The following is a 57,671-nucleotide window of genomic DNA, read 5'->3' on the forward strand; positions in this document are numbered from 1 at the left end:
GTCCTTGGCCTCGTACGGAGCCTCTTCGGAACTGGAGACGGTGATATTGTCCCCGAGCCCTGTTTCTTCCGGCTGGAGAACGCTACATCCGGTCAGGGTCACGGCGAGAACGCTGACCACGCCCGCGCCGAGTGTGTGAGAAATTTTCACCGTGGATGGATCCTTTGCACGCGAAGATTGTTGTATTTCTGCACAAGTACCTTAGCCTACTCCTTCCGGAACTTAGGCATTTACGCTCGTTAACGCCGCATGTGGCATACTGGGCAGTCGCTTAAATCTCTCCTATTTCCTAAATTCGCGCACTACCCGCCGTTTTGAATTGAGTGTGGTCTTTTATGAATTCCATTTTGCGCATCACCCGCAGCGCCTCTGCCCTATGGCCCTTTTATCTAGGCGTGCTCTTGTCCGCCACGGTCACCGCGGTTCTTGCGCTGATCTCGCCCTTTTTGACGCGCCAGGCTACCGATACCATCGTGGAAGCCCTGCAGACGGATGCCCCAGTGGGCGATGCCCTGCGGACCGTGTTGTTATTGGCTTTGGCGCTCTTTTTGGCCGATGCCGCCAATGCCCTCTTCCGCAATATCGGCGGCTACGTGGGCGACGTAATGGTCTCGCGCCTGCGCGAGATTTTGTCCACGCGCTACTTTGCCAAACTGCTCGCCCTTCCGCAAGGCTATTACGATAACCAGGTCACCGGCACGATCATCGCCCGGCTGGATCGCTCGATTGCCAATATCACGCAGTTCGTGCAGTCCTTTGCCAATAACTTCTTCACAATGATCATCCAGACCATCGCGGTGCTGGCCATTACCGCGTGGTATTACTGGCCGCTGGCCATCTTGCTGGCGCTGCTCTTTCCCGTATATATGTGGCTCACGGCGCTCACCTCGAAACGCTGGCAGAAGTTTGAAGACGTCAAGAATGAGAATATCGACATCGCCAATGGCCGCTTTGCGGAGGTCATCGGCCAAGTCAAGGTGGCCAAGTCCTTTGTGAGCGAGACCCGCGAGCTTTTCCACTTTGCCACGCGCTACCGCACCGTAGTGGATACCACCAAGCCGCAATCGCGCTGGTGGCACATGATGGATACCTTCCGCGGCCTCGCCATGGCCATCATCTTCTTAGGCATCTACGGCGTGGTTTTCTGGCGCACGCTCGAGGGGCACTTCTCTTTGGGCGATATGGTCATGCTGCTGCAGATGGTGGCCATGGCCAAGCAACCGGTATTCATGATGAGCTGGATTGTCGATGCCGCCCAACGCGCCATCGCCGGTTCCAAGGACTACTTCAAGGTGATGGAGGAAACGGTAGAGCCCACCGCCCCGCGCGAGCTGGTGGCTGCCACCACGGGGTCCCACACCCCACAGCTCGATCTCACCCCGGTGAGCCCGCTGGAGCCCACGCCCGGCGCGCCGGTATTCTCCTTTGACCACGTCTCCTTTGCCTACGAAGAAGGCAAGCCCGTAGTGGAGGATATTTCCTTCGCTGCCGCTGAGGGCCACAAGGTAGCGCTCGTGGGCGAGTCCGGCGGCGGCAAGTCGACCTTGGTGAACCTGCTGTTGGGCCTGTACCACCCCTCGGCTGGACACCTTGATGTGCTGGGGCACCGGGTAGACGATCTCACCGCCTCGCGCCTGCGCGCCTCGGTGGGCGTGGTCTTCCAAGAGTCCTATCTCTTCTCCGGCACCATTCGCGAGAACATCGCTTATGGCAAGCCGGGTGCCACGGAGGAAGAAATCGTGGACGTCGCCAAGCGCGCCAATGCCCATGAGTTCATCCAGGCCTTCCCGGAGGGCTATGACACTGTCATTGGTGAACGCGGCCTCAAGCTTTCCGGCGGGCAAAAGCAGCGCGTCTCCGTCGCGCGCGCCATGCTCAAAGACGCCCCCATCTTGGTGCTGGATGAGGCCACCTCGGCGCTAGATACCAAGTCCGAACGCGCCGTGCAGGCCGGCCTAGATGAGCTGATGAAGGACCGCACCACGCTGATTATTGCCCACCGCCTGTCCACTATTGCGGACGTGGATACCATCATCACCTTGGATCGCGGGCGCATCGATGAAATGGGATCGCCGGCCGAGCTAGCCCAATCCGGCGGTATTTATGCCGAGCTGCTCAAACTCACCCAATCCACCTCGGCTGCGGACCGCCGCCGTTTGAAGAAATATGGCTTTGTCTCCGGCCCTGCTTCCGAAGCCGAGGATGCAGAAGAGGCAGACGGCTCCGCGTCCGCAACGGCCCAGGGAGAATAGCCAGATGAATAAAAGCGCATAAAAGCGCTGGGGTGGCCGCGGGCTTCGCGTTATGGTTGTGCCCATGGAGTTTCCTAGCCTAGAAGAGTTGCAAGCCCGCAGAACCCGCAAGTGGACCGTCTTCGAAGAAGACGTGTTGCCACTGTGGATTGCGGAGTCCGATTTCCCCACTGCGCCCGCCATTAAGAAGGCGCTGGAGGATATGGTGGACAAGGAAACCTTCGGCTATACCCCAGCGCCCAAGGCCTCGGGGCTGCGGGAGGCAGTGGCCGATTTTTATGACAAGCGCTACGGCTGGCGCCCCAACTCGGACCATATTTTCTGGATCGGCGATGTAGTGCGCGGCCTACTGCTCGGAGTGGAGTACTTCACCCGCGAGGACTCCCCCGTCATCGTGCCAGTGCCTTCCTACCCACCGCTGCTGGAGCTGCCGCGTACCGCAGGGCGCGAGAAGATCGAAACTAGCCTAGAGCTCGACGATATTGAGCGCGCCTTCAAGGAAGGCGCTGGCTCCATCCTGCTAGCCAACCCCTATAACCCACTCGGCCGCGTCTTGGATGAGGAGTTCCTCACCGGCCTGGTTGAACTGGCGGAGAAGTATGACGCGCGCATCTTGGCCGATGAAATCCATGCCCCGTTGGTCTATGAGGGGCGGCATATTCCGGTGGCGTCGCTTAGCGCGGCGGCCGCGGAGCGCACCATTACGGTCACCGCTACCTCTAAGGCGTTTAATACTGCCGGCCTGAAATGCGCGCAGATGATCTTTTCCAATTCGGCCGATGCCCAGAAGTGGAATGGCCTGACCGGCGTGGCCAAGGACGGCACGGGCACCTTGGGCGTATTGGCTGCAGAGACCGCCTACCGCGAGTGTGGCAGCTTCCTCGATGAAGAGGTGGCCTACCTGCGCGAGACCCGCGATTGGTTGGTGGAAGAACTGCCAAAGCGCATTCCTGGGCTGAAGACCAGCAAGCCGGACGCCACGTACCTGTTGTGGTTGGACTTTGCCGATACCACCATTGGCGGCAACCCGCAACCGGCAAAGTGGCTGCGGGAAAACGCGAAGGTCGCGCTCAATGAGGGCGATACCTTTGGCACCGGTGGCCCAGGTCATGCGCGGTTAAACTTCTCCACTTCGCGCGAGATCTTGGAAGAGGCGCTTGACCGCATGGAGCGCGCCTTCGCCGCGCTCGACTAAGCCAAACCGGCAGGGGGACGGCATGTATCCTGCGTCACCCCACGCTTTGATTTCTCACCATGTGGGCGGTAATGTCTCATTACACGAACAGGCGTGACCCGCCACCTCGGACCGCGAGGATGCACCCGCCCCGCCACCATCCCTCGGCGGAATGGGAGCCCCATCGCATACTAGCTGTACATGGAAAATTAAGGAGCCACAATGGCTACCCCAGTTGCGTCAAGCACCTCTAAGCCCGGCGCCACCATCGTGATCGCGTCGCTGATGCTATTTTCGATGTTCTTCGGCGCCGGCAACCTCATCTTCCCGCCCATGGTGGGCGTATCGGCCGGCACCAATTTTTGGCCCGCCGTCCTCGGCTTCCTCGCCGCCGGCGTGCTCCTTCCGGTCCTAGCCATTGTTGCCGTCGCCATTTCTGGCCGCTCCGTGCGCGATCTAAGTTCCAACGGCGGCGCATACTTCGGCTTGGTCTTTTCCGTGATGGCCTACCTGGCCATTGGCGCTTTCTACGCCCTGCCGCGCACCGGCGCCGTTTCCATGGAAACCGCCATCACCCCGCTGCTGGGCTGGGAAGGCACCATGGCCAACGGCATCTTTAATATCGTCTTCTTCCTTATCGCGCTGTTTTTGGCGTGGCGCCCCAACACCATCATCGATACCCTGGGTAAATTCCTCACCCCAGCGCTGGTAGGCCTGCTGATTATCCTTATCGCCTTGGCCTCCATCAGCAATGGGCGCGATCCTCAGGTCCCCACCGAGGATTATGCTTCCTCCCCCATGGTCACCGGCCTCTTCGAGGGCTATAACACGATGGACGCGATTGCGGGCCTGGCCTTTTCTATCGTGATTGTCGGCTCTTTGCGTTCCAAGGGCTTTAAAACCAAAAAGTCCTTGGTGAACGGCACCATCACCGCCGCGCTCGTTGCCGGTGCCCTGCTAGCCGCCATCTACCTGGGCCTGGCTTGGGTAGGCCAAACTATCCCTAATGGCCAGTCCTATGAGTCGGGAGCGCCCCTGCTTGCCGACGCCGCAAATCTCACCATGGGCACCGTCGGCCAGGCCGTCTTTTCTGCCATCGTCATCCTGGCGTGCATGACCACCGCGGTGGGACTTATCACCTCCACCTCGGCCTTCTTCGAAATGCTGATGCCCAAGGTGAAGTACCACGTCTGGGCCTGCCTATTTACCGCACTGTCCATCCTCTTTGCATTCCAAGGCTTGGATACAGTGCTCTCCATTGCGGTTCCGTTCATTACCTTCCTGTACCCGCCGGCCATCTCCCTGATCGCCCTCACGCTGATCCAGCCGGTGGTTAAGAAATCCGTGATCTTCTACTGGACCTACCGCTTGGCACTGTGGATTTCTGTGCTGTGGTCGGCGCTATCTGTCATCGCCGCCCAAGGCTGGGGTACCGAGGCCCTCGATCCCCTCTTGAGCTTGGCGCCCGGCCAATCCGTGGACCTGGGCTGGATCGTTCCTACCGCCATCGCCGCGGTCATCGGCCTAGTCATCGATATCGCCACCAAGGCCGGCGAGAAGCACGCCGCTGCCAACCCGCCTGCGGAAGAATCCGCCGAAGCCGACGCCCTAACCGAGGCCTAGGCCTACTTTCCGCCTGCGCATCCCCCCTCCTTCTCCCCCGCTGCACTAAGGCGCCGAGACGGAGGGGATTTTTGTGCCGTCCCCTCTCTTGAGCCGCTGCCCTTTCCGCCCTGCTCGGAATAGCGTGGAAACGCGTAGCGTTGAAATGAAAGAACTTAAAGAGCATCAAACGAAGGAAGGCCCTCCCCGTGACCGAACGCGCGCATCTTTCCGTCTTGGACTTCTGCACCATCTATGAGGGCGAGACCCCGGCCCAGTCCATTGCCCGCTCCGTGCAATTGGCCCAGGAGGCAGAAAAGCTGGGATATTCCCGCATGTGGTACACCGAGCACCACAATATGAAGTCCATTATGTCCTCATCCCCGGCCGTGCTCATCGCCCATATCGGCGCGAAGACGGAACGCATCCGTTTAGGCTCTGGTGGCGTGATGCTGCCAAATCACTCCCCGTATGTCATCGCCGAACAATTCGGCACCTTGGAAGAGATGTACCTCGATCGCATCGATCTGGGCGTGGGCCGCGCACCCGGCACGGATATGAATACCCTGGGCCGCGCTCTGCGCCGCGATGCCCACTCCGCTGAGCGCTTCCCTGAAGACGTCAAGGAACTTAACTCCTACCTCGAAGGCAAGTCTTATATTCCGGGGGTTAGCGCCATTCCTGGTGCCAATACCAATGTGCCAATCTATATCTTGGGCTCGTCCATGTTTGGTGCTTCGCTAGCCGCAAAGCTCGGTCTGCCGTATGCCTTTGCTTCCCACTTCGCGCCGCAGCATCTGGAGCAGGCTACCACGTACTACCGCGAGCACTTCCAGCCTTCTGAGCGCTTTAGCAAGCCCTATGTCATCGCCGGTGTCAACGTCACCGCCGCCGAAACCACCCAGGAGGCACAGGAAGAATACGAGCGGGTGTGCTTCAACCGCGTCAAGGCTTTTGCCGGCCGCGGCAAGCACCTCACCGATGAGCAAGTCGAGCAAATCATCGGTTCGTACCAAGGCCAGCAGATCCTCGATATGTTGAAGTACTCTGCGGTCGGCACCGCCGATGAGGTGGCAGATTACCTCGATACTTTCCAAAAGCATGCCCAAGCCGATGAGCTCATGGTCTCACTGCAATCCAACTCGCATGAGGAAGTAATCAAGAATATGCAGCTACTGGCACAAGGCTGGCAGCTCGATCCCGCACGCGTGGCTGGTACCCCGAGCTAATCCTCGGCACGCACTCGTCCAAGGCGGTCCATGGGTACCTCGGGAAACCTTTCGCGCAGCGCCTCTTCCAGCTCCTGCGGGCTCAGATGTGCCCGCTCAGGCAGCCGCGCCGAATATTTTTCGGCTTCGGCCAAGGTAGAAACGCGCGCCCCGCGCGGGAGCAGCGCGATGAAATCCTGGTCCGGTTCTAGCGAATAGAACTGCACACGCTCTAGCTCAGCGGCAGGAAACCTAATCCGCTGGCGGGGCAGGTAAATCTCGCTGCTAATCCGCAGCGTCGGGCGAGCTCGACGCCGCGCTGAAAGCACCAGCGCTAGCATTGCACACAGCGCCCCGCCGAGGGGCATGAGCGCGGCAACGAGGAATACGATATGCAGGCGGCTGCCGGCTGGTTCCTGCAGTGCCGAATAAATAAGCACCCCGCCTATGACAAGCAGCGCGACGGCGATAATAGCGGCCACCACTACCGCCTTGCCTAGGCGCGCGGTTCCACCGGCCTCGCGTAGTTCAATAATCTCGCTGCTATCGTCCACGGAAACTTAGCCTAGCGTGCCATCACCGCGACACCGCGGTGGTAAGCCGGCGCGTGTAGGAGAACATTTCCTCTTCCCGTGCCGTCAAGCCATGCAAAATGCAGCGGTTTTGCATTAGCGCAGCCCGGAAAAATGGAATAGCATTAATGTGTTTCGCTCCGCCGCGAAAAGCATCGGAGAATAAGGATAAAGATTAAATGAGCCCACGCGATAAACAGCAGCATAAGAAAATCGCTGATCACCTGCGGGAACAGATCAGCTCCGGCGTGCTGCAGCCAGGAGATTTCTTGCCCAGCGAGGCCGATTTATGCGAGAAATTCTCCTCCTCCCGCGGCCCGGTGCGCCAAGCGGTTGCGGCTCTTCGCGCCAAAGGGCTTGTTTCCTCCGGCCGCGGGCGGCGCTCGACTGTTCTAGCCTCCACACAGGCGGAGCATTTTGAATCCATTTACTCAATTACCAGTTGGTTGAGCGAATATGACGTCGATCCGCAGCAGCACACCCTGTGGCTGGCGCGCCGCCGTGCGCCCCGGGAAATCACCCGCTTTTTGCGCGTAGACCCAGAACAAAACGTGGTCTTTGTCCACCGAGTGCGCTATACCGAGGACGAGCCTATCGCCGTAGAGCGCATGTATTTTCCCATGGTGGTGGGCAAGCACATCTTGGACTTCGATGCCGATGCGGGCTCCATCCATACGCGTCTGCGTGAATGCGGCGTGGACTTTGATAATGTGCGCCGCGAGCTCACGCTGGAGGAAGCCAGCGCCGAGGATGCCGAGGCTCTCGGCGTGGCCCCAGGCACCCCGCTGTGGCGCCTGCAGATGGAGATTTCCAATCACTCCGGCGAACCGGTGGAGTTGGCGGTTTATCTGTACCGCGCGGACCGCATGAAGCTAGCGATGAATAGCGTGCGCGGGGGCGTCTCACCCCTAGAAGTTATCCCCACGCCGGGAAATCTTGCATAATTTTCACGGCAGGTTTAACTACCGGCTACCCTGCTTTCTATGAGAAGATTTCGCGCCGCTAAGGCGCTTGGCAGCCTCGCCATGGTGGCCGCGGTAGGAGCCGTCTCGGCGTGCTCTGCGGGTCATACCGCGGTGGTTGATACCTCCCAGGCAGATAGTAATTCTGCCCCTTCTTCCCTTACCGTGGCGTCCACCTCGGCTGCCACTTCGCTAGATTTCACCACTACCGGCGGCGCTGCCATCCCCGCCGTCCTCATGGACAATGTCTACGAGACTCTCGTGCGCATTGATAAGGACGGCTCTATCACCCCAGGCCTAGCCACCTCATGGGATATCAGCCCAGACGCCCGCACCTATACCTTCCACCTGCGCAAGGGCGTCACCTTTTCCAATGGCGCTGCCTTCACCGCCGAGACCGCTGCTTTTTCCATCGACTACGTGCGCGAGAAGTGGACCAACGGCATTTCCGCAGCCATGGATCCGGTGGAAAAGGCCACCGCAATCGATGACCACACCTTAAAGGTGCGCCTCAAGCAGCCATCGAATGGCTGGCTATGGTCCATGGGAACGGCCACCGGCGCGATGATGACGCCGAGTGGCATGGATAACCTGGCCGCCCAACCGGTGGGCACTGGCCCCTTTGAGGTCGCCAAATTCGCGCCTTCTGAGTTCGTAGCGCTGCACGTTCGGGACGGATACTGGGGAAAGCCCGCCGCACAGGATGTCACCGTGCGCTATTTCCCGGACACCATCTCTTCGGTCAATGCGCTACAGGCCGGTGGCGTGGACGTGGTTTGGGGAGTGCAGAACCCGGAGCTGCTCGATGATATTAAGGAGGGCATTTCCACCGAGGTAGGCACCACCAACGGGGAGGTGCTGTTGTCGATGAATAATGCCCGCGCTCCCTTTGATGATCCGCGCGTGCGCCAGGCCGTGGCCTATGCCGTGGACCGCAAGGCGGCCAATGACATTTTGTGGAATGGGATGGCGAAGGACACCGGCGGTGCACCCATCCCGCCCACGGATCCGTGGTTTCAAGGCAAGCGCTACTACGACTACGATCCTGAAAAGGCACGCCAGCTGCTCACGGAGGCAGGAGCGGAAGGCGCAGAAATTACGCTGACTACGCCGACGCTGCCCTATGCGCAGACCGTCGCCGAGTTGCTGTACTCGCAGCTTTCTGAGGTCGGTTTTAAGGTAAACCTGGAATCTGCTGAATTCCCGGCCGTGTGGTTGGGCCAGGTCATGGGCGCGAAAGACTATCAGATGTCGCTCATCTCCCACGTGGAGCCGCGCGATGTGCCAACCCTTTTTGGTGATCCGGACTACTACCTCAACTACGATTCCCCGCGCACCCGCGAGCTTTTGGCCCAAGCCGATTCCGCGCCGGAGCAGGACTACCCCAAGCTCATGGCGCAGGCCGTGGACCAGATCATGGCGGATGCCGGCGCGCTGACGCTGATGAATATGCCCAATATCGTGCTCACCCGTTCCGGCGTGCGCGGGCTACACCCAGATCAGGTCACCGATGCGCTGATTTTGCGCGACCTCGCCTCTGCCGACGCCGACTCAAACGCCACCAATAAAAACACCGAAGAGGAGGCCCGATGAGTTCCCTTCGTTCCACGGGGCGGGCCATCGTGCGCCCGCTGCTGCGCTTTGCGCTAACGCTCTTTGCCGCTTCCGTCATCATTTTCGCGCTCATGCGCGCGGTGCCGGGAAACCCGGCGCGGGTAGCATTGGGGGTCAATGCGACCGAAGAGGCCGTCGGAAAGCTGAGCTCCGAGCTAGGCCTAGACCGTCCATTGCTCACGCAGTATTGGGAGTGGATAAGGGGCCTATTTACCGGCGATTTTGGGCAGTCCTTGTCCTCGCAGCAGGATATTACGCCGCTGGTGCTTGACCGCGCCCAAGTCACGCTCATCCTCATTGGCCTAGCCATGCTGCTTGCGCTGGCCGGGGCCATCCCGGTGGGAATGTGGCTGGCGCTGCGCAACCGCACCCGCGGCGCCGATGTGGTTTCGGCCGGCACGCAGCTGGGCATTGCGGTGCCGAGCTTCCTCCTCGGCATCATCTTGGTGGCTATCTTTGCCGTACATTTGGGCTGGCTGCCGGCCAATGGGTGGGTACCGCCGAACCAGGGCGCGGGCGAGTTTATCCGCCACCTCATCTTGCCGGTCATTGCGCTGGCCGTGGTGCAAGGTGCGATGCTGACGCGCTATGTGCGCTCGGCGGTGCTCGATGTTCTGCACCAGGATTTTATCCGCACCGCACGTGCGCTCGGCCAATCGCCGTGGGAGGCGCTCAAGCGCCATGGCCTGCGCAATGCGGCGCTACCGGTGCTAACGGTAGCCGGTGTGCAGCTGACGACGATGGTCGTGGGTGCCGTGGTGATCGAATCCGTCTTTGTCATTCCTGGTATAGGTTCCATGCTGTTGGATGCGGTAGCGGTGCGCGATCTCACCACGGTGCAGACCTTGGTCATGTTGCTCGTCGCCTTCGCCTTGGTGGTTAATGCCTTAACGGATGTGGCCTACCGGTTTATTGATCCGCGCATCACGGCAGGTGAGAAGTAATGAAGCTGCGTTTTTCTGGCTGGCTAGGCGCCTTCCTCGTCGCTGCCACGGTACTGGTGGCGTTGATATCACTGGTGTGGACGCCCTATGACCCGACGCTGGCGCACCCGGATATTCGGCTATCTGGACCTAGCACTGAGCACCTCCTCGGTACGGACCGCTTTGGGCGCGATACCGCCTCCCGCATCATGGCAGGCGCCCAGATTACGGTCTTTGTGGGCCTTATCGCAGTGGGCATAGCCGCGCTGGTAGGGGTACCGATGGGCATCCTCGCCGGGATGCGGCCTCGCACGCTGGCCGATGCCCTAGTAATGCGCGGCGCCGATCTCCTGCTGGCTTTCCCGGCGCTGCTCTTAGCGATTATCGCCGGCGCGGTGTGGGGCCCATCGACACTTACGGCCATGATTGCCATCGGCATCGCAGGCATCCCGTCCTTTGCCCGGGTGGCGCGCTCGGGCACGCTGCAGGTTATCACGCAGGACTTTATTTCCTCCGCGCGCATTTCTGCCGTACCGGGGTGGAAGGTGGCGCTGCGCCACATCGTGCCCAATATCGCCGGCCTACTCATCGTGCAGGCCTCGGTGTATTTCGCCCTCGCCATCCTGGCCGAGGCTGGGCTATCCTACCTTGGCCTAGGCACCGCCCCACCGGCCGCTTCTTGGGGCCGGATGCTGCAAGATTCCCAGTCGCTTCTGGGCACCGCTCCCCTGCAGGCGTTCTGGCCTGGCCTCGCCATTGCCGCGACGGTGCTGGGTTTTAACCTGCTTGGCGACGCCCTCCGTGACCTCCTCGATCCCCGCCTGAAAGGATCCACGCGATGAGCCTGCTCAACGTAGATAACTTGGCGGTCACCACCGCCGCGCCGACCACTGCCTTGCTGGGGCCCATCAACTTCAAGCTAGCCGCGGGCGAGAAACTCGGCATCATTGGTGAATCCGGCTCCGGCAAATCCCTTACGGCCTTGTCCATCATGGGGCTCTTGCCCGATGGGGTGCGCGCGAGTGGCTCGGTCACCGTGGACGGCCACGAGGTGGTGGGTGCGCGCGATGCCCACATCCGCACGCTGCGCGGGAAGACCATGGCCATGGTCTTCCAAGAACCAATGAGCGCGCTGGATCCCCTGATGCGCGTGGGCAAGCAGCTGGCTCACGCCGGGGTACGCGATTGCGCTGCCGCGCTCAAAGAGGTGGATCTTGACGCCGAAATTGCCTCCCGCTTTCCGCATCAGCTCTCCGGCGGCCAGCGCCAGCGCGTACTCGTCGCCATGGCCATGGCTGGGCGTCCCGACCTGCTCATCTGCGATGAACCTACCACCGCGCTGGATGCCACCACGCAAGATGGCGTGCTGCGTGTTATCGAACGAGTGACAAAGGCACATGGCACAGCGCTGATCTTTATCACCCATGATCTGGGTGTGATCCGCCGAATGTGCCCCACCGTGTTGGTCATGCACCAGGGTGCAGTGGTGGAATCAGGCCCCACCGAGCAGGTGCTTGCACAACCGGAGCATGCCTATACCCGTAGGCTCATCGCCGCTTCCCGGCCGCCGGAGCTTGCCCTTGCCCCCGCCGCGGAAGGCGAAGCGCTCGTCTCCCTCCGCGGGGTCGGCAAGGTGCACGGCGAACACGCCGCGCTCGACGGCATCGACCTGCGCGTGAGCCAAGGCGAGCGCCTCGGCATCGTGGGCGGGTCCGGCTCGGGCAAGACCAGCCTGCTCAAACTCATCGCCGGGCTCGAGCGCCCCACCCGCGGCGAAGTCGACGTCCGCGGCCGCGTGCAGATGGTATTCCAAGATCCACAGGGCTCACTCAATCCGCGGCTTAAAGTGTGGAAATCCATCGCGGAGGCCATGCCGGGAAACCCCAGCAGGGCCGATAGGCGCTCCCGTGCCGCCGCCGCGCTCGAGGAGGTCGGTCTGCCGGCCGATAGCCTCGATCGCTTCCCGCACGAGTTTTCCGGCGGCCAGCGCCAGCGGATTTCTATTGCCCGCGCATTGTGCGGCGAGCCGGATATCCTATTAGCCGATGAAGCCGTCTCGGCCCTCGATATGTCCGTGCGCGCGCAGGTATTGGAGCTGCTAGCGGGGGTCATCGACAAGCGTGGGCTCACTTTGCTCTTTGTCACCCACGACCTTGCGGTGGTGCGCCACCTGTGCGATAGCGTCGCCGTCCTCGACCGTGGCCGGCTCTTGGAGCACGGCCCCACCGAGCAGGTCTGGTCTTCACCCAGTTCGGACTACACGCGCCGGCTTATCGCTGCCGCCGAAATGTGAGCAAGGTGCCTTTGGGCGTAAGGTAGTCGGGTCAGATTACTCCACCTAGAAAGGATCCTGCTGCTCCGTGGCCGCCCAGCTTGACTATCCCATCCCGCAGCGCCCCAGCACCACCCAATTGCTCACGGCGTTTAATAGCGCCTCGGTGCGCTGGCCTGGTGCCCTGCGCGCGGGATTGGCGATTCTCATTCCTGGCGCCATCGCCCTGCTCACCGGCCACGACTACGCAATCCTGCTCATTTCCACCGGCGCGTTTACCGTCATCTTTGGCGAGGGACACCCCTATCGCACCCGCCCACGCGTCATGCTCACGGCCGGCACCGCGCTCATTACGGTGGCCGCCGTAGGTGTGTTGGTAGGCCAGCTCATTTTTGTGCCCGGCCATGGCCATTGGTGGCTCCTGCTGGCAGGCCTCTATTCCACGGCATTGGCCGCCATGTGTGGCTTTGCCCAAAATGCCCTGCGCTTGCCGCCGCCTGGCACCTTCTTCCTGGTCATGGTCGGCGGCGGCTCGGTCATGCTCGCCCGCACCGATGTAACCGTAGGACAGCTTCTTTTTTGGGCGCTGACCGGCATGGTGGCCAGCCTGGTGCTCGGCATGGCCCCGGCTTTAATTGATCTCCACGGCCCCGAGCGCCGCGCCGTAGCCAGCCTGGAAAAGGCCGCGTCTGCCTTTCAGGACGGACAGGATGATTCGCTCGCCCGCCACCACCAAGCGCAAACCGCGCTTTTTACTGCTTGGCAGGCGCTTTCCGACGCCCACATTATCCGCGGCGGCCGCGTCATCGACCCCCAAGGCGCGCACTTAGTAGAGCGCACCCTTGCGGCCCAGCACACCATCGTGGCGCATAACCGCGCCCTTGATTTGGGTGCTGATTCGGACCAGCTCACCGACTATGTCACCGACGTCGATCCGAATCGCACCGCCATTCCCCACACCCGCCCCACCGGCCGCTACCGCCTCTACCGCGCCGCGGTGCGGGATTCACATGCCATGGTCACCACCCAAAAAGTGGTCCTTTCGGCGGCCATTACCGTGCTCGTGGGCCTCTCCCTCGGCTTCGACCGGCCGGACTGGGGCGTGGTCTCTGCCTTCCTCATGCTGCAATGGGGACCCGACCACGTACCGGGCACCGTCCGCGGCATCCACCGCATGCTCGGATCCGTCGTCGGCGTGCTGCTATTTTCCATCCTCCACTACTTCGGTATTAATGGCTGGACGTTGCTGCTAGCGCTGGCCGCCTGCCAATTCTGCGCCGAGATCTTTGTGGCCAAAAACTACGCCATCTGCGTTATCTTCTCCACGCCCCTAGCCCTGCTCATGGGCAATTCCGCCACCCGCCCCTTGTGGCCAACCATCCAGGCCCGCTGCGGCGAGATCGTGCTTTCCATCCTCATCGCTACCGCCGTGCTGTGGCTATGGCAGCGCCACGCCCCCGTGCGCAACCAGGCCCGCCTGCAGGTACGCGCGATGGAATCGACCGCCACCCTGCTCGGCCTACTTTTTGTCAATACCCCGGATTCCGTGTTGTCCGCACGCCGCGACCTGCAATACGAGCTGCTTTCCGAGCGCCGCGCCATCCAGTCCCTCGCCGCCGATAGCCCCGAAGCCGTGCGCCAATTCTGGGCTCGCCACATCGCCCTGCAGCACGCCGGATACTTCCTGCTGGACTTTTGCACCACCCACCCGGACCGCACCGCCACCCGCGAGGAGCTCGATGCCCTCGTGCGGGAAATCCGTGCCGCCCGCGCCGCCTAGAACAACGGGTATTCCTCGATTACCTCGTAGCGCGGCCCGCCGCCGCGGCCCTCGCCCAGGTGCGATTGCATGAGGCAAACTCGGTCCGCACGAAAATCCGGGCCCCGATACACCGATAACGCGCGCACGAAATCCGCCAGCGCCCACGGCTCGCGGGTGCGTCGGCCGGCCCGCGCGACGGTCAGGTGGGGGCGATGGTGGTTAAAGGGAACGTCGGCAAGCTGACAGTCCGCCATCAACTCCCGCACGCCGCGCGCCTGCCCGCCGACTCCGACCCACAGCGTGCGTTGCTCAAAGCTCCCCGCCCCGCTCAAGTGCACATCCAACGCCGAGCGACCGGCCACCGCCTGCACTAGGTGCTCGCGCACCGCTGCGGCATCATTGGGCTGCTCGCCATAAAAGGCCATGGTTACATGCCAATTATCCGGGTCCGTCCAGCGCAGCTCGTTAGTTGTTGCCGCATGAATGGGCCGCAGCGTATGCACCAAATGCTCGCGCGCAGCGGCAGAGGGCAGCAACGCAGAAAAGACGCGAATCATGGTTTAGCTAGCATAAACGTTCAAGCGCAGCCCCGCATCCAGAACGTGTTCTTCTTCGCGCTCGAAGGCGGCGAAGGCATGCAAAATATCCGCAACAGCGGTGGAATTATCATCGAATTCAGGCATGCGATTACTTCTTTCAAACCACAAAGGAGGCACAAGAATCACCCTCGATTCTTCTGCCTCTTCATAGTAGCTGACAATGATGTAATTATCCGCCCTTGACTACCGTGACCTGCCAGCCCGCATCGCCCGAGCGATGGAAATCACGAATCTCATGGCCCTCATCGGCCGCCCACTGCGGGATGGACTCGGTGGCCTGGGTGCAGTCAAAGTCAATGACTAGCGCCTCGCCCGGCTCCAGCTCCGCCATGACCTGCTTGGCCTCAATCAACGGGAACGGGCACACCGCGCCGAGAGTATCGAGCGCATAGCGCCCGCCACCCAACGCGCGCGCCTTCTCCTTGGCCTGCGGCTTGGTCTTGAGGGCAACCGCCCCTGTTGCCGTGGCGAAGCTTGGCAGGACCTTGTCCTCGGCGGAGACTACAGCGTTATCGACGGACTCCGCGGTGGAGTAGTTCTGCGGCTCCTGCGGTGCGCGACCCTGCGCCTTCTTCGGCTTGAGCCACAAGCGCGCGCCCGCACCGACGCCAAGTGCCATAAAGAACAGCGATACCCAGCCTTGGAAGCTAAACAAGGAGGTCTCCACCATGCCGTTGCCCACGGTGCAACCGCCGGCCAGCGACGCACCCACGCCCATCATGATGCCGCCCCAAATGGCGCGGGTTGCAGTCTGTGCATCCGGGACACGCACGCGGAACTCGCCGGCGGATTTCGCGGCAAGGAAAGCACCTACCAGAAGACCGATGACTAGGAGGGTGCCCCAGTTCATGCGGGCGGAATCACCGGTGGCTGTCCAGCGCACGATGTCCGCGGTCGGCGTGGTGATGCCGAGGCCGCCGTTGCGGCCGGCATGAGCCGAAAGAACAAAGCCCACCGTGCCAATGAGGCCAACGAGTACGGCCGCGACGTTCATATTCAGCGGCTTGGCATACCACGCTTGGCCCAGGTCCACCTTCGGGCGGCCGGCATCCTTTGCGCGGTAGTGGCGCCACAGCAGGAAAGTCACTACCCACACAACCCCTACAAGGATCCACGGTGAGATGTGCAGCGCGTCGTGGATGGTGGTTACCGGCAAGCTCCACTGTTTGAACCAATCATTCGCCCCGGCCAGCGGGCCCGATTTCATTGCGGCGGCGGAAAGACCATAAAACAGCAAAGCAATCCACGAGCCGACCAGGCCCTCAGCCGAGCGGTACCACGTGCCGGAAGCGCAACCACCGGACAAGATGATGCCCAAGCCAAAGATGAAGCCGCCGACAATGACGGCCACCGGCTTGAAATCGCTAATCTCCGGTGAAAGCACGCCCGTACCGGTAAGCAGGGTGAGGCCAAAGGCGTGAACCGAGATCAAAATGAGCAGGGCGGTAAATCCGCGCCAAGTCTTATTGAGAAAGATATCGCGCAGCATTCCGGTCACGCAGAAGCGACCGCGCTGCAGCACGGCACCGAAGACGATGCCGGTGAGAAGTCCCGTAATGATCACTGTGTCTCCTTGTATTGAGTCAGGGGCTTCAGCCTATGCCAATAAAGACAGGATTGTCTATATTTTGTGCACCAGTTGGTTCCATAATGCAGTATTTATGCACTTCATTTGCGGTTTTGCAGGCGGTGCAGGACAATAAGAGAACCGTCTAGTAAGGCAGGGACATACCCTTGCCGCGTAAGGAACTCGTGAACTCCTCTCGATCCGCCCGCGCATATAAGCGCTCCCTCGAACCCAATGACAAGGGCAGCGCCGTGGGCATTTACCCACATAACATGCACCCGGGGCTGGTTCCCGGTATCAGCGTCGAAGACCAACGCAATAAATTTGGTCTAGATAAGCCGCTATTTTTCATCACCGCCCTACTCATCGTCGCCTTCATTATCTGGGGCGTCATCACGCCAGATAGCGTGGCCAGCGCATCATCCTCCGCCTTCGGCTGGGCCATTACCAACGCCGGCTGGCTGCTCAATATCACCATGATGCTGGCCATTGTCACCATGGCCTATATCGGCTGCTCCCGGTTGGGGCGCATCAAGCTTGGCACCGATGACGAAGAGCCCGAATTTAGCTACTTCAGCTGGGTGGCCATGATGTTCGGCGCCGGCATCGGCGTGGGCATCTTCTTCTACGGCCCCTCCGAGCCGCTGTCGCACTACCTCACCCCGCCGCCGCATACGGTAGACGGCAATACCGTCGAGGCCCTGCACCAAGCCATGGCCCAGGCCCACTACCACTGGGGAGTTTCCCCGTGGGCGGCCTACGCGCTGGTCGGCGCTGCGATTGCCTACTCTTCCTACCGCCGCGGGCGCGTGCCTTTGGTCTCTTCCATCTTCAAGCCGCTTTTCGGCTCCCGCGATACGGATGGACCAGTGGGCAAGCTTATCGACATCCTCGCGCTCATCGCCACCCTCTTCGGCACCGCCGCCACCTTGGGCCTCTCTGCCATCCAGATCGGTGAGGGCGTCAGCATCATCCGCGGTGCTGGCCCTATGACGAATACCGCGCTAATCGTCATTATTGCGGTTCTCGGCTGCGCGTTTATCATCTCTGCGGTCTCCGGCGTGGCGCGCGGCGTGCGTTACCTCTCCAATATCAATATCTCGCTGACCTTAGGGCTGGTGCTCTTCGTCTTCCTCGTTGGCCCCACCCTGCTGCTGCTCAATCTCATTCCGGCCGGCATTGTCACTTACATCGATCAGCTTCTACCCATGATGGCCAAGGGTTTGTCCTGGGGCGATGAGACCATCGAGTTCCAGTCCTACTGGACCGCCTTCTACTGGGCTTGGTGGATTGCCTGGACTCCGTTCGTGGGCCTTTTCGTCGCCCGCATTTCCCGCGGGCGCACCATCCGGGAGTTCACGGCCGTGACCGTCTTCGCGCCGACAGTCATTCTTATTCTTGCCTTTACCATCTTTGGCGGCACCGCGATTTCTTTTAACCGCGAAGGCATCGCCGGCTTCGACGGCGAATCCTCCAACGAACAGGTGCTCTTCGCCATGTTCCAAGACCTACCCTTGGGCACCATCACACCGTATATCCTGCTAGTGGTGCTCGCCGTCTTCTTCGTTACTTCCGCGGATTCCGCTTCCGTGGTGATGGGAACGATGTCTTCCAAAGGCGATCCCACCCCAAATAAGCTCGTCGTAGTCTTTTGGGGACTGTGCATGATGGGCATCGCCATCGTCATGCTGCTCACCGGCGGCGAAGACGTATTGACCGGCCTGCAAAACCTCACCATCCTCGCCGCCCTCCCCTTCTGCCTTGTGCTCTTGGCCATGATGGTGGCCTTCATCCGTGACCTGCGCTCGGACCCGATGTTTATCCGCCGCACCTACGCCCGCACGGCGATGGATAACGCGATCATGCGCGGCATCGAAGAGCATGGCGATGACTTCGAATTCACCGTCCAACACGCAGAAGGTGACCGCGGCGCCGGCTACGACTTCGACTCCTCTGCCGAGCGCTATACCGAGTGGTACCAGCGCACCGATGAGGATGGCGAGAACGTCGACTATGACTTCGATACCGGCGTCTGGTCCGACGGCTACGACCCCAAACACGATAAGAACCACCCCGACTTTGAGGGTGAGAAGGAGAAATAATGGGAATCCCCGGCGACGTTGTCCTTGATGGATATACGCTCATCGAGCAACACGAAATTGACCACGAGTTCTTGCTACGCGGCTCTCCGCTCGGCACCGAAACTCCCCTGCTGTTTGCACTGACCATCGCCGGCATTGTGCTCGTTGTGGCCAGCTTCTTCCTCCGCGGAGGCAGTCGAGTCGCCGCCGGCCTGGTGGGTGCCATCCTCACGCTAACCAAGCTCTGGTGGATGCCCATCGCGCTGTGGCAGCACTTCGACGACGGCCAAGTATTTGGCTACACGCTCAAGTACTACCCGCAATACTGGCTGGCCGCCTCCATCATTGTTGGCGTTATTGCGCTTGTGGGCCTAGCCTCCGCCATTTTCCGCCGGCCCTAGCGGCCCAACCCAGCCGCGCCCAGCCCAGCTGCGCCTAACCGCCGAGCACCGCAATTGCGATGTGCACCCGGTTGGTGCCATCGATTTTGGCCAGGATGTGCTTCATGTGCGTCTTGACCGTGGTCAGCGAGATGAATAGCTGCTCGGCAATCTCGGCGTTGCTCAAACCCTGAGCCACCAGCTGGGCGATTTCATTTTCGCGCTCGCTCAGCTCGGCTAGCCCGCTGGGCTGAATCATCTCCTGCTCCGGCTGCGGCGGCGTGGCCGCCAGCCCCACCAGGTTTTCTAGCACCTTCGGGCTAAGCTGCTGTTGACCTTGGGCCGCCGCTCTTACCGACGCCACCAGCGCCTCCGGCGCCGTCGTCTTCAATAAAAAGCCCACCGCCCCAGCGCGCAGGGCGTGCAGGATGAATTCGTCGGTATCAAAGGCGGTGAGCATCACCACCGGGATATCACGCGCGCCGGCCAGCGAGTGCAGTTGCGCCGCCGCCTCGATGCCGTCCATGACCGGCATGCGAATATCCATCAACACCACGTCCGGCTCCTCGGCCAAGACAAGCTCCACGCCCTCCTTGCCGTTGCCGGCCTCGCCGATGACGCTAATGCCCGGCGCGCCTTCCAAAATCATGCGCAGGCCGTGGCGCAGCAGCGGCTCATCATCGACGAGCACCACACGAATCTCACTCACTGTACTTCCTTCCTGGGCAGGCGCAGTGTCCACGAGAAGCTTTCTTCCTCGTCCTTTACCTGCAGCGATCCGCCCACCACACTAGCGCGCTCGCGCATGCCGACGATCCCGTACCCGCCGCTGTGCACGCTCGCCTTTTCCCCAGCCTGGGAGGTGGGGTTGGACATGGTGATAGACAGGGCGTCGGCAAGCGCGGCGATGGTGATGGTCACCGGCTCGCCCGGCGCGTGCTTGCGGGCGTTGGTCAAGCCCTCTTGGACCGCGCGATTGAGCGCGTGGCCGGCCATGGTGCTAAGCTCCGCCAGCGACTGCGGCCCCGCGCCCTCCTGGTAGCGCACCTCCACGTCCATGCCCGCCCGGCGGGAGCGCTCCACCAGCGATTCCACGCCCTCGCGCGGATCAATCCGCCCCTCGCTGCGCAGCGAGTGCAGCGCCTCGCGCAGATCACCCACAGCGGCTTCGGCTTCATCGCGAATCGTGCGCGCGGATTTTCGCGTCTCCTCCGGATCCAAATCCTCGCGGTAGGCTAGCCCGCCCGCGTATACCGCGATCATGCTCAGCCGATGCGAGAGCGTATCGTGCATGTCCCGCGCAATCCGGCCGCGCTCCTCCTGCCGCGCAAAGTTCTCCCGCGTGGCCATTTCCTCATGCGTGAGCTCCGCCTGCGCTTGCAGCGCAATCGTGCGCTCCTTCTGGTTCGAGCGAACCAACCCGACGACTAAAACCACTACTGCTGGGCCGAAGATGCCGAAGAAGAATCCCAGCTTCCCGGGAGCACTAAGCCCTTCGCTTCGAGATAAATCGAGAGTGACCAACTCCGAGGCCACCATGGCCGCACATACCGTCGCCATCCACAACCGGCTGCGGCGCGAGGCCGCAGAAAACGCCGCCATCATCACCGAAGGCCGACCCTCGGCAATCGAAACCGTCGCCGAAATAATGGTTGCGGCTACCAACGCGCTGCGCGGGCCGGGCTGTGCGCTGCGCGGGTCACGCTCCCGCGCAGCATGCCGGAGAGCAAAGGGCAATAAGATCCACGTGCCGATCATCACCGCGAAAAGAATAAACAGCCGTCCGGAGGAGCCATCGGTCTCGCTGAACCGGACGGTAAAGACGACAAAATCGCCTATCACTGCCACCGCGGCGATGACAAGCTTTTGCCACAGCGGGCGCTGGAGCATCGCGTCGGATTTTCGGAATAACTTCATAACGCGCACCAGTTTAAGCTGGCGCGCCTCCCGCGCGGTATCCCCCGCAGGGAGGATACTTCGGCCCTAGCTGCGCGCTTCCAAAACCATGATCGCGATATGCACGCGGCTCGTGCCGCCGATCTTTTTCAAAATGTGCTGCATATGGGACTTTACCGTGGCCATGGACACCACGAGCCGGTCGGCAATCTCCTGGTTATTCAAGCCCTGCGCCACCAGCTCGGCGATTTCGCGCTCGCGAGAGCTAAGCGCGCCTAGGCGCTTGCGGGCGGTGCGGGTGTGGTGCGAATGGGCGTCGTCAAGCGCGGGCCCCTGCATGCCTACCAGCTTGTCGACGACCTGCCGGCTCAACAGCGGCTGCCCCGCCGCGGCCGCACGCACGGCCGCCATGAGCGATTCCGGCGGCGTCGACTTCAACAGGAACCCAGCCGCCCCGGCACGCAGAGCCCGCAGGATGAAGGAATCGGTATCAAAAGCCGTGAGCATGATGATCGGCACTGCGTGGACGGACAGAATCTTCTCCACGGCCGCGATGCCATCCATGACCGGCATGCGAATATCCATCAGCACCACATCGGGCTGCGCGTCGAGCACGGTAGCCACCGCGTCTCGCCCATTGCTCGCCTCGGCCACGACCTCAATATCGGGCGCGTTGGATAGCAGCAGGCGCAAGCCGCTGCGGACTAGAGCTTCGTCATCAACGAGCACTACGCGCAGGGCATCGGCCATCATGCTCCCTTTCCCACTGGTTGATTCCACCGCGCGCGCCACAGTTGCGAGGCGACGGGCGTATACGCCACTGTAACCGCCACCACTGCCGCGAGCGCTATCGGCACGATTCCCACGTGGCCGGCCACTACGCCGTTGAGGAACGAGGGCACGAGAATATCGTTTAGCTTTTCGAAGATTTTGGGGAAAAAGTCGATGACTAGCGTGGCGGCAATGAATGTCAGCGCAGTCTGCAGGAGCAACGTCCACAGGCTTACCCGGTGCAGCCGCTTATCGACGTCCGGCTTCCCCACCGCCGCAAACATCACCCTCGCGCCTTGCCCGCGAAACTCCGGCACGACATAACCGCGACGCTCCACCAGCTCGATGCGGTCTGCGTCTTCGGGCGCGTTATCGTCGCTGTGCCCGCGCAGGAATTCCAGGCTATAGGCCGCATCATCGGTATCGGTATAGCTGAGCTTGCGCGAAGTTCCGTCAACAGTGGAGGTAAAAAGACTGCGCTTAAAGTCTAAGTACTTCCCCGTCCATCCCTCACGGGCCGTGGTTTCTTCTAGATCGATGCGCATGAGCCCGTATTCTGGATGGCGCAGTTGCCAGCTCATCTCGCTCATTGCGCGGCCTCCTTGTGCGCTAGCGGTAGCTGGATACTCCATCCGAATTCCTCGCCTTCCTTTCCTTCTGGGCTTGCCTGGTTAGCCGCGATGCTCATGCATCCGCCGGAAAGCTCCACACGCTCGCGCAGGCCCACCAGTCCGTAACCGCCTGTGGTGTCCGCGCCATTGCCCGTGTCGGTTCCTGCCTTCCCGCGCGACACTGGGTTTCGCATCTCGATGTCCACCGCGCCGGCCGTCTCGCGCACCGTGATGCTTACCGGCTGGCCGGGCGCGTGCTTGCGTGCATTCGTCAGGCCCTCTTGTACTGCGCGGTGCACGGCGTGCTGCGCCATCGTGGACAACTCGGCAAAAACGTCCGGGCCGGCACTGTCCGCGTAGGTCACCGTCACCTCCGTGCCGGCCTCCCGCGCGCTCGCGACCATCTCCTCTAGACCAGTGCGCGGGTCCTGGGAAAGGTCTTCGCGCAAAGCGCTTAAGACAGTGCGCAAATCCTCTACCGCATTCTGGGCCTCAGCGCGGATGGTGCGCGCTGCTTCGGTAAACTCCTCCGGCACGTCCTCGCGCGGATAGCTCAGCGCACCCGCATGAATGGCCACAAGGCTCAACCGATGCGAGAGCGAATCGTGCATATCCCGTGCGATGCTCTCGCGCTCCTCTCGCCTTGCATGCTCCACCTTGGCGCGCATCTCTTCCCGGTTCATCCGGGCTTGCTGCTCCACGCGCCACCGCTTTTCGCGCTGATTGCCGCGCTTTTGGCCTGCAAGCAAGCCCGCGACCATCACAACCACGACGAAGACGGCACCAACCCACCCGATCTCGTCCCAGCTTAAGTACGGGTTAAAGCTAGTTTCTATTGCAAACGCCACGACAAAGCAGGCCACCGCGGCCGCCGAGCGCGAGGTCGAGCGGCGGGAAACCATAGAAATGAAGGCCACGACTCCGCTCACCACGCCAAAATAAGAGCTTGACCCCAGCAATACGATGCACCCAGCGATGAAGCTGCGGGTGGAGCCGGCATAGTCGACGTCGGAAAGCTCGCGCGGCTGGTGCTCCAGCGCAAAGGGCAGGGCGATAATACCCAGCACGCCCACCGCAAACCCGGTGCAGATATAGGGCCCATACTCCGCAAACGACGGCGAATACTCCTCAATGTCGAGGTTCATCAGCACCATGCCGATGAGCCAATTCGCCACCGCGCAGGCGGCCACGATGCCCGCCGTACTCCACTTCGTTCTGACCATGGCCTCAAGCTTAAGCCGGCGGCCATAGTCCCTAAGGATGAATTATTTTTGCACCCCGGCCGCATCGCGCATGGCCTTCGTCTGCGCGGACGGATGCTCATTTTCGGTGGCCAGGCGCTCAAACGCCACGGCAGCCAGCGCCGCGGACTGCATTCCCAGCACGGAGTCATCAAAACGCATCATCGGCGAGTGGTTCCACTCGCGCTGATTTTCGGGTTTTTCCGGATTAGCCGTACCCATCCACATAAACGTGCCCGGCACCTGCGAGAGGACGTAGCCGAAATCCTCGGAGGCCATCATGGGGGCGTCGAAGGGCTGGACGTTCTCCGCGCCGAACATCTGGCCCCACAAAGTGGCGGCGAATTGATTCTCGCGCGGATTGGTCTTGGTGGTGGGGTACAAAATCTCGAATTCCACCTGCGCGGTGCAGCGGTGCGAAGCAGCGACGGAGCTGGAGACCTCCGTAATCATCTGCCGCACGGCGTCGATCTTCTCGTCGCGCAGCACGCGCACCGTTGCGCCCAATGCCGCGCGCTCCGGGATGGCGTTATAGGCTCCGTCGCCCGCCCACAGATTGGTCACGGTAATAACGATGGGCTCGAGCGCATCGAAGCGGCGGGTCAGCGCGGTCTGCAGGGACATCTGGATCTCCGCCAGCGCCGCCACCGGGTCGATGGCATCGTGCGGGCGAGAGCCGTGCCCGCCTTTGCCCAACACCGTAATGGTCAGGTTGGAAGAGCTGGCCATCATCGGACCCGGCACATAGTGGAAGGTGCCGCGATCCTGCGGGCCGACGTGGAGGCCGTAGGCGGCAATGGGGCGTCGGCCAGCGGCGTCGAGCACACCTTCCTCAATCATCGGCAGCGCGCCGCCCGGGCCTTCCTCGCCAGGCTGGAACATGAAGGTGACATCGCCGTGCAGCTCCTCGCGGTGCTCGCACAGAATCCGCGCCGCACCCACCAGGCCAGCGGTGTGCAGGTCATGGCCGCAGGCGTGCATATACCCATTCGTCGACGCAAACGGGCTGCCGGTCTGCTCGCGCACCTCGAGGGCGTCCATGTCCGCACGCAAAAGCACCGACACCGGCCGCTCGCCGCGCTGGCCGCCGCGCAGCACGGCCACCACCGAGCTCAAGTCCTGGCCCACGTGGATTTCCAGCGGCAGGCCCTCCAACGCCTCCAGGACCTTCTTTTGCGTGCGCGGCAGGTCGAGGCCGATTTCCGGGTTGCGGTGCAGGTCGCGGCGGAAGTTCTGCAGCTCCTCAAGCATCCCGTCACCCATTTCTTGGAAAACCTCGGTGGCCACCCGTTCACCAATGCGTGCACGCGTAACCGGCAGCGGCGGCAGCTGCTGGGCATGGCGTGGAGCGGCCAGGCGTCCGGGGTTGGTGGGGCGAATCCTCTTGGTCGGGTCAGTCATGGGGGCTCCTTTTCTCGCTTTCGCATTCGAGGGTACAGCAGGTTATCCACAGGCCGCCGGCTGGGCTCGGGGCTGGTGTGATGGGTGGGGCGAGTTATCCACAGGCTGGTGCGGGTGCGCTACTGCGGCCTTGCGAGTTGTTTTAGGCTCGCCGGCATGACCCGATTGCAAGACTACGCCCGCCAACTCGCCTCGCCGATGAAACTTCTCGGCGAGGTCTCGGGCGCGCGCGAAGTAGATCTGCGCCGGCTTGGCCTGCCCCGGCAGGAAGCCCGTAGCCTGCTTGCGCTTGCCGACGTCTACTTTGGCCCCACCCCCTTCACCCGCCGACAGCGCTCGTGCCGGGCAACCACACACTGCTTGGCGACGTTGAAGATCATCGAAAAGTACGTCTCGCGCACGAAATCCAAGCGGGATGCGTGGGCACTGCGGTCGGAATTGTGCGCTACGGACCAAGACGTGGAGCGACTCGCGTGCACGCGGTTGAAAGAGATGTATCCGCCGCGACAACCCAAGAAAGTGCATTAGGGAACATCATGGATTATAACAGGGTCCAACACTGTTAAATAATGCATAGCATTCCTATCCTGCATAAACATCGCGTCACCGGCACAAATGCTATTTACGACGGTTTTAGGCTAAATCTTATGGTTTCAGGTCATTACCCAGAATGTAACAGGGTACCTAAATGTCATATAAAAACATAGCGCACGCAGCCTCTATAAGCCCTTGCGCGCTCCCTCATAGTCTGGTTATATTGAAAGTGCAGCAAAGAGATAAAGTACCCGTAATCGAGTGCATAAACTCGGACCTGTATTTATATTATGCATTTTGTTTTTGAGTCCAGTACCGGACGTAATTCTTAAAGGATTTTTTATGACCACTCAATTGAAAGAGAGGGAGCGCAGAACATTAGCGAAGGCTAATGATGATGTACGCGCTTATGTAGACGAAGTTGTACGCCGCGCCCCGCGCTTTAGCGCTAAGCAACTTGACAGTGTCACCGAGGCCCTCAATGCCAAGGAGGTCCGTAATGGATAACGAGATTCTGTCTTCTATCTATGTCACCAATGGTGTTGATACGTACAAGGTCCTCGACACCCTAGCGGAACTTGAAGACGTGAAGAAGTCTAAGTCTTCGACAAAGACCAAGTCTTCAAAGACCGCAGCGGTTGACCACACCCGGTCTCCTCCTCTTCTTCGCCCAACGTCGATTCTTGTTAACGCCGCCGCCCTTCAACTAGTAGACGAAGAGGGCTTTTGCGATAAATCAGCCGAGGATATGTCTCAGGAGATACTGACGCGTATTCATGCTGTCTACGCGGAAAAGATACTTGACCATCGTGACAAGCACGAGCAAGAGCGCGACGGAATGGACTTCATCATGTGGCGCGTAACACAAAATCTAGAGTTGCAGGACCTAGACGAGCTGATAGATAAAGCACTCGCCATAGGAGATGCGACTACTACCCTAAGTGAGAACTACTAACCGAAAGGATATTCATACATCATGTTCACCCTTAACCAAAAGACCAAAGAGGCGAAAGTTACCTACTGTGAAGTTGATGGTGTCAAGGTAGAGACCGAATCTAGTAACCCAGAATACAACGAGCTCATAAAAGACCTCGCCAAAACCACGCCGGACATTTTCCCGCACATTGTGGGGTGCAAAATGACTGCCCGTTATGTTGCCCACCGCGTAGAAAATTTGGGAATTGTCGTAGCCACCGGCATCGAGTACCTCCATCCCTCTACGACGAACATAAACGTGGTCATAGCCCCCGTAGAAGATAACAGGGTATCTATCATCATCACCCGAGACTTGAACTGGGGCAACAAACTAGATGCTGAAACCGGTGAGTTATCCACCTACGACCACGCAGCTACCGTCACTATCAAAACATGGGATTGCACAGACCACTCAGCCGGCAAGACCTACTCGTCGGTTGTTCGCGAGGTGGGACACCAGCTTAGCGAGGCGGTACGGACATCTAATCCGATAACACTAAACGCGTACGGTCAGAGTGGTGGTGCCGACGTAAGAGCGGTCACCCTTGAACTGGACAATATTATCGCCGAGCTGGGTAACCGACTGCACAAGTTCTACGGCCACAAGCTAGAGCCCAAGAAGTAGCCACTAACCACCGAGGGGCGATTCCACCACCGTCGCCCTTTTCTAAATCATAAATATTCATTTAGAAGTCGACCACCAAAACACTGGGATTAGCCTACTCTGCAGAGTAGTTACCACAACACCCTCTGCAGAGTAGTTACCACAACACCGAAGACATTTAAGCGCAAGAAGAATACGAAGGCGGCATGGCAGGATACTTATACCGAACTTGTCTTCAGGCTGCAGGAATTCACGTTCGAAGACTGGAAGGATATCCAGAGCTTTATGGCCAATATCGTATCAGTACTCTAGTCCGTAACCGTAGCGTCAGGAGTAGGTGTATCTTGCGCTATGACTACAAAGGCACAACGCCCCTTTATCCATGCATTAATCTTGAAGGCCATAGCTACTATGTCCACCGACTAGTAGCAGAGACTCCCATGGATTGTTACCCAAGTCACAAGGTGTGACCATATCAGCGGTCATCCATTCTACTGTCGCCTGAGCAATTTCCGCCGTGCTACCACGTAGCAGAGCCGTCGATATCAGAATGAGCGCCGCCACGCTGCAATCAATGAGGGCCGGGTGTTTGAGTCCGGCACATCGTTGCATACCGTCAACCCTGGTACGTGCCCGGAAGGGCATGAATTGCGACTTAAGGATACGGCTAAGGCGGTTTATTTCTGCCCGACATGTCGCAGCAATAATAATAAACGCAATATTGATTTCGTCATTAGAATGCTAAAACACTTAAATAGTATTTTAACTTATACTCCTTATGTTGATGCAATCCTTGAAGAGCAGCAACTGGATGTTGCTGCATAGATTTTAAGCCGACTAGGCTATCGAAGGCCTCGCCCCTCGGGCGGGGTCTTTTTTAAATGTGGGTATAAGAGAGGCGTCGGCTATGCCGACCGAATGCAGGGGGTTTGCCCCAAATGAGCCACTCTCTCTTATGCCCTTTTTGCTCCTTGCGCCCTTAGACCGGCTACGACGGTCCTTGGCGCGGTAAAAATGTACGATGACGTGGATAAATGGGTGATAAAGTACATTTCAAAAGTACCCATTTAAACACGTCTTCGGGTATTTTAAAATTAAACCGCAGGTTTAAAACCCATGGTCAGGGGATTTTTAAAGTATCCAATTTTTCAAATTGGCGCACTATCGTGGCACACGATGAAAATTGGCCGGGTTGGAGCGATTTTCGCTGCAACCAATTTTAAAATTGCCCCGTTTAAAGGGGCTATCATCACGTAGGTGTCCCACCCCGGTGGCACTCTTGTCACCTCGTGGTGGGTCAAAAAATAAACCACCCGTAGGTGGCTTTGAGGGACTGACCTCGCTTGGTCAGTATCTAGTCGCTGTATGGTAAAAAAATAAACCCCGCTACTGCATAAGCAGCAACGGGGTCTTAATGGTTAGAAGTTTCGGTAGATGAATACTCCACCCTCGCGGGCGTCAGTGGTGGTAACGGTATAGTCGTAGGATAGGTCGCTTACCCAAGAGTCCCAATCAAAATAGATTCGTAACGGGGAGCCGGGGTCGGTATCTTCCATCAATCCAGTGTCTTCGGCGAGATTTAGCGCGTACTCATAAAAGCTCGGCCACCATCCACAGAACTGTTCTTCAAAAGTGGCAACATCAGGTACATTGTCCATATCTTCAACAACAACACCATCTTCTGCCCAACGACAAAAGGCGGGCCATAGTGTGTAGCCGATCTGCTCATATGCAGCAGTCCATGCTTCAACGTTTACCGGCTCAATTGAATAGCCTTCTGGCACACCATAGGAACGGAATATTATCGCGCCACTACACCTATCTGTCATGGGATATCCATTCCACTCATGCACGTCTTTAGCGGTCGGAACACCTTCCCATTCAGATACTTTAATAAATCGCCCTTTGTCGATACCGTCGACGGTGTAGCAGTGCTCGCACATGACAAGCGCGCCAGGCTCGCGCTCTAGAACTGTATCGGGTGCTTCTCGTTGGGTGAACATGCTCGGTCCTCCTTGTTAGTGACTGACTTGCCACCACTTATCCCGCACCGGGTCGCTACCCGGTGTGAGGACATAAAAAATACCCCTGCACTCACCGCTCTCTACTAGATGACACTTGATTTCTCCATCCAACAAATGGGGAACAGTTCACGTTCCCGATTAGCGCCCGCCGCCTGAGAATTGATGAGCCGTGGCCAGCGTGCGCCCTGGCACAAAATGGCCCACTAGCGTTTCATGAACCACGGGCTGCCGCGGGTTTTCCAATCTTGAAACCATTACCTGAGAGGCCCGTGCCACTACCCCTTCAACAGGCAGCCGAATAGTGGCTAGACCGAGATCCTGCCACCTCGGAAACACTCCATCCACGCCAGTAACGCTGACAGCTTCAGGAATTTTCAAGCCAGCCATAGTGCAATAATCAATGAACTGCAAAGCTCGGTCGTCTGCGGGAAACATTACGCAAGTAGCGCGCCCGGAACTGACGAGTTCCAGAACCCGTTTTATGGTCGCCATCCGTTTGCTGTCTTCCCCAGCATCAACGACTGCAACGTCCGCCCCTGCTTCTCGAAGGGTTCGGATCATCGCTAGCGACCTGTGCGACTCGGATGAAGACACCTCAGCGGGAACATTCACGACACAAACAGTCTGATGACCATGATAGATAACATTGTTCGCCACTATCTCGCCATGCGCGTCCTCGTCGTAAGAAATCGCTGTAATCTCATCGTGGAGTTCCGGACGCCCGATCGAAATCATCGGGACAGTATCAAGGAAAAGTTCCACGTCTGACGGGCGGATGGAGCCGGTCGCAAGAAATATGCCGTTGACACCGAGTTTTAGCATCCGGTCGAGCGCCGAAAGCTCGTCGGCGGTGCGGCCTCTGATTGTGGGCACCGAAGCAACGAGCTGGAAACCAGCTTCTTCTGATTGGCGCTGAAGCTGCGAGTAGAAGAAGCCGTAGTAGGTGCTCGCGGGATTTCGAAGCAGTAATCCCACCGTCGGAATCTCATTCTTGCGTCCCGCTAAGGTTTGAGCTGCAGCATTAGGCACATAGCCTAACGAAGAGATTGCATCGTTTACTCGGGCGATCGTTTCTTTGCTAACCGAGGAATTCCTGGTCATTACTCGAGACACGGTTGCGCGGGAAACACCCGCAACGCGCGCCACATCATCCATCGTGACGCGCGTTGTGTAGTTGCGTGTGTTGTGCATTGACCGGCCTCGAGACAGTTGACGGAGAAATGGTAAGCGCCAATTCTAATTGCCGCCGTCAACCGATGCCGCTCAGCCCCCCCCTATTTGCGCGATGAGAGGAAGCGGTTGAGCAGCATCGGCCAATCGGTCTGGATGATGTCGGCGCCGTGATCTACAAGGAGACCCCAACCCTTTTCAGGTTCATCCAGAACCGAAACTTCGTCGTCCCAACCGAGAAATAGCGGAACACGGTTCGGAAGGTTCAGTGCATTGAGCTGCACCAAAAGCTTCGCGTCATGCAGATTCTTTGCAAGATCGGGAGATGCCAACTCCGAGCCATCATTCTCCGCGACAATCTCGATTGCCATAGTGTTGATCCCGCCAAGCGAAAGGACGAGATCCACTTCTTCGATCGTTTTTACAATCGGCATGAATGGATACTTCACCGGGTGGGAGGCAAGCTCCTCTAACCACTGGATCGATACTGGCGCTTTTAGCAGCACCCGGTCTGCGCATTGAAAACTATCGAGGAACGGCAACAGTCTCTGCCAGTAATTCCACGACCGGTCGATGTTGATTATCGTATCGGAGGATGACTCGAGAATGGTCGCGAGTTTTTCGACCCCGCACTTCTCAGCCTCGGCTGAAACAAAAGTTTCATATTGCAGGCGCTCCAGCTCCCCTGTTGACAGGGTTAAGATGTCTTGGTCCAACCCAAAGTAGTGACCTTCGTAGCCGTTGTGAAACGTGAAGAAATCACCGTCGGTCGATTCGATAACATCAATCTCCACAATGTCGGCCCCGGAGACTACCGCAGCCCGAACTGCCTTGGCTGTGTTCTCAACGATACTGCCCGAGTTCTGCCCTCGGTGAACAGCCACCAGTGGTTTCTTAGCTCTGATTGCAGACAAGAAGCGGTGGTTTATGTCTTGATAGGCGGGATCACCAATTACATCGAATGCCATTAATTCATAACCTCGTTCATTTTAGTCGGGAGCGCCCTACGGCGGAAGATGTTCCTCAGCCATCCCAATCCGAATCGGCGACGGGCGTGAGACGGCTTGCTGCTGCGACCGTAAACCGAGTAAAGCACCAAGCTAGAAATGATCATCAGGAGCACCGTGTAAACAAACGTGAGCGCAGTCGTATCATTCAAGGTGTCCGACTCAGTTGCGTTGTAGATGAAAATGCCTAACGGCTGGTAGAACGGGTGCGCAAGGAAGATTGCGGTGTCGTAGTTGTCCAACAACGCATTGAAGTTTCGAGCAGTGATTGCCGCAGCGACAGGCAATACGATTGGCAAAAGGATCTTCCTGAAAATATTGAACTCGCTAGCTCCAAGCAGTGACCCAGCTTCCTCGAGATTGTCGGGGACACCTGTGTAAGAGGCCTTCAGCATCCTGAGCGTAAATGGAATTTTCTCGATTACGTAACCGATTGCCAACAGAATCACCGTGCCAGAAAGAACCTGCCCGAACACCAGTGGCTGCGGTGTGCTGAAGGTAAGCAGGAGACCCAATGCGATCATCGTTCCCGGCAGCAACCAAGGGATGTGCAAGAGGTACTCGAGCCAGATTGTCACAGTATTGCGGTGTCGCTGGATCAAGCGTGCGACAAAAAGCATCGCAAAAACAACCACCACTGAAGCAACCGCGGAGTACGCGATCGAGATAGCGAACGGTTTGATGGCGGCGGGATCCGTGAAGATGCGTGCGTAGTTGCTCAGCGTGAAATCTGCAAAGCGAATCTGACCGCTGCTAATCGCCGAAGCATTAGTGAACGAGAAAATGACGATTAGTACGGGCGGTGTGACATAGATCAGCCAGAGGAGCCACGCGAGGAAGTGGACAATGGCATTCACCACTGGGTTGTCAATCTTCTGTTTCTGAAGCGCAACCGGAACTTTAGACACAGAAAAGTAAGTTCCGCCCTTTTCGGCACGGTTAAGTATCGCCAGCATGATGATCGTCATGATGCCCAGGAACATAGCTAGCGTCGCAGCAAGGTCGCGAGAACTGACAGTCCGAGAGAAGGTCAGAATCATCGGCGATATCGTCTGGAAGTTCTCTCCGCCAAGGATCAAAGGGGCGGTGAGAGCTCCAAGGCCTCCAAGGAATGTAAGAATCGTGATGGCGAACACCATGGGTCGAAGGACTGGTAGAACAACCGCTCTGAATGTTTGCCATGTCGAGGCGCCCATCTGTTTCGACGCTTCAATGGTCTGGTAGTCAATCTTCGAAATCGAGTCAGAAAGAAACAGCAGGTGACTTCCCGTCCCAGAGAAGGTCATGACCAAAATGACCGCGAGTGCACCTTTAAACCAGTTGGTGTCCATCTCGGGAAAGATCCTCGCCGCCGCGTTAGTCAGGTAGCCGTTCGAACCGTAAATCAGGTTGTAAGCCGCAACCATAACGACACCGCCGTAAAGCAGCGGCGTAGCGAATCCGAGAAATAGAATCCGGGAGCCCTTGATGTCAAAGTAGCGGGTGACGAGAACGATAAAGATGCCGACCACGTTCACCGTGATGCAGAGCGCGAATGCGAGAATGATTGAGTTTCGAAGCGACTTCATCGCACGCTCGGAAGCAAACAGCTTGGAAAAACGTCTAAACTCCACTCGCCGTTCTGTCTGAACACTCCCAGTAGGAGTGAGAGGTTCGGCCAGATCAAGAAGGTGATAAGAACGTATGCCATCACGATGAGAACCACGATGTTGAGGGGGGACTTCAACATCGAGCGAATCGATAAAAGGTTTTTATTCATCGGTTCATCTCCTACTTCGCTACCCGGCGACCGTCTGCGTCGAAGCTGTTAATGGAGGAGTCTTCTAGCAGCAGCGTGACTTCGCGGCCTACGATGTTCTGTGGGATTGGCCCCGACACGTTAACCCGCAAGGGAGCGCCGAGCGCGTTGACCTCGAGAACGGAGTGGTCACCCAGGTAGCTTTCGCCGACAACTGTCGCGGGGAGTCGTAGGGCGCTGCCGGCACTCGACTGAGCTTCAGCAGGTTGGATCGTCAGTCGCTCTGGCCGGATATAGTGCGTGTGCGACGGAGAGAGGTGCGCTCCTTGGTTATTCAGCTCAGCAATCTGAGCTTCGCTGAGCCCATTCACCTGCCCGAGGAAGGTGCAGACAAACTCCGTTGCCGATTCTTCATATAGTTCGCGTGGGGTGCCAACCTGTTCGATGCGCCCCTCGTTCAGCACAGCGATGCGGTCGGACATCGAAAGGGCTTCTTCTTGGTCGTGGGTGACGTAGACCGTGGTGATCCCCACCTCGGACTGGATGTCCTTCAGCTGGATACGCAGCTGCTTTCGAAGGCGCGCGTCGAGGTTCGACAACGGCTCGTCGAGGAGCAGAATACTTGGTTCCATGACCAGGGCTCGCGCGATAGCAACGCGCTGCTGCTGGCCGCCGGATAGCTCAGAAATTTGCTTACCTAGTTGCTCGTCCGTGAGGGATACTTGCCGCGCCGCTCTGGTGGCCCGTTCTGAAATCTCACCCTTCGGCAATTTGGCCATTTTGAGGCCGAATTCAATGTTGTCGCGCACATTCATCGACGGGAACAGCGCGTAGTTTTGAAACACCATACCAATCCCGCGTTTTGACGGGTGAGCGTAAGTTACATTCTTACCGTCAATCGCAATCATTCCTGAAGACGGTGCAATAAAGCCTGCAAGTGCGCGAAGTGCGGTGGATTTACCGCATCCGGAAGGGCCAAGGAAAGTGAAGAACTCACCCTCGTGGACGTCGAGGTTGAAGTCGGGGATTGCAACAAAGTCGCCATAGACAACCTTGATGTGGTCAAACTTGATCATTGGGATCTCCGAAGTGGCTTGTAGGAAAGTTTTTCAGAATAAAAGCTTCGTCTTCAGGAAACGAGGCTTTAAGCCAGATCGTGGTTCGGGCGGACCTTACAGGTACTGCAGCTCGATCTTTTCAATCCAAGACGGAAGGTTCTTCGCTACAGTCGGCCAATCAATGTCCTGGGCCTTGAAAGAATCAGTCTGCTGAACAGCATCTTGGTTAGCCCCAGCGAGGGCATCCTTGTTCACGGGAGCTGTGAAGAACTCGTTTGACCACGCAGCTTGAATTTCGCCCGAACCGAACCAGTTGATGAACTCCTCGGCCTTGGCGTTGTCACTGCCTGCCACCTTTGCAATGTGCTGGGTCGCCATCGGCACACCAATCGCAGGGTGAACAGCGCTGGTTTCGATACCGTACTCCTTCTCGCGGTTCGCCTTGCCTGCCAGCCACATCTGACCAGCGTCAACTTCATCGGCCTTCATGCGGGCGTAAAGGTCAGTACCCTTCACGGACTTCACACCGTTGTTGAAGTAGGCTTCGATTGCGTTCCATCCCTCGTCGGACACACCCAAGTCGCCTGTTTCGTCGAGATAGCGGGAGAGGATACCGGAAAGCACCATCTGCGTAGTTGCGCCGCCAAGACCAGACGGAACCTCATAGCGGTTGTGGAAGCGATCTTGTTCCCACAGGTCAGTCCAGTCCTTTGGAGCGTCTGCTTCGGTGCATGCCGCATCGTTATAAACGAGCATGATTGGCTCGCGCACGATCGGCCAGTACTGCTCATCATCGCCGAGACCCGCCTCAACCTTGTTAGACCAATCTGGCTTGTACGGTTCTAGGACCCCATCAGCTTTCAGATGCTCAAAGAAGACATTGTTCAAACCGAAGACCACGTCAGCCATCGGGTTGGCTTTTTCAGCAACGAGGCGGTCTTGAATTTCACCACCGCCGAGGTTCACAAACTCAACCGTGAAGCCGGCCTCAGCCGCCTTCTCAGAGAGCCACTCACCGCGGCCGTCGGAAACGGAATTGGAGTAGATGACGAGCGGATCGTTCGAGCCGCCTTCAGAGGACGAGCTGCAGGCCGTTAGGGAGATAGCGACGGCAGCCGAAGTGATCAGCGCGGCTGCTTTCTTCAAGATAGAGGTGTGATTCACGAAGATGGCCTTTCGATGAAAACTAAGTGGGATCAGGAAGCGGTCCTCGTTCGAAACGGGAACTCCGAATCACCCGTGAACGCGCTTTCATCGGACATTATTCACCCTGGTGGTAAAACTTCGGTTACGAGTAACTTAACCTGGCGAAAATTTTTGGAAGCGCTTTCATTACTTGAATCGCAAGCTGTCGCTATAACATGAACTGGTCAGATGGGTTTGGTACTTGGTCTGCTCACATCATGCTCAAGCACATGGAGCCGCAAAACCTGCACTTACCCGCAGCAACACTCGCGATGAGTGCTGCGTTGGTGCAGGCGACTACCCCGCAGGCATAATGTCCCGTATGCCTTTAGGTGACGGTCCACTCATTGTTCAGTCGGACAAGGCGGTCCTCCCCGATGTCTCGCACCCGGAAGCGGGCGCGGCACGCGCGGCACTCGCACCGTACGCGGAGCTCGAGCGCGCGCCTGAGCACATCCACACCTACCGCATCACCCCACTTACACTGTGGAACGCCCGCGCCGTCGGCTTTGACGCCGAGCAGGCCGTGGACGTGCTCGAGCGCTACTCCCGCTTCCCCGTCCCGCCGGCGCTGCTCGTAGACGTCGCCGAGACCATGGCCCGCTACGGCCGGTTGAAGCTGGTGAAACACCCCGCCCACGGGCTCATCCTGGAGGCGGACGACCCCCCGATCCTCACCGAGGTCACCCGCCGCCAGAAAATCCAGCCCCTCATAGCGAAGCCTATCGACGACCTCACGGTCCCCGTCCACCCCTCCGCCCGCGGCCAAATCAAACAGGAGCTGACGAAGCTGGGCTGGCCCGTGGAGGACCTCGCCGGCTACGTCGACGGCGAATCCTTCTGGCAGGGCGGCTCCGGTGTGGTGGTCTTACCCTGCAGCGCCGACAAAACCATTGTCGGCGCGGCGTCGATGGCGCAGGCGCAGACCACCACCTTGATCTTGGTCACCAACACCGTCGCCGGCCGCCAGTAGCGCGACGAACTGCTGCGCCGCACCACCCTGACCACGGAAGAAATCGGCGAATACTCCGGTGAGAAAAAGGAGATCCGCCCCGTCACCAGCGCCACCTACCAGGTGGTCACCCTCAAGACGAAGGGCGAGTACCGGGCGCTCGAGCTTTTCGACTCCCGCGACTGGGGCTTAATCATCTACGACGAAGTCCATCTCCTGCCCGCCCCAATCTTCCGCATGGCCGCGGACCTCCAGTCGCGCCGCCGACTGGGACTGACCGCCACACTCGTGCGCGAGGACGGCCGCGAGGACGACGTGTTCTCCCTCATCGGGCCCAAGCGCGACGACGCCCCTGGAAAGAACTCGAGATGGCCGGCTACATCGCCACCGCCGAGTGCGTGGAAGTGCGCACCACGCTTACCGACGAAGAACGCCTCACCTACACCACCGCAGAGGCCCGCGAACGATATCGTCTGGCGGCTTGTTCGGCGGGTAAGCTGGAGGTCGTCGACAAGCTTCTTGCGACGCATAAGGGGCAGCAGACCTTGATCATCGGCGCGTACGTGGAGCATCTCGAGGAGCTCGCATCGCGTATCGACGCTCCCTCGGTCGACGGAAAAACCACCACCGAAAAGCGCGAAGAGGCCTTCCAAGCGTTCCGAGACGGCGACATCTCCACACTGGTGGTGTCGAAGGTGGCGAACTTCTCCATCGACCTGCCCGAAGCCGCCGTGGCCATCCAGGTCTCCGGTACCTTCAGCTCGCGACAAGAAGAAGCCCAACGTCTGGGGCGTTTGCTGCGGCCCAAAGCCGACGGCGCGGAGGCAGTGTTCTACACCGTCGTTGCCCGCGACACCCTGGACTCCGAATACGCCATGCACCGGCAACGCTTCCTCGCCGAGCAAGCCTACGCGTACTGGTTGGTCGATTCCGCCGACCTTTAGACTTGAATGCCATGAGTGGCATGAAGGTATTCAAGTTCGACGTCGACGAGGACTTTGCGAAGCAGCACAACGAAATGGTGCGCGAGACCAAGAACATGGTGCTCTCCGGCATCGCGCTCTTCATCCTCAGTATTGCCGGTGGCATCGCCGCGTGGATCTTCATCGACCCCACGTCGCCGTGGCGCCTCCTCGCCTCCGTTGGCCTGATCCTCTTCGGCCTCATGATGCTCATCGTCGCACTCATGTTGCCCAAGTCAGTGGGTAAGACGCAGGCGCTTTACGACGCCCACCCGCTCGCCCGTTACCTTGTGAGTGTCCCCGATAATGGGGATAGTCGCTGGTCCCGGTATGGCTTACCTGCCCTGTAGTTTCCATAATCCGGGGGGTGTTGCCGCCGGGTGCCAGGACTTTCGATGACAGCTGATAGGGACACGGCCAGTTTTAAACTAGGTCTCTTTGTAACGTGGGTGCTTGCAACGAAGGTCATGACACCAGCGACTGGAACAACGCCATACCCATCTCGTTTTCTAGGAGCTCATCATGTCTCCGGAGCATTCCATCGACATATTCCTTGGGTTAGACGTCAGCAAATCTGAACACCACGCCTGCGCCTTAGACCGTGATAGCAACAAGGTCTTCGACAAACCGTTGCCTCAACTCGAATCCGAACTAGCAGGCGTTTTTCACCAGCTTCAGAAGCTTGGCACCGTGCTCGTGATCGTCGACCAACCCAACACCATCGGCGCACTACCGATTGCTGTAGCCCGGGACTGCGGTTGCGAAGTCGGATACCTGCCAGGTCTTGCGATGCGCAAAGCTGCAGATCTCTATCCGGGACGTGCAAAAACAGACAAACGCGACGCATTCATCATCGCCGACACCGCCCGCACAATGCCCCACACGCTACGTGCCGTCGACCGCAATGATGAGGTACTCTCCGCCCTAAAGATGCTGTCCGGCTTCGATGATGACATCGCCCGCGATTGCACTCGCACTGTCAATCGGCTTCGCAGTGTCCTCACCCAGATCTACCCCAGCCTGGAACGAGTTTTTGCTGGTAGCACCCTGACTCGCACGCCGATCCTGGAATTATTGATCCATTACAAGGGACCGCAGGGGCTAAAAAGAGCCGGATACCAACGAGTGTTGAACTGGATGATCAAGCGCACACGTAAAGACCCCACCCCGCTGGTAGACGACATTTTTACAGCGCTGAAAGCTCAAACAGTCACCGTGCCTGGAAGCGATGCCGCCGAGTTAGTAATTCCTCAACTGGCTGCAAACATCCAGGCCCTCAAAGAGCAACGAAACACCATTGCTGAGCAGGTTGAAGAGATGCTCGCTGATTTCCCTCTTTGTGAGGTCTTGATGAGTATGCCCGGAGTCGGCATCAAGACCGCAGCGCAGATCCTTCTTGCGATCGGTGATGGCTCCGACTTCGCTAGTGCTGGCCACTTAGCTGCTTATGCTGGAATAGCACCCGTGACTAGACGATCCGGTTCGTCGATCAGAGGTGAATTCCCGGCACGGTCAGGCAATAAACGACTGAAAAACGCCTTGTTCTACTCCGCATTCGCAGTTATCCGCAGCCACGAACCGTCACGGCGGTATTACGAACGCAAACGCGCTGAAGGAAAACGCCACAACGCAGCAGTCATCTGCCTGGCACGACGCCGATGCAATGTCATCTACGCGATGCTGAAAAACAAGGAGTTCTTCCGCGAAATCCCGCCACGCCCCGTCGCCGCATAAAGCCCCAAAGACGAAGCCGACCAGCACACGCTGGCCGGCTCCTAGGCACGCCTAAGAAACTACTCCCAAGACTGTGCTCGTCAACATCGGTCTGGCACTTGACAAAAACATAGGGACACCCCCCAACACCACCCCACCCCAAAGTTCAATACATTGAATTTGGTGATTCATTGAACTGACCACTATTCTTGGCTGCCATGAGTATTAGCGTCCAGAACTTGAGCGTGAGCTACGGCGCGAACACCGCGATTCGGAACATCAGCTTCACCCTCGACTCCCCCGGCATGCACGGCATCATCGGCCCCAACGGCTCAGGCAAATCCACCCTCATGAAGGCGATGCTCCAGATCCTGGACAAACACAACGTCCACGGCACAGGCCCCACCGGCGCCCCTGCCGGCTACCCCGTCACCCTCGACGGCAAGGCCCCCGCCGAGCAGCGCCGCGCAATCGCTTATATCGAGCAGCGCTCTGACCTCGACCGCAACTTCCCCACCAGCGTCTTCGACACCGTCCTGATGGGCACTTACCCGCGCCTGGGTCTTTTCCACCGCCCCGGCAAGGCCGAACGCGAAGCAGCCACCCAGGCTCTCAAGGACGTCGACATGTGGGACTTTCGCCACCGCCACATCAGCGAACTCTCGGGCGGACAGTTCCAGCGCGTCCTCTTTGCCCGCGCCATCGTCCAGGACGCGGAGTACATCTTCCTGGACGAGCCCTTCGTCGGCATCGACGTCCCCAGCGAGAAGACGATCGTGACCCTGCTGCGGCAGATGGCGGACGCGGGCAAGCACGTCGTCGTCGTGCACCACGACATGAACACGGTGCGCGGCTACTACAACGACCTCATCGTCCTCAACGGCGAGCTCGTCGCGGCGGGTCCCACCGAGGAGGTCTTCGTCCCCGACGTGCTGCAGAAGGCCTTCGGCGCGCTCGTCATCCGCGAGCCGTCAGCACCAGCCCACCCCACGCCACGGCAGGCAGCCCTCCAGGAGGAGACAGCATGATCGCGGAGTTCCTCGACTCACTACTCAGCCACGGCTACCTGCAAAACGCGCTGATCACCTCGGTGATCGTGGGCGTGGCCTGCGGCATCGTCGGCAGCTTCATCGTGCTGCGCGGCATGGCCCTGATCGGCGACGCCATCTCGCACGCCGTACTACCGGGGGTCGCGGCCTCCTACCTGCTCGGCACGAACCTCTTCCTCGGGGCGGTGGTCGCGGGTCTACTCGCCACACTGGCGATCGGGCTGATCGGCGAACGCTCCACTGTGAAGAACGATTCGGCGATCGGCATCGTCTTTTCCACCTTCTTCGCGATCGGCGTGCTGCTCATGGCGAAAGCGCAGACGGCGACGGATCTGACGGAGATCCTCTTCGGCAACGTCCTGACCGTTCAGGACGCCGACCGCAACCTCTCGATCGGTATTGCCGCTGCCGTGCTGATTCTCACGCTGGTCTTTTACAAGGAGCTCAAGCTCAGCACCTTCGACCCCGTCATGGCGCAGTCGGCTGGCGTGCCCGTGCGGGCAATCCACTACGGGCTGATGGTGGTGCTCACGCTGGTGACGGTCATTTCCCTGCAGACGGTGGGCGTGATCCTGGTGGTCTCCCTGCTGATTACTCCGGCGTCGGCGGCGTACCTGCTGACGAACCGGCTGGGAGTGATGATCGGGCTTTCAGTGGCGCTCTCGGCGCTCAGCTCCGTAGTGGGGCTGTTCCTGAGCTATAGCTACAACGTGTCCTCCGGCGTGACGATCGTGCTGACCGCCAGCGCGCTGTTCCTGCTGGCTTTCCTCTTCGCGCCAGGCAAGGGACTGATTGCTCGCTCGCTGGGCAATAAGCCACTGGCCGCGCTGTTGGCCCTCCTGGTGGGCGGTGCCCTCGTGTTCGGGGCCGTGACCTTCTCGACGGAGGAGAAGGCAGACGGTGAGCAGCTGAACGTCGTCACCACCTTCACGCTGCTGGCGGACCTGGTGGAGGAGATCGGCGGCGAGGCGGTGGACGTCCATAACCTCGTGCCGACCGGCACGGACCCGCACGACTACGACCCCCTGCCCGCGGACCTGGATGCGACGAGCGACGCCGACCTGCTGTTCTACAACGGGCTGAACCTCGAGGGCGGTGAGCACGGCTGGCTCGCGAAACTGAAAAACACCGCGGGCCTGGACGATTCCCAGATGGTCGAGGCCACCAAGGGCGTGGAACCGAAGTACCTCAAGGACGAAAAGGGCAATCAGGAGATCAACCCGCACGCCTTCCTGGACCCGACCGTCGGCATCGCGATGGCCGAGAACGTGACCGCGGCGCTGGCCGAGGCCCTGCCCGAGCGTGCCGAGCACATCGAGGAGAAGGGGGCGGAGTACAAGGCCATGCTGGAGAGCATCGACGCCGACTACCGCGAGCAGATCGGTGCGCTGCCGAAGGAGGATCGTGTGCTCGTGGCCAGTGAACATGCCTTCCAATACATGGTCGACACCTACGGCATGGAGCAGCTGTATATCTGGCAGATCGACACGGATGAAAACGGCTCCCCCGCGCAGATCGGACACCTCGTGCGCCAGCTGAAGGACAAGCGCCCGAAGCACCTGTTCGTGGAGTCGAACGTGGATACGCGCCCCATGAAGACCGTCTCGAAGGAGGCCGGGATTCCGATCTTCGACGAGCCACTGCACTCCGATGAGCTCGGCAAGCCGGGCACGGTCGCGGGAACCTACGAGGATTTCCTGCGCAGCAACTTGAAGACCATGATCGCGGGGCTGAAGCGCTAAAACGCGAATGCTCGAGGCCCACATGCGTTGGGCTTCCCCGGTCGCATTCCCGTTACCTTGTGAGTGTCCCCGATAATGGGGATAGTCGCTGGTCCCGGTATGGCTTACCTGCCCTGTAGTTTCCATAATCCGGGGGGTGTTGCCGCCGGGTGCCAGGACTTTCGATGACAGCTGATAGGGACACGGCCAGTTTTAAACTAGGTCTCTTTGTAACGTGGGTGCTTGCAACGAAGGTCATGACACCAGCGACTGGAACAACGCCATACCCATCTCGTTTTCTAGGAGCTCATCATGTCTCCGGAGCATTCCATCGACATATTCCTTGGGTTAGACGTCAGCAAATCTGAACACCACGCCTGCGCCTTAGACCGTGATAGCAACAAGGTCTTCGACAAACCGTTGCCTCAACTCGAATCCGAACTAGCAGGCGTTTTTCACCAGCTTCAGAAGCTTGGCACCGTGCTCGTGATCGTCGACCAACCCAACACCATCGGCGCACTACCGATTGCTGTAGCCCGGGACTGCGGTTGCGAAGTCGGATACCTGCCAGGTCTTGCGATGCGCAAAGCTGCAGATCTCTATCCGGGACGTGCAAAAACAGACAAACGCGACGCATTCATCATCGCCGACACCGCCCGCACAATGCCCCACACGCTACGTGCCGTCGACCGCAATGATGAGGTACTCTCCGCCCTAAAGATGCTGTCCGGCTTCGATGATGACATCGCCCGCGATTGCACTCGCACTGTCAATCGGCTTCGCAGTGTCCTCACCCAGATCTACCCCAGCCTGGAACGAGTTTTTGCTGGTAGCACCCTGACTCGCACGCCGATCCTGGAATTATTGATCCATTACAAGGGACCGCAGGGGCTAAAAAGAGCCGGATACCAACGAGTGTTGAACTGGATGATCAAGCGCACACGTAAAGACCCCACCCCGCTGGTAGACGACATTTTTACAGCGCTGAAAGCTCAAACAGTCACCGTGCCTGGAAGCGATGCCGCCGAGTTAGTAATTCCTCAACTGGCTGCAAACATCCAGGCCCTCAAAGAGCAACGAAACACCATTGCTGAGCAGGTTGAAGAGATGCTCGCTGATTTCCCTCTTTGTGAGGTCTTGATGAGTATGCCCGGAGTCGGCATCAAGACCGCAGCGCAGATCCTTCTTGCGATCGGTGATGGCTCCGACTTCGCTAGTGCTGGCCACTTAGCTGCTTATGCTGGAATAGCACCCGTGACTAGACGATCCGGTTCGTCGATCAGAGGTGAATTCCCGGCACGGTCAGGCAATAAACGACTGAAAAACGCCTTGTTCTACTCCGCATTCGCAGTTATCCGCAGCCACGAACCGTCACGGCGGTATTACGAACGCAAACGCGCTGAAGGAAAACGCCACAACGCAGCAGTCATCTGCCTGGCACGACGCCGATGCAATGTCATCTACGCGATGCTGAAAAACAAGGAGTTCTTCCGCGAAATCCCGCCACGCCCCGTCGCCGCATAAAGCCCCAAAGACGAAGCCGACCAGCACACGCTGGCCGGCTCCTAGGCACGCCTAAGAAACTACTCCCAAGACTGTGCTCGTCAACATCGGTCTGGCACTTGACAAAAACATAGGGACACCCCCCCGACGTGTCTACTTTCCGGGGGCCAGGCCCGACCACACGGTCCTTAGCATCCTGGTCAAATTTCCTTGGTATGTTCGAAGATTTTCCCATCTACTCAAGCGGAACAAAACCTGGGACTCTTCAATTTGAAGCGTCCTGGGTTTAGTTCCGCTTCTTCTACTACCCCGTATTGACGGGCTGGGTGCGATGGTACTCGATTTCTACTTTCTGCGGGGTGGCGTAGTCCAACGCTTCGTGAAGACGCTTGGTGTTCTACCAATGCACCCACCGCAAGGTCGCCAACTCAACTTCCCCCACTGACGTCCACGGGCCTTGGGGGTAGTAAAAGAAGCGGAACTAAACCCAGGACGCTTCAACTCACGAAAACGTGGCATACCGTACACAGAATCCGGAGACCTAGAACCAAATAATGAGTCCTGCTCGATAACGCACACGCTACAGTTGACAGTTAGGGAATGATTATAGTCTCGACAGCTGAGTACTGATCATTCCGATAAGAATTGCAACGCCAGCCACGATGAACGCGGAGACAATAGAATCAGCGAAAGCCAGGCCAATAATTGCAGGTCCAGCAACCTGTCCCATGCTATACCACGTTGTTAAACGAGCAGATCCACCAGGAATGTCGTGTGCAATCCCAGTAGAGATTGTGAGCATCGTAACGCCCATAAACGTAGTGCCGAAGAGGACGGCAGCAACAATGAGAAAGATCGTTGATGACCCAAATATAGCGGCAATAGCGCCAATAACCTGTAATCCATAGCAAGTCATCAACGCTATACGTCTGCCAAAACGCTCAGCCATAAACGACCAGAAATATGGTGATGGAATAGCAGCGATGCCTGCGAGTACCCACGTCAATGCTGCCGCTGTATCTCCAAACACTGGCTCAGCCAAAGCCACCAGATAAGTGCCGATGATGATGTAGCCAAACCCCTGGAAAAAATATCCAGAGTCGAGTAACCGAAACGCTAAGCGTTTGCTCTCCACAGAACGCTGATTCGAAGAACTTTCCGAACCGCCGGTCAGACTAGAAGGATCTTGTTCGGTAACTGGCCAACGCCATGCAAAAACGCTGAATGCTGCGCTGATGAACGCTGCTGTCAGCCATAACATACCCCACTGGAGACTCTGTCCAAACAGCCAAACGGTAGCCCCAGAAACCGTAATACCTAGACCGACACCGCCATAGACGATCCCAACAAGATTGGGCTTTTTGAGATTATGCGCAACAAATTGCGTGATGCACACAAATATCACAACAGAGGAAACACCGGCCAGGAACCGAATTACGACTTGCAGTATTGGACTATCCGTTGCTGCCATTAAGGCAAGCAACAAGGTCGAAAACATCAAATTCGCTCGATAGGATTTCTCTGTTGGTCGCAACCAGTTTTTCGACAGCACCACTGATCCAGCAAGATAACCCAAATAATTTGATGTTGCGACCCACGCGGACACTGAATCCGACCAATTCAAAGCCACCATCATAATCGGAAGCATCGGGGTATAAAAAACCTTCCAATACCCATTGCTACCGATAGACCAAGTGTCCCCTGAAGTGTGAGGGCTCGTGTGTTCATATGAACTACCTTTACTGTCGCACAAACCTGATCGATGACAACCTACTCTTCTTTAGCTATCTGAGGAGCCCCTTCCTTGTTGCCTCCATGTTCGAGAGTAAGAGAGAAGTTCATCAATAATATTTTCTGCCGAGTCTTCACGGCAGTGACCAAAACCATCTCCAGCCCATAGGTTAAGCGCCTCGGGGTTTCCATCTGCATTTGCTTCAGCCCGAATGGGTGCTGTCAAATAGTGGATTTCTGGGTACATAGCAGGCGCTATCGAGCTGAATTGATCGATAAAATCGTTTCGTATGGATCGGGCAATCTTCCCAGAAAAAGCTCGTGTAGTCGCCGTCTCTCGATCAGTGAAATTTAGAATCGCCCGACGGTGTGTCTGTTTTGTACCTGCTTCATTGGCAGTGAGGAAGCGAGTTCCGACCATCACTGCAGTTGCTCCCGCCCTAATCAGTTCCACAACATCAGAAGCGGTACCAACGCCGCCTCCCGCGAATATCGGTAAGCGAGTTTTAGAGACTGCATACCTGAGGAGATCGCTGGATGTATAAGATGTTCCAGCCTGTTCACTGCTAATAACAGTGGCACGATGACCTCCGGCGTTCTTTCCTTGTAGTGCAAGAACATCAGCACCAAGGTCTAGTACGTGATCAATTTCCTCTGGCGTCGTGGCGTTGAGAACAACATTTTTTCCCTTCGCTTGGACCGATTTAATTGTTGCTTTTTCAGGATATCCGAAAGTGAAGGAGATGAATTTAGCACGAGAACCTATCGCAATATCAAGTTTTTCTTCATAATTATCATCCGACCATATTGGTTCTTTAGGCAATTCGGAAGAGAATGTTAATTTTTCAATCAACTGGTCGCGGTATGCAGAGTAGGAACCACTATCCTCTTCATTAACAGAAGGTGGACAGAATAAGTTTATTCCGTAAAATCTTTCTGTCTGGTTTTCAACTATCGTAATTTGCTCAGCAAGGTCATCAGTAGAAAGATATCCCGATGCTAAAAATCCAAGACCTCCAGCCTTAGAAACCGCAGCACACAAATCGGGAGTGGATGGACCGCCAGCCATAGGCGCTAATACGATGGGCTTCTCGAAAAAATGCATAAATTCAAAAGAGATTCGTCAAGTAAGTTAATTGAGTCCCACCACAAGTGGAAAACCATTTTTCAATAGTCAGCCTACAGCTACAAAAAAGATTAGCAAGTGATTTTACTGAAATACATGAATGCCGTTCGCAAGTAAATTTACTTGACAGTTTCTAGCACACCGCAATGGCTTAGTGGATACAAACTTTATTGGCACGACAACAGGAACTATCGTAGACGACGATAAAACTTACCCTGCGACTGTTAACACTAAACCGTTTAGAGAAGCATGCAAGGTTTAATAGGTAGAACTTCAAATAGCAGCAACCAAGCTAAAATTCTTGTGCTCTTTGCGCGTACGGAAGCTACGTATGACGAAGAATTTGTCGGAATAGCTTTAACCAGAGAGCAGGAGAGTGCTATGGGCGAGCATGTTGATTCTCCAAGTATAACCTGTTGGACTGAAGAAGTTCCCCTTCAAGGCTGGGAAGGAAAACTAAACAAGTCTCGTTTCCCGAAACTTGTCTATCTCGTTTTTAGAGAAGGGTATGCGCAACATTCCTCCGTGCGCTACCAGGAATTAAGCCCAGATATATTGGCTGCATTTACCACGCGTGAAGCTGCTCAGACTGATGTCGTTTCTCGGCAGAAAAAGGAGCCTTCATTCCTACCGAGTGAGTTTCATATATGGGAAGTCGAATTCGGGTTTTTGACCGAAAACTTCCGTGGCCAAGGTCCAGAAATCCCCATGTACTGAGCAGTACTTCTCGTTGGTTTTAAATTCTGTTGCAAGGAGAGAGTAAGCATCTATATCGCTGCGAAATGGCGGAATAGTCTCAATGAATTCCTATGTCGGAATTGGGTTTTCCATCAGCTTCTCGCTGATCTCGTTGACCCTCACCGAGTCATGGCTTTTCTTCGGTGACACCGTAGTCATTATCGGTGAAACTCCTTCTAGATCAGAGCCACACACAAACTTCCTGACACCCTCAGACACACCACTTCCGCGCTGAGCGGAGACCCAATCACGAGCAAAATCTAAAGCACTTAGTGTATGAGTCTGAGAAATCCCCTTCACCCCCGCCTGCATCAACCGTGCTGAGATTTGGTCTCCAGTTAATCGATCCGAGTTAGACAAGAACCAGATTTGATTTGTGGACAACGCGTTTGCAAGATCCACCATTCATGCATAGTTGTACTCCCCCGTGTACATTGTGCCGTCCAAATCAAAGACATATTCCACGATTACCCTCCCCCCTTTAGGCTTACGTCGGTTTCAGACTGGTCAGTATCGTCAAGAGAAGGAATGCAGATAGCGATACAATTCCAAAGAACACCACAACCCAAATAAAGCCAACTGAGCCCAACAATGCTCCTGCAAGAATAGATCCGATAATCATTCCCAGCGGAGGCATCGATTCAGCGCGACCCCGCGCAACTAGATGAGTCCTTCCATATTGGTTTACCGCAACAATATTTGATGCCGCAGTAAACGAAAAAGCCCAAAAGACTCCCGCGATCCCCATCAAGATCGCAAGTTCAAGATTATTTGCTTTTTCATCCTTGAGAAGAAGTTCAGCACACACTGCAGACAAACCGCCCAGCCCCAAGGACCAAATCGCAACCTTTTGCGCTGAAAACTGGTTGATAAGATAGGGAACCACCAATATCGGAAGGTACATGGCAACCATATGTAACTGCGACAATCCAGAAATTTCGGAGCTGCTTAGCCCCTGTCGCTGGGCTTCTAAGGGAACTGCTGTCATTACAAGGGTCATAGTTACATAACTGAAGAACCCCAATACACCACCAAGATAAAGAGTCGAACGATCACCCGAACGATCACCCGAGCGATCATCCTTGGATGTTCGTGCAAGCATCGTTTCAATGGTTTGGGGTAGAGCCAACGAGGCAAAAAAGACCAATATCCCAAGACCAATTACAACCCGATACGCTTTGTAGAAGTCGCTTGAGGATTCGGCCACGATCCCAGCAACCCAAGGACCGAAAATCGACCCAACGACTCCGCTCAAGAGAACGAGACTCGTATCCCAAGGACTTGGCTGGGTCGCGAAATCTTTCACCAAAATTCGATGAAAATTTGCGAGCCCCATAAAGATACCGATGAGCAGTATTCCACCGTAAAATAGCCAGATTTGTTGCTTTTGCATTGCAAAAGATGTTGCCAATCCTGACAAAATACAAATTGTGCCCGCAATTAGATATACCATTCGAGGCCCGAGCCTTTTAATCAATGGCATTCCAAGTCGAGCGGCAATTATGGTACCCAAGGCTATTAAAACATAGGCCATCGTGCCGCCTAAGGCTGTCCTAGTCAATTCTTGACCAGAGCGTACCGAAATCGTCAGATCGATACCCGCGACTGACAGGGAAAGCGCGTATAACAAGCTGAACCGAAAGGTATTAAAATTTATTGCTTGTCTTAATTTCATAATTCACTTACTGCGTTAGCGGTCCGCAACCTTTGTATCCAAATACAGATCTGTCACACCAGAGTCCGAGATGTATCGCTGAAAACTATCTCTACCGACTACATTAATTTCAGGCTCAATACGCATAACTATGCCCCATGTACATCTTGAGTAACGAGTGTGACCCCATGGTAAGGCAACAAACGAGAATCACGCTTATAACCAGGGTAAATCCTTAGCCCTAAGACTGGTTCTTTCTTTTGATGAATCGTCGCTCGAATTGAACCGGGAAACTTCCTATCATCTCAATGCAAAGAATTAAGCGCTATTCAGACGAGGCCAATGCAGAAAACCGGCGAAGCCTTCAGTGGAGTTGGTTGTGCCAGGCAACCGCGAGTGCCAGGGCGTGACAGCTACATGGGCAAGGAAGTCGCGTAAGCAACTTTCGCGGCAACGCGAGAACCATGAATTAACACCACGCACAACGATTAGTGTCGACCCCCGACAGGTTGGAGGAACTGACCAAAAATCAGGCCAGTCTCTCCTTTATCCTTAAAGACTTCCGTAACCACACACCTGAATGCTTACAATTGCCAGACTTTCCTTTAAGCCGATCGTGCTTCCTTTTGGCTTGAAGGCGACACCTTCTTCTGGAAAAAGAGATGACGTTTGTCATCACTTGAGGGAAGAAGGGTCATGATCATTAAAGGGATAGTTCCCACTATGGGGATAAAAAATAATACAACTAGAATTCCGGGGAATCCCGCATCTTGCAGCCGTCTCGATAGCAACGCAAGAAAAGGCAGAAACACGATTGCTGCTATCACTTCTTCTAGCGATACTCCATGAAAATCACCTAAATGATTATCGAGCATGCTGACGAAGAATGAACCAATAGTCAAGAAGAAAAAAATCCACCAGTATTCACTTCTAGAGGCTGACCCTTTAAAAGCAAAATATCTCAAGAAAAACCGTGACACGGCCTGCTGCGGAGACGCCCCATGCAGGGCCTGGTAGGAAGATTGCTTATCCATAATAAAACCTCCTTCCGCTAAAAGAATACTTTAGGGAAGGAGATTTCCTACCCCTTAACAACATCCATCCGACAGCGCCCACCAAAACCCCAACTCGACTAAACACGACACGAAGCGCCCCACGCGGGCGCTTTCTTTATGCCTAAATACCGTTGCGCTGATTTACCCAGGGGATTGTAAAGAGCTTCATGATAAATATCAGAAGAGAGTCAACGCTAGAAACACCACTGTTAATGGGATCGATTTCTTTTGGTATGCGTTCTTGCATAGGAGGAAATTGAGCCCATCCTTCTTGGAAAACTAAGGTACTCATCCGTTAGACTGTCCCCTGTCTAGGACAACCCTTCTCCTAGAAGTATTATTTTCTTGTAAAGGAAGAAAATATGAAGACAGAACACCTATCTCCCATTAGCCACATAGTCATTTGTGTTCTGCTTGTCGCGTTCTGCTTAGCTATGTACCTGCACTTCCAAGACAGGTCTACTTTAGTGCTATTGATTATTAGCCTGATTGTATGGGCAAGTCGTTCATACCAACAGGCTTCTTCATTACAAAAGCATCTAGAGGCTTAGCGTCACTGCGCAACTAGCGCAGGTTAGTAATGCCACGCCGGATATCCCTTTAAAAATATGCGCTTGGCCTCACAAAATTCTTAGCTTAAACACTATTTCTTACACTCTCCTCACTTATAAGCGAGTCATCTCAGCTCGTTGACAACAACAGATAGATTTCAGTCTCATACAAGAGCAATGTTTCTAGCTACCGACATCTTCTGTAGAGCGCAACCAGAAATCCATCATCGCTCCTATGGTATCTGCTGACGAAAAGATGGTCTTCGCTACATCGGAGGGACTCCAGTTATCGGGGAGATCTATAAAACGACGTGCGACTTTCCCGATAGTCACTGAAGGAGATTCTTTGACGGCCTCAAGAATAGTTACGACGTCTTCGTAAGTAGCATCGAATGCATCTTTTTCATTGGCTGCGGTTGCATCGGCTATGCAAATCCAGTCATCAACTTCTCTCATGTCTTTCAAGAGATTGCCAATTATCTTTTCAGGATTTGTCTCCATATTCATAAACATACTATTAATTTGATAACTCTTGTCGCGGTTTATCCTTGAGATGGTCACGCGGTACGCGCACTCGTCGCAGCAGCCGAGCAGCCGGCGCCGCAAGCCCTGATGCGCCAGCAGCACCGCCGGCTAGAACGTGAACAGAAAAGACACGCTAACCAAACAAGATATTGACTGGTTAGCGTGTCTTTTTAATGGAAGATAGTTAAGTGAGAAAGCTTGCACGGTTGGTGGAGGTTTTGTACCCTTCCGTGTTTAAGTAAGCAGATAGCTTTTTATATAAGGATTCTGCTCCAAATTCTTCATCAATTATTTGGTAAGGGATTGAATCTTTATCCTGCAACAAAGCTAGTTGTATATGCTCGGCACCTGTTGTTTCAGTCCCTGATTCTTGAGCTATTACTTGAGCTTTTTCAGAATCTGTTCTGCTCGTGGAGTCAGCTTCATTTTTCTCCTAGACTATTTTATGCGAGGACAGTTTCGCTTCATTCCCAGTATGGTTCCTTGAAAATTGGATTGATATGCCTGCATATCCATAGTCTCCGACTGCCCTCTATGTCTTCGGTTTCAACCATTTCACCATCGTTGGCTGGGCCGCATTGTTTCTCGGGAGAGTGTCCGATTGTTTGTGTGCGGGGGGCTATTCCACCTTTCGGTCTGGATGGATTACCGCAGTTTGAACTCGACGACGTCTACTTCATCATCGGCAGCTAATCCGGGATAGTGAGCATCTAGCGCTTTCTGAAGCTCGGCGAGAGAGCCAAAGCCGTCATTTCGAGCTTGCTTTTCCGACAATTTACTTCGCTGGATAGAGGAAACGGCCGTGACCTGTGCAGGAATGGTGACGACCTCTCCGGATTCTTTCTCGAAGACTATTTGGGCATTTCCTTCATGGAAAGGATCATCTACCCGAAGTGTCTGTTGCTTTTCTCCGCTACGAATTGATTCCTCGTAGCCTTCCCACATGTAGATGCGCTGCTCTTGTTCCATATCTCGCCAGTTGAATGCGAATGGCAAGAGTTCTTCTACGGTAGGTGCTTCAATTCCATTGCTTCCGCGCACGATGCACCGAATGGACGGATCAACATCAAAAAGCACCTGGCGGCATTTACCGCAGGGAGGAATAACTTGACCAGTAGGTCCGTATACGGCGACTACTGCTTGGATTGGGTCCTCTGGATAACTAGCAGCATGGTTAGCTAAAGCCGAGACTTCCCCGCAAGGACCACCGAGGAAGTGGTGCGCGTTCAAACCGAGTACGTGTTTTCCTGATTTGGTGAGGAGTGTTGCGGCTACAGTGTGATCTCCTCCGTCCTGAAAGCGCCGTGCGTGAGTAGTTGCTTTGGCTAGCAAATTTCGAAGTTCGTTCGTAATCACTCTTTAAGGGTAATGATTGCCGACGCGCTTCATCTAGGTGAAGACAGAGATTAGGGAACATTGAGGGGCAACATGCTTGGTATAGCCGAGCAGAGATTGACTATTGCAGTGTTTTTAACTGCATATTCACGGTTCAATCAAGCAATAAGAGCTAGTCTAAAGCTGGAATTCGACCGCTCTTTAGTACGTGCGTTGAGTAGCCATGCCATACTGCGAAGACGTTTCGGAGCGAAGAAATCTTCTGCAAGAAGAGGAAATCCCTCACATGGTGGGGTTTTATTATTGAATAATGGCGCTATGGATAGAACACAGAAGATAAAAACTGGAGTTTTACTCGCTTTAGCTGTTGTCTCTTTAGCATTATTTATTTTGTGGGTGACAGACGTCATCGGGCTCGGTTTAGCAGTCGTCCTCATGATTGTTATGACTGCCGCTTCTGTGGGCGTGCGTGTGTGGGCGGAGAATGCAGGGCAGAAGTCGGAATAAGCGAGATACCACAGTGGTAGTAGATGTACCCCCTTTTCTTCTACAACCACCCCAAGAAGTGGGGCGTGGGCGCGGCTTCTTCATCGGTGCGCGGTGTGCCCCGCGTGTGATGTGGACCACACATCCCAGATAAGGCCGGGGTGATTATGGACCATCTCAAACACTAGCAACCTACTCCGACGACCCCTGACCCCCTACTAAACGCGCGTTGCCGGCGAAAACAATGCCTATAGCAATACAAATAGCAACCGTCATAGCAATACCCATAGCAATAGGCATAGCAGGGCACGTCAGGCCTTACTGGTTGAGGTACTTATACAGTGTGGTACGCCCAATGCCGAGACGGCGGGCAACCTCTGCTTTCGGAATCCCCCCCACCCACGTGCGCGCCTGTATTATTTGTTCCTCGTTGAGGACTTTCGCACGCCCCTTATAGACACCGCGGGCTTTGGCTTTGGCAATACATTCGGCTTGGCGCTCGCGGATAATCGCGCGTTCAAACTCCGCCACCGACCCGAGCAAGCCGAGCATGAGTTTGGCAACCGGCGTCGAATCCTGCGAATAGACCTGCCCTTCTTTGAGGAACTTGACGGATACTCCGCGTTCGGTGAGTTCATCGACTAGGCGGTGCAGGTCGATAAGGGAGCGGGCAAGCCTGTCCATGCTCACCACAATGAGTTGGTCGCCGGCGCGCACATAATTAAGCGCCCCATCTAAGCCGAGGCGCTGGGTGGACGATCCGCTAACGGTATCGGTGAAGATGCGGAAGACTTTTTCCTTCTTTAATGATGCGGTCTGCCGGTCAAGATTCTGATCTTTGGAACTCACACGCGCGTAGCCGATTTTTGGCCCGTAATCACCTCTGGTTGTTCGGGAATGTCTAGAGGTAGTGACGGTTCTGTTTCATTGCTCATGGACCCACCCTAGCGAACAGTGGATTAAACACGATGGATGTAATTCCCGAACTGTTTACTTAGGGTGTACCCGTACAGTGCATTTCGGTAAAGCACGGTTAGTCGGCGATGAGGTTTATGGCTGGCCGTCGGTTCGACAGCATTGAGAATGTTTGAGTAGATGGGCGGACTCAATCGACAGTTTTCCTATTGGGGTCTATCTGTCTGCAATGGATCTGTCCCTCCTAGTTTCATCTCAAATTTCTTGTAGTCTTCGAGCGAATTAAAATGGCGTGAATAGAGGTCGCAATCTTTATCCACATAGCCGTATAGCGCAGGAGCTACATCAACGATATGGCGCAAAGTGACTAAGGGGCTCATATCCCCTGGTTCTGATTCCTGTTCATGGGCAAGAGCCTCCACTTTCCTCTGTGCTTCATCATCGTTTTGGGCATAGACGATGTAGAAATCCTCGCGGAAAAAAGACTTCGCTTCTTGTGCAGCAGGCTCGGATTTTGAAAGTTCAAAGACTGCGATCCCTACATAAGGTTCCATGTATAGTTCACCTCTTCTTTGTTGACAAAGAACTCTTGGTTAACTAAACCCTAGCAGGGTGTACATGCGGATTATCCGCCAGTATACGCAGACTACTGTTAACAAAAGAGGGAATCTTGACAAGACAGAACATTACTTGGCCCAGTACCCTTTCACTTGCGCTAATCTTAAGCGGATCCGTCCTGTTGTCGAAGTTTCATGAAGAGAGTTCGGCTCTTTCTTCAGAGAACTTTATTATATGGGCGGTACCTTCCGTCCTTGGGGGATTAGGGCTGATATATTGCACCGTAAAACACGAGGTCGTAACTTCCTATGCCTACGGGGTTCTGCTTAGCCTCCTCTTTTCCTTTGGCGCAGCAGTTTGGCATCCAAGTACTTTTACTCGGTGTGTTACGGCAGTTATTTTTTTGATAGTGGCTATAACCGTCGTTCTAAAGCGCCAAAAAATTAATACTCTAAATAACGTTCACGGCTAGCCGCAGGTGATACAAGTAAGGTGTACTTCTAAAGTGGTGCTGTTGCAAAGTTGGGGCAGTAGGAAGGGCGACGTGAAATAGTCACAGCCATGGGTATTTTCTCCGGTTGTCATTTCTCCCGTGGCATCATTCTGTGGGCAGTGGGTGGTACTGCCGCTACGGGGTGAGCTACCGCGCTCTGGGGGAAATAACGCTTAGGGGCGTGTCGGGCAGCATCACTTCCAAAACCGGCTTAAGTGACAAAATGCCATCGCTAAAGTCCCAATTTGAGTCCCAGGGCGTGCGCCTTAAGAGAAATAACTAAAGCCCCTACCAACGTTTCCGCTGGTAGGGGCTTGGAAGTTGGTAGCGGGGGCAGGATTCGAACCTACGACCTCTGGGTTAGACGCCCGAGTTCAAACAACCTTGAGCTTCCCCCTACCTACCTTTTACCCTCAATCGAGATTCCCGGATATTCCCGCAGATTCCCGACAAATCCCGCCCCTAAAGCCACTTACAAAACGACATCCCTGCCTCACCCCGCTTAAGAGCCTTTGCCATCGCTTCGATGTCGGTGAGGTCTGTATACGCCTTTCCATTCATCTAGACATCATGACCAAAATACGCTGCCCTAATCTCCGGGCTAACCGTTGTACGGACGATTATTCCTGGCTGGGGGCGGCAAGTTGGGATTGTGGGACATTTATTACTAGCGAGACGGCAGAACAGATGCGGGAGGGGGTGAGATGGTGTATCTTGCATTCGGGAGTTGCAGAGAGCGCATGCCGCGAGAGGGGCAGCATGGGAAAATTGCGAGATATGTCCGATAGCGGCCATCAAAATGGCTCCGAAACAAGCGGCGGTTCTTGGCAAGGCTGGGCTACGGTCGGTGTCTTCATCCTAGTTAGTACCGTCAGTGCCGTTCTTGCTGCGAAAGCAGACAATGATCAGGTCGAGCGAATAGAAACCATTCTGTCGGTTTTGGTGTCATGGCCACTGGTTCTGTTATTTCTGGTTCCGCTTCTCAGAAATCCGTTCAAGAAAGTATGGGGTTTGATCGAACGAGACTTCCAGCGCGGTGGTCTTGAACTCGAACTCGGCGGTGTCAAGTACAAGTCCCCGCCGCTGGAAGTCCAGATGAGCCAACTCAAAACCGTTATAAGTTCGGCTGATTCGATTCAAACGGCTGCTAAGCCCAAGGAGCTTCATGAGAATCTCGAACGCGAGGGACGAGCTAGGTCGAGCCAGGATGAAGGCTATTCGCTGCCGTCTGGCCCATCCGCTGAAGCTGAGCGTGGACGTTTCGTACTAACAAATCGGGCGGAGCGCGAGAAGATCTTTGGATTGACACCCGCGGGTTGCTTCCTTCTGGTTTATGCCGAGTTTGAAGGACGAGTTAGGGCGATTTATGGCGAAGACTTTAATGTCAGTTGGCGTGGCTCCAGTAAATTCACGCCTCTGATAAGAATCTTCACCGAAATGGAGAGACGCGGGCTGATCAGCGGAACCGACCTAGAGATATTGGACCGCGCCACCCGTCTACGTAATACCCTTGCTCACGGCGTGGATCTTGTGGGATCGATTGATACCCAAGTCATGGACTCAATAATCAACGAGCTCGATCGGGTGGCAGTCGAGCTTAGACTGATTCGTTAGATACTTTTCACGATTAAACTAGCTGTGTCTCTACAATCACTACGCACAGTTTCATTTTGTGACTGCGGGCGGATTCGATGTGCTTCGCGGCACTAATTCTGGCACGGTGCCACGGTGGTGGCGCGACCTAAGAATTGGCGGGGACCTGACCCTTGTTTGGTAGACACCTCTGATTCCGGCTGTGTTGAGTCGGGGAAAGGTAATCTACCTCCATGCCTAGGAAGGTTTATTCGGATCAGTTCAAGCGCGACGCGGTCGCGATGTACGAGAACGATCCACAGGTGTCGTTGAACGCTGCGGCCGCCGATGTAGGGATCAACCGCTCTACGCTTCGCGTATGGGTTGATAAGTACGGAACTGGCACGAAACCCCAGCTTTCAGCGGGCTTACGTGCTGATCGTGCGAGGCAACTCACCGATGCTGAGAGGCTACGTCAGCTGCAACAGGAAAACGCCCGCCTGAAAGAAAAACGCGATATTTTGCGTAAAGCAGCCAAATATTTCATGGAAGAGACGAACTGGTGATCCGCTTCCGGTTTGTTGATGACCACCGCACCGATTACTCGGTCAAGCGGATGTGCACCGTACTCGGGTTAAACCGCAGCTCCTACTATAAATGGAAAGCTAGCAGCGCCCAGCGGCACCGCAGACTGGTTGACGATGCCATACTCGGAGCCAAGGTCAAGGCCATCTTCGACGACAAGAAGCAGCTCTACGGCACAAAACGCATTGCCGCCGAGCTGACTTTCAACGATGCGTACAGTAGCACCCGTCCGGTCAACCATAAGCGCATCGCCCGGATTATGAAGAAGCTTCAGCTGCGCGGCTACACGAAAAAACGTAAGGTCACGACAACGCAGCGTGGGAGTCATCGCTTTATATTTGCTGACCTGGTCAAGCGTAACTTCACTGCGCCAGCTGCCAATAGGATCCTCGTCGGCGATATTACCTATCTGCCGATCGCAGACGGGTCGAATATGTATCTGGCTTCTGTGATTGACTGCTACTCGCGGATGCTCGTCGGCTTCGCGATCGCAGACCACATGCGCACCGACCTCGTCGAAGAAGCGCTCGAGAATGCTCGCCGTATCCGTGGCAGTCTCTCCGGGGCGATCTTCCACTCAGATCATGGCAGCGTGTATACCTCATCGCAGTTTCAGGCTGTCTGCCGAAGACTCAACGTCACCCAGTCGATGGGAGAAGTTGGCAGCAGTGCTGATAATTCACTCGCGGAGTCGTTTAACGCGGCGTTGAAACGAGAAGTGCTCAAAGACCAGAAAGTCTTTTCCAATCAGCTAGTCTGCCGACGCGACGTCTTCGCATGGTGTGCGCGCTACAACAACGCCCGAAGGCACTCCTGGTGCAAGTACCTCACACCCATTGAGTACGAAACTCACGCTTCCTAACAATGCGCTAGAGTAAAGCCAATATCTTCACCCCCACGGTGTCTACTTTCCGGGGGCCGGGCCCGTATACGCCTTTCCATTCATCTAGACATCATGACCAAGATGCGCTGCCCTAATCTCCGGGCTAACCCCTTTGGGCGATAGCTCGGTTATTCAAAACGGTACGACACGCATGCGAGCGCATGGCGGCTATGGCAGCACTACCAACCACGTGGCCTACATCCTCATAGAGATTGGCGCTTACTTTAACAGCATTAATGATGCCCACAACAAACCAGCGCGTTAGCACACCCCCAGTAGCTCCACGGATCCATGACCCGGTAGAAGAGCGGATACGCAACCTGACCATCGACCAGTTCAAGCGACCCAAGCGAATGGGCTCGCGATCCCGAGTGCAGGAGG

52 protein-coding genes and 2 pseudogenes (1 of these 54 only partly in view) are annotated in these 57,671 nt (G+C 56.6%); 28 read left to right on the forward strand and 26 right to left on the reverse strand.

The features are described 5' to 3' along the window. On the reverse strand, positions 1 to 150 hold the 5' portion of the coding sequence (locus tag L8V01_RS03225) for a hypothetical protein (protein ID WP_204611230.1). The gene continues 399 nt to the left of window position 1, outside the view; the window shows 150 of its 549 coding nt (coding positions 1-150); it begins with the start codon at positions 148 to 150; its stop codon lies off the left edge, out of view. A gap of 185 nt (positions 151 to 335) precedes the next feature. Between L8V01_RS03225 and L8V01_RS03230 the strand changes: the two genes are divergently transcribed. The 4 genes from L8V01_RS03230 (at position 336) to L8V01_RS03245 (ending at position 6,257) form a co-directional block, all read left to right on the forward strand. Then, positions 336 to 2,252, forward strand: a complete 1,917-nt coding sequence (locus L8V01_RS03230) for an ABC transporter ATP-binding protein (protein ID WP_269945703.1) — start codon at positions 336 to 338, stop codon at positions 2,250 to 2,252. A 64-nt stretch (positions 2,253 to 2,316) separates the two neighbouring features. Further along, positions 2,317 to 3,447 (forward strand): MalY/PatB family protein, encoded by a 1,131-nt coding sequence (locus L8V01_RS03235; RefSeq protein ID WP_269945704.1) that lies wholly within the window; start codon positions 2,317 to 2,319, stop codon positions 3,445 to 3,447. Positions 3,448 to 3,648: 201 nt separating this feature from the next. Continuing rightward, on the forward strand, positions 3,649 to 5,049 hold the full coding sequence (brnQ, locus tag L8V01_RS03240) for a branched-chain amino acid transport system II carrier protein (RefSeq protein ID WP_269945705.1): 1,401 nt from the start codon (positions 3,649 to 3,651) through the stop codon (positions 5,047 to 5,049). Between the two features lie 188 nt (positions 5,050 to 5,237). Continuing rightward, positions 5,238 to 6,257 (forward strand): LLM class flavin-dependent oxidoreductase, encoded by a 1,020-nt coding sequence (locus L8V01_RS03245; RefSeq protein WP_269945706.1) that lies wholly within the window; start codon positions 5,238 to 5,240, stop codon positions 6,255 to 6,257. Here L8V01_RS03245 and L8V01_RS03250 read toward each other — a convergent pair. Next, the gene (locus tag L8V01_RS03250; RefSeq protein ID WP_269945707.1) at positions 6,254 to 6,790 is read right to left on the reverse strand and encodes a hypothetical protein; all 537 of its coding nucleotides are present in this window, start codon (positions 6,788 to 6,790) and stop codon (positions 6,254 to 6,256) included. The genes L8V01_RS03245 and L8V01_RS03250 overlap by 4 nt on opposite strands. 197 nt (positions 6,791 to 6,987) lie before the next feature. Here L8V01_RS03250 and L8V01_RS03255 point away from each other — a divergent pair, with 197 nt between their 5' ends. From L8V01_RS03255 to L8V01_RS03280, 6 genes are all read left to right on the forward strand, one after another. Beyond that, on the forward strand, positions 6,988 to 7,752 hold the full coding sequence (locus L8V01_RS03255; protein ID WP_269945708.1) for a GntR family transcriptional regulator: 765 nt from the start codon (positions 6,988 to 6,990) through the stop codon (positions 7,750 to 7,752). Between the two features lie 39 nt (positions 7,753 to 7,791). Further along, positions 7,792 to 9,363, forward strand: coding sequence for an ABC transporter substrate-binding protein (locus L8V01_RS03260; protein WP_269945709.1), 1,572 nt, complete (start codon positions 7,792 to 7,794; stop codon positions 9,361 to 9,363). Beyond that, positions 9,360 to 10,328: an ABC transporter permease gene (locus tag L8V01_RS03265; RefSeq protein ID WP_269945710.1), complete on the forward strand. Its 969-nt coding sequence runs from the start codon at positions 9,360 to 9,362 to the stop codon at positions 10,326 to 10,328. The genes L8V01_RS03260 and L8V01_RS03265 overlap by 4 nt, the downstream gene beginning before the upstream one ends. Beyond that, the gene (locus L8V01_RS03270; protein ID WP_269945711.1) at positions 10,328 to 11,149 is read left to right on the forward strand and encodes an ABC transporter permease; all 822 of its coding nucleotides are present in this window, start codon (positions 10,328 to 10,330) and stop codon (positions 11,147 to 11,149) included. The genes L8V01_RS03265 and L8V01_RS03270 overlap by 1 nt, the downstream gene beginning before the upstream one ends. Next, positions 11,146 to 12,600 carry an ATP-binding cassette domain-containing protein gene (locus L8V01_RS03275; protein ID WP_269945712.1) on the forward strand — a complete coding sequence of 485 codons (1,455 nt, stop codon included), beginning with the start codon at positions 11,146 to 11,148 and terminating at the stop codon, positions 12,598 to 12,600. Before L8V01_RS03270 ends, L8V01_RS03275 begins: the two co-directional genes overlap by 4 nt. Positions 12,601 to 12,667: 67 nt before the next feature. After that, entirely contained in the window at positions 12,668 to 14,359 is a 1,692-nt protein-coding gene (locus L8V01_RS03280) for an FUSC family protein (RefSeq protein ID WP_269945713.1), read from the forward strand. Here the strand turns inward: L8V01_RS03280 and thpR are convergent. From thpR to L8V01_RS03295, 3 genes are all read right to left on the reverse strand, one after another. Further along, a complete protein-coding gene (gene thpR, locus L8V01_RS03285) occupies positions 14,356 to 14,898 on the reverse strand; it encodes an RNA 2',3'-cyclic phosphodiesterase (protein ID WP_269945714.1) in 543 nt (180 codons plus the stop codon). The genes L8V01_RS03280 and thpR overlap by 4 nt on opposite strands. A 3-nt stretch (positions 14,899 to 14,901) precedes the next feature. Further along, positions 14,902 to 15,024 carry a hypothetical protein gene (locus L8V01_RS03290; RefSeq protein WP_269945715.1) on the reverse strand — a complete coding sequence of 41 codons (123 nt, stop codon included), beginning with the start codon at positions 15,022 to 15,024 and terminating at the stop codon, positions 14,902 to 14,904. 85 nt (positions 15,025 to 15,109) lie between these two features. Continuing rightward, complete coding sequence (locus tag L8V01_RS03295) at positions 15,110 to 16,504, reverse strand: YeeE/YedE thiosulfate transporter family protein (RefSeq protein WP_269945716.1); 1,395 nt, start codon at positions 16,502 to 16,504, stop codon at positions 15,110 to 15,112. 275 nt (positions 16,505 to 16,779) lie between these two features. On the opposite strand from L8V01_RS03295, the gene L8V01_RS03300 reads away from it, so the two are divergent. After that, positions 16,780 to 18,609, forward strand: a complete 1,830-nt coding sequence (locus L8V01_RS03300; protein ID WP_269945904.1) for a BCCT family transporter — start codon at positions 16,780 to 16,782, stop codon at positions 18,607 to 18,609. Beyond that, positions 18,609 to 18,989 (forward strand): hypothetical protein, encoded by a 381-nt coding sequence (locus L8V01_RS03305; protein ID WP_269945717.1) that lies wholly within the window; start codon positions 18,609 to 18,611, stop codon positions 18,987 to 18,989. The genes L8V01_RS03300 and L8V01_RS03305 overlap by 1 nt, the downstream gene beginning before the upstream one ends. 34 nt (positions 18,990 to 19,023) lie before the next feature. Here L8V01_RS03305 and L8V01_RS03310 read toward each other — a convergent pair whose 3' ends face one another. The 6 genes from L8V01_RS03310 to L8V01_RS03335 all read right to left on the reverse strand — a co-directional run bounded on the left by L8V01_RS03310 (position 19,024) and on the right by L8V01_RS03335 (position 24,888). Continuing rightward, positions 19,024 to 19,677 (reverse strand): response regulator, encoded by a 654-nt coding sequence (locus L8V01_RS03310; protein WP_269945718.1) that lies wholly within the window; start codon positions 19,675 to 19,677, stop codon positions 19,024 to 19,026. Continuing rightward, positions 19,674 to 20,885: a sensor histidine kinase gene (locus L8V01_RS03315; RefSeq protein WP_269945719.1), complete on the reverse strand. Its 1,212-nt coding sequence runs from the start codon at positions 20,883 to 20,885 to the stop codon at positions 19,674 to 19,676. Before L8V01_RS03315 ends, L8V01_RS03310 begins: the two co-directional genes overlap by 4 nt. Positions 20,886 to 20,951: 66 nt before the next feature. After that, positions 20,952 to 21,617, reverse strand: a complete 666-nt coding sequence (locus L8V01_RS03320; RefSeq protein WP_269945720.1) for a response regulator — start codon at positions 21,615 to 21,617, stop codon at positions 20,952 to 20,954. Then, positions 21,614 to 22,225, reverse strand: a complete 612-nt coding sequence (locus tag L8V01_RS03325) for a hypothetical protein (RefSeq protein WP_269945721.1) — start codon at positions 22,223 to 22,225, stop codon at positions 21,614 to 21,616. The genes L8V01_RS03320 and L8V01_RS03325 overlap by 4 nt, the downstream gene beginning before the upstream one ends. Further along, the gene (locus L8V01_RS03330) at positions 22,222 to 23,469 is read right to left on the reverse strand and encodes a sensor histidine kinase (RefSeq protein ID WP_269945722.1); all 1,248 of its coding nucleotides are present in this window, start codon (positions 23,467 to 23,469) and stop codon (positions 22,222 to 22,224) included. Before L8V01_RS03330 ends, L8V01_RS03325 begins: the two co-directional genes overlap by 4 nt. Before the next feature lie 42 nt (positions 23,470 to 23,511). Then, on the reverse strand, positions 23,512 to 24,888 hold the full coding sequence (locus L8V01_RS03335; RefSeq protein WP_269945723.1) for a M20 metallopeptidase family protein: 1,377 nt from the start codon (positions 24,886 to 24,888) through the stop codon (positions 23,512 to 23,514). A 156-nt stretch (positions 24,889 to 25,044) separates the two neighbouring features. On the opposite strand from L8V01_RS03335, the gene L8V01_RS03340 reads away from it, so the two are divergent. The 5 genes from L8V01_RS03340 to L8V01_RS03360 all read left to right on the forward strand — a co-directional run bounded on the left by L8V01_RS03340 (position 25,045) and on the right by L8V01_RS03360 (position 27,826). Beyond that, a complete protein-coding gene (locus tag L8V01_RS03340; protein ID WP_269945724.1) occupies positions 25,045 to 25,416 on the forward strand; it encodes a hypothetical protein in 372 nt (123 codons plus the stop codon). A 348-nt stretch (positions 25,417 to 25,764) separates the two neighbouring features. Beyond that, positions 25,765 to 25,929: a hypothetical protein gene (locus L8V01_RS03345; protein WP_269945725.1), complete on the forward strand. Its 165-nt coding sequence runs from the start codon at positions 25,765 to 25,767 to the stop codon at positions 25,927 to 25,929. Then, positions 25,922 to 26,377 carry a hypothetical protein gene (locus tag L8V01_RS03350; protein ID WP_269945726.1) on the forward strand — a complete coding sequence of 152 codons (456 nt, stop codon included), beginning with the start codon at positions 25,922 to 25,924 and terminating at the stop codon, positions 26,375 to 26,377. Before L8V01_RS03345 ends, L8V01_RS03350 begins: the two co-directional genes overlap by 8 nt. Positions 26,378 to 26,398: 21 nt before the next feature. Then, positions 26,399 to 27,022: a hypothetical protein gene (locus tag L8V01_RS03355; protein WP_269945727.1), complete on the forward strand. Its 624-nt coding sequence runs from the start codon at positions 26,399 to 26,401 to the stop codon at positions 27,020 to 27,022. Between the two features lie 564 nt (positions 27,023 to 27,586). Further along, complete coding sequence (locus tag L8V01_RS03360) at positions 27,587 to 27,826, forward strand: hypothetical protein (protein WP_269945728.1); 240 nt, start codon at positions 27,587 to 27,589, stop codon at positions 27,824 to 27,826. 593 nt (positions 27,827 to 28,419) lie between these two features. Here the strand turns inward: L8V01_RS03360 and L8V01_RS03365 are convergent. From L8V01_RS03365 to L8V01_RS03390, 6 genes are all read right to left on the reverse strand, one after another. After that, positions 28,420 to 29,004 carry an antirestriction protein ArdA gene (locus L8V01_RS03365; protein ID WP_269945729.1) on the reverse strand — a complete coding sequence of 195 codons (585 nt, stop codon included), beginning with the start codon at positions 29,002 to 29,004 and terminating at the stop codon, positions 28,420 to 28,422. Between the two features lie 159 nt (positions 29,005 to 29,163). After that, entirely contained in the window at positions 29,164 to 30,216 is a 1,053-nt protein-coding gene (locus tag L8V01_RS03370) for a LacI family DNA-binding transcriptional regulator (protein ID WP_269945730.1), read from the reverse strand. Between the two features lie 83 nt (positions 30,217 to 30,299). Further along, the gene (locus L8V01_RS03375) at positions 30,300 to 31,163 is read right to left on the reverse strand and encodes a glycerophosphodiester phosphodiesterase family protein (protein WP_269945731.1); all 864 of its coding nucleotides are present in this window, start codon (positions 31,161 to 31,163) and stop codon (positions 30,300 to 30,302) included. Next, positions 31,163 to 32,815, reverse strand: coding sequence for an ABC transporter permease (locus L8V01_RS03380; protein ID WP_269945732.1), 1,653 nt, complete (start codon positions 32,813 to 32,815; stop codon positions 31,163 to 31,165). The genes L8V01_RS03375 and L8V01_RS03380 overlap by 1 nt, the downstream gene beginning before the upstream one ends. Before the next feature lie 157 nt (positions 32,816 to 32,972). Beyond that, complete coding sequence (locus tag L8V01_RS03385; protein WP_269945733.1) at positions 32,973 to 34,016, reverse strand: ABC transporter ATP-binding protein; 1,044 nt, start codon at positions 34,014 to 34,016, stop codon at positions 32,973 to 32,975. 96 nt (positions 34,017 to 34,112) lie between these two features. After that, positions 34,113 to 35,162 (reverse strand): extracellular solute-binding protein, encoded by a 1,050-nt coding sequence (locus L8V01_RS03390; protein ID WP_269945734.1) that lies wholly within the window; start codon positions 35,160 to 35,162, stop codon positions 34,113 to 34,115. Between the two features lie 197 nt (positions 35,163 to 35,359). Here L8V01_RS03390 and L8V01_RS03395 point away from each other — a divergent pair, with 197 nt between their 5' ends. The 7 genes and pseudogenes from L8V01_RS03395 (at position 35,360) to L8V01_RS03425 (ending at position 43,104) form a co-directional block, all read left to right on the forward strand. Continuing rightward, positions 35,360 to 35,497 carry a hypothetical protein gene (locus L8V01_RS03395; RefSeq protein WP_269945735.1) on the forward strand — a complete coding sequence of 46 codons (138 nt, stop codon included), beginning with the start codon at positions 35,360 to 35,362 and terminating at the stop codon, positions 35,495 to 35,497. Between the two features lie 8 nt (positions 35,498 to 35,505). After that, a pseudogene (locus tag L8V01_RS03400) lies at positions 35,506 to 37,079 on the forward strand (DEAD/DEAH box helicase). A gap of 11 nt (positions 37,080 to 37,090) precedes the next feature. Beyond that, the gene (locus L8V01_RS03405; RefSeq protein ID WP_269945736.1) at positions 37,091 to 37,447 is read left to right on the forward strand and encodes a hypothetical protein; all 357 of its coding nucleotides are present in this window, start codon (positions 37,091 to 37,093) and stop codon (positions 37,445 to 37,447) included. Between the two features lie 172 nt (positions 37,448 to 37,619). Continuing rightward, positions 37,620 to 38,831: an IS110 family RNA-guided transposase gene (locus L8V01_RS03410; RefSeq protein ID WP_269945737.1), complete on the forward strand. Its 1,212-nt coding sequence runs from the start codon at positions 37,620 to 37,622 to the stop codon at positions 38,829 to 38,831. Between the two features lie 197 nt (positions 38,832 to 39,028). Continuing rightward, positions 39,029 to 39,838 carry a metal ABC transporter ATP-binding protein gene (locus L8V01_RS03415; protein WP_035006260.1) on the forward strand — a complete coding sequence of 270 codons (810 nt, stop codon included), beginning with the start codon at positions 39,029 to 39,031 and terminating at the stop codon, positions 39,836 to 39,838. Then, on the forward strand, positions 39,835 to 41,601 hold the full coding sequence (locus L8V01_RS03420; RefSeq protein WP_269945738.1) for a metal ABC transporter solute-binding protein, Zn/Mn family: 1,767 nt from the start codon (positions 39,835 to 39,837) through the stop codon (positions 41,599 to 41,601). Before L8V01_RS03415 ends, L8V01_RS03420 begins: the two co-directional genes overlap by 4 nt. Before the next feature lie 291 nt (positions 41,602 to 41,892). Further along, positions 41,893 to 43,104, forward strand: a complete 1,212-nt coding sequence (locus tag L8V01_RS03425) for an IS110 family RNA-guided transposase (RefSeq protein ID WP_269945737.1) — start codon at positions 41,893 to 41,895, stop codon at positions 43,102 to 43,104. Between the two features lie 283 nt (positions 43,105 to 43,387). Here L8V01_RS03425 and L8V01_RS03430 read toward each other — a convergent pair. The 3 genes and pseudogenes from L8V01_RS03430 to L8V01_RS03440 all read right to left on the reverse strand — a co-directional run. Further along, positions 43,388 to 43,549 (reverse strand): annotated as a pseudogene (locus tag L8V01_RS03430) (integrase core domain-containing protein); the annotation flags it as partial. Positions 43,550 to 43,687: 138 nt separating this feature from the next. Next, on the reverse strand, positions 43,688 to 44,731 hold the full coding sequence (locus L8V01_RS03435) for a YbfB/YjiJ family MFS transporter (protein WP_269945739.1): 1,044 nt from the start codon (positions 44,729 to 44,731) through the stop codon (positions 43,688 to 43,690). A 132-nt stretch (positions 44,732 to 44,863) separates the two neighbouring features. Then, complete coding sequence (locus L8V01_RS03440; RefSeq protein ID WP_269945740.1) at positions 44,864 to 45,919, reverse strand: NAD(P)H-dependent flavin oxidoreductase; 1,056 nt, start codon at positions 45,917 to 45,919, stop codon at positions 44,864 to 44,866. A gap of 324 nt (positions 45,920 to 46,243) precedes the next feature. Here L8V01_RS03440 and L8V01_RS03445 point away from each other — a divergent pair, with 324 nt between their 5' ends. After that, positions 46,244 to 46,657 (forward strand): hypothetical protein, encoded by a 414-nt coding sequence (locus L8V01_RS03445; protein WP_269945741.1) that lies wholly within the window; start codon positions 46,244 to 46,246, stop codon positions 46,655 to 46,657. Between the two features lie 508 nt (positions 46,658 to 47,165). Here the strand turns inward: L8V01_RS03445 and L8V01_RS03450 are convergent. The 4 genes from L8V01_RS03450 to L8V01_RS03465 form a co-directional block, all read right to left on the reverse strand. After that, positions 47,166 to 48,353 carry an MFS transporter gene (locus L8V01_RS03450; protein ID WP_269945742.1) on the reverse strand — a complete coding sequence of 396 codons (1,188 nt, stop codon included), beginning with the start codon at positions 48,351 to 48,353 and terminating at the stop codon, positions 47,166 to 47,168. A 584-nt stretch (positions 48,354 to 48,937) separates the two neighbouring features. Then, positions 48,938 to 49,366 carry a DUF805 domain-containing protein gene (locus L8V01_RS03455; protein WP_269945743.1) on the reverse strand — a complete coding sequence of 143 codons (429 nt, stop codon included), beginning with the start codon at positions 49,364 to 49,366 and terminating at the stop codon, positions 48,938 to 48,940. Positions 49,367 to 50,121: 755 nt separating this feature from the next. After that, positions 50,122 to 50,445 carry a hypothetical protein gene (locus L8V01_RS03460; protein ID WP_269945744.1) on the reverse strand — a complete coding sequence of 108 codons (324 nt, stop codon included), beginning with the start codon at positions 50,443 to 50,445 and terminating at the stop codon, positions 50,122 to 50,124. A 663-nt stretch (positions 50,446 to 51,108) separates the two neighbouring features. After that, the gene (locus L8V01_RS03465; protein ID WP_269945745.1) at positions 51,109 to 51,819 is read right to left on the reverse strand and encodes an ASCH domain-containing protein; all 711 of its coding nucleotides are present in this window, start codon (positions 51,817 to 51,819) and stop codon (positions 51,109 to 51,111) included. 72 nt (positions 51,820 to 51,891) lie between these two features. On the opposite strand from L8V01_RS03465, the gene L8V01_RS03470 reads away from it, so the two are divergent. After that, positions 51,892 to 52,305, forward strand: a complete 414-nt coding sequence (locus L8V01_RS03470; protein ID WP_269945746.1) for a hypothetical protein — start codon at positions 51,892 to 51,894, stop codon at positions 52,303 to 52,305. Between the two features lie 297 nt (positions 52,306 to 52,602). Here the strand turns inward: L8V01_RS03470 and L8V01_RS11935 are convergent, their stop codons facing one another. Together L8V01_RS11935 and L8V01_RS03480 are read right to left on the reverse strand one after the other, a co-directional pair. Further along, positions 52,603 to 53,133: a recombinase family protein gene (locus L8V01_RS11935; protein ID WP_269945747.1), complete on the reverse strand. Its 531-nt coding sequence runs from the start codon at positions 53,131 to 53,133 to the stop codon at positions 52,603 to 52,605. Positions 53,134 to 53,405: 272 nt separating this feature from the next. After that, a complete protein-coding gene (locus L8V01_RS03480; RefSeq protein WP_269945748.1) occupies positions 53,406 to 53,753 on the reverse strand; it encodes a DUF4288 domain-containing protein in 348 nt (115 codons plus the stop codon). A gap of 1,274 nt (positions 53,754 to 55,027) precedes the next feature. Here L8V01_RS03480 and L8V01_RS03485 point away from each other — a divergent pair. Beyond that, positions 55,028 to 55,864: a hypothetical protein gene (locus L8V01_RS03485; protein WP_269945749.1), complete on the forward strand. Its 837-nt coding sequence runs from the start codon at positions 55,028 to 55,030 to the stop codon at positions 55,862 to 55,864. Positions 55,865 to 56,076: 212 nt separating this feature from the next. Next, positions 56,077 to 57,269, forward strand: a protein-coding gene (locus L8V01_RS03490; RefSeq protein WP_269945750.1) for an IS3 family transposase whose coding sequence is annotated in 2 segments (ribosomal slippage) — positions 56,077 to 56,365 and positions 56,365 to 57,269 — 1,194 coding nt in all. Because the reading frame shifts where the segments join, the coding sequence is not laid out codon by codon here. Positions 57,270 to 57,671 lie beyond the last annotated feature (402 nt).

The sequence above is a fragment of the Corynebacterium curieae genome, assembly GCF_027570035.1.
GTDB classification, from domain to species: Bacteria; Actinomycetota; Actinomycetes; order Mycobacteriales; family Mycobacteriaceae; genus Corynebacterium; species Corynebacterium curieae.

Coding starts and splice junctions, on each gene's coding strand:
- L8V01_RS03385 (WP_269945733.1), bottom strand. CDS start 34,016: ATGATCAAGTTTGACCACATCAAGGTTGTCTATGGCGACTTTGTTGCA.
- L8V01_RS03365 (WP_269945729.1), bottom strand. CDS start 29,004: ATGTTCACCCAACGAGAAGCACCCGATACAGTTCTAGAGCGCGAGCCT.
- L8V01_RS03320 (WP_269945720.1), bottom strand. CDS start 21,617: ATGATGGCCGATGCCCTGCGCGTAGTGCTCGTTGATGACGAAGCTCTA.
- L8V01_RS03265 (WP_269945710.1), top strand. CDS start 9,360: ATGAGTTCCCTTCGTTCCACGGGGCGGGCCATCGTGCGCCCGCTGCTG.
- L8V01_RS03460 (WP_269945744.1), bottom strand. CDS start 50,445: ATGAATATGGAGACAAATCCTGAAAAGATAATTGGCAATCTCTTGAAA.
- brnQ (WP_269945705.1), top strand. CDS start 3,649: ATGGCTACCCCAGTTGCGTCAAGCACCTCTAAGCCCGGCGCCACCATC.
- L8V01_RS03435 (WP_269945739.1), bottom strand. CDS start 44,731: ATGCTTCCGATTATGATGGTGGCTTTGAATTGGTCGGATTCAGTGTCC.
- L8V01_RS03425 (WP_269945737.1), top strand. CDS start 41,893: ATGTCTCCGGAGCATTCCATCGACATATTCCTTGGGTTAGACGTCAGC.
- L8V01_RS03315 (WP_269945719.1), bottom strand. CDS start 20,885: ATGAAGTTATTCCGAAAATCCGACGCGATGCTCCAGCGCCCGCTGTGG.
- L8V01_RS03305 (WP_269945717.1), top strand. CDS start 18,609: ATGGGAATCCCCGGCGACGTTGTCCTTGATGGATATACGCTCATCGAG.
- L8V01_RS03350 (WP_269945726.1), top strand. CDS start 25,922: ATGGATAACGAGATTCTGTCTTCTATCTATGTCACCAATGGTGTTGAT.
- L8V01_RS03345 (WP_269945725.1), top strand. CDS start 25,765: ATGACCACTCAATTGAAAGAGAGGGAGCGCAGAACATTAGCGAAGGCT.
- L8V01_RS03235 (WP_269945704.1), top strand. CDS start 2,317: ATGGAGTTTCCTAGCCTAGAAGAGTTGCAAGCCCGCAGAACCCGCAAG.
- L8V01_RS03290 (WP_269945715.1), bottom strand. CDS start 15,024: ATGCCTGAATTCGATGATAATTCCACCGCTGTTGCGGATATTTTGCAT.
- thpR (WP_269945714.1), bottom strand. CDS start 14,898: ATGATTCGCGTCTTTTCTGCGTTGCTGCCCTCTGCCGCTGCGCGCGAG.
- L8V01_RS03450 (WP_269945742.1), bottom strand. CDS start 48,353: ATGAAATTAAGACAAGCAATAAATTTTAATACCTTTCGGTTCAGCTTG.
- L8V01_RS03325 (WP_269945721.1), bottom strand. CDS start 22,225: ATGAGCGAGATGAGCTGGCAACTGCGCCATCCAGAATACGGGCTCATG.
- L8V01_RS03395 (WP_269945735.1), top strand. CDS start 35,360: ATGAACTGGTCAGATGGGTTTGGTACTTGGTCTGCTCACATCATGCTC.
- L8V01_RS03340 (WP_269945724.1), top strand. CDS start 25,045: ATGACCCGATTGCAAGACTACGCCCGCCAACTCGCCTCGCCGATGAAA.
- L8V01_RS03485 (WP_269945749.1), top strand. CDS start 55,028: ATGTCCGATAGCGGCCATCAAAATGGCTCCGAAACAAGCGGCGGTTCT.
- L8V01_RS03270 (WP_269945711.1), top strand. CDS start 10,328: ATGAAGCTGCGTTTTTCTGGCTGGCTAGGCGCCTTCCTCGTCGCTGCC.
- L8V01_RS03405 (WP_269945736.1), top strand. CDS start 37,091: ATGAGTGGCATGAAGGTATTCAAGTTCGACGTCGACGAGGACTTTGCG.
- L8V01_RS03335 (WP_269945723.1), bottom strand. CDS start 24,888: ATGACTGACCCGACCAAGAGGATTCGCCCCACCAACCCCGGACGCCTG.
- L8V01_RS03375 (WP_269945731.1), bottom strand. CDS start 31,163: ATGGCATTCGATGTAATTGGTGATCCCGCCTATCAAGACATAAACCAC.
- L8V01_RS03330 (WP_269945722.1), bottom strand. CDS start 23,469: ATGGTCAGAACGAAGTGGAGTACGGCGGGCATCGTGGCCGCCTGCGCG.
- L8V01_RS03415 (WP_035006260.1), top strand. CDS start 39,029: ATGAGTATTAGCGTCCAGAACTTGAGCGTGAGCTACGGCGCGAACACC.
- L8V01_RS03300 (WP_269945904.1), top strand. CDS start 16,780: ATGCACCCGGGGCTGGTTCCCGGTATCAGCGTCGAAGACCAACGCAAT.
- L8V01_RS03440 (WP_269945740.1), bottom strand. CDS start 45,919: ATGCATTTTTTCGAGAAGCCCATCGTATTAGCGCCTATGGCTGGCGGT.
- L8V01_RS03275 (WP_269945712.1), top strand. CDS start 11,146: ATGAGCCTGCTCAACGTAGATAACTTGGCGGTCACCACCGCCGCGCCG.
- L8V01_RS03480 (WP_269945748.1), bottom strand. CDS start 53,753: ATGGAACCTTATGTAGGGATCGCAGTCTTTGAACTTTCAAAATCCGAG.
- L8V01_RS03470 (WP_269945746.1), top strand. CDS start 51,892: ATGCTTGGTATAGCCGAGCAGAGATTGACTATTGCAGTGTTTTTAACT.
- L8V01_RS03420 (WP_269945738.1), top strand. CDS start 39,835: ATGATCGCGGAGTTCCTCGACTCACTACTCAGCCACGGCTACCTGCAA.
- L8V01_RS03410 (WP_269945737.1), top strand. CDS start 37,620: ATGTCTCCGGAGCATTCCATCGACATATTCCTTGGGTTAGACGTCAGC.
- L8V01_RS03260 (WP_269945709.1), top strand. CDS start 7,792: ATGAGAAGATTTCGCGCCGCTAAGGCGCTTGGCAGCCTCGCCATGGTG.
- L8V01_RS03255 (WP_269945708.1), top strand. CDS start 6,988: ATGAGCCCACGCGATAAACAGCAGCATAAGAAAATCGCTGATCACCTG.
- L8V01_RS03455 (WP_269945743.1), bottom strand. CDS start 49,366: ATGGATAAGCAATCTTCCTACCAGGCCCTGCATGGGGCGTCTCCGCAG.
- L8V01_RS03355 (WP_269945727.1), top strand. CDS start 26,399: ATGTTCACCCTTAACCAAAAGACCAAAGAGGCGAAAGTTACCTACTGT.
- L8V01_RS03230 (WP_269945703.1), top strand. CDS start 336: ATGAATTCCATTTTGCGCATCACCCGCAGCGCCTCTGCCCTATGGCCC.
- L8V01_RS03370 (WP_269945730.1), bottom strand. CDS start 30,216: ATGCACAACACACGCAACTACACAACGCGCGTCACGATGGATGATGTG.